Annotated in this window: 48 protein-coding genes and 1 pseudogene (2 of these 49 cut by a window edge); 25 read left to right on the forward strand and 24 right to left on the reverse strand. The window is 55.4% G+C overall.

What is annotated here, in order from left to right; genetic code table 11:
• A protein-coding gene (locus V5T82_RS11890; RefSeq protein WP_332895861.1) for an anhydro-N-acetylmuramic acid kinase crosses the window boundary here: on the reverse strand, positions 1-812 show its 5' portion. It extends 283 nt beyond the left edge of the window; the window shows 812 of its 1,095 coding nt (coding positions 1-812); the start codon lies at positions 810-812; the stop codon falls past the left edge of the window.
• A 112-nt stretch (positions 813-924) separates the two neighbouring features.
• Here V5T82_RS11890 and tyrS point away from each other — a divergent pair, with 112 nt between their 5' ends.
• Entirely contained in the window at positions 925-2,178 is a 1,254-nt protein-coding gene (tyrS, locus tag V5T82_RS11895) for a tyrosine--tRNA ligase (protein ID WP_332895862.1), read from the forward strand.
• Here the strand turns inward: tyrS and V5T82_RS11900 are convergent, their stop codons facing one another.
• On the reverse strand, positions 2,179-5,580 hold the full coding sequence (locus V5T82_RS11900; RefSeq protein WP_332895863.1) for a YhdP family protein: 3,402 nt from the start codon (positions 5,578-5,580) through the stop codon (positions 2,179-2,181).
• A gap of 30 nt (positions 5,581-5,610) precedes the next feature.
• Between V5T82_RS11900 and V5T82_RS11905 the strand changes: the two genes are divergently transcribed.
• From V5T82_RS11905 to V5T82_RS11930, 6 genes are all read left to right on the forward strand, one after another.
• The gene (locus V5T82_RS11905) at positions 5,611-8,628 is read left to right on the forward strand and encodes a bifunctional [glutamine synthetase] adenylyltransferase/[glutamine synthetase]-adenylyl-L-tyrosine phosphorylase (RefSeq protein WP_332895864.1); all 3,018 of its coding nucleotides are present in this window, start codon (positions 5,611-5,613) and stop codon (positions 8,626-8,628) included.
• A gap of 82 nt (positions 8,629-8,710) precedes the next feature.
• Positions 8,711-9,724, forward strand: coding sequence for a polyphosphate kinase 2 (gene ppk2 / locus V5T82_RS11910; protein ID WP_332895865.1), 1,014 nt, complete (start codon positions 8,711-8,713; stop codon positions 9,722-9,724).
• Between the two features lie 17 nt (positions 9,725-9,741).
• Positions 9,742-10,206, forward strand: coding sequence for a thioredoxin-dependent thiol peroxidase (bcp, locus tag V5T82_RS11915; protein ID WP_332895866.1), 465 nt, complete (start codon positions 9,742-9,744; stop codon positions 10,204-10,206).
• Entirely contained in the window at positions 10,206-10,988 is a 783-nt protein-coding gene (locus tag V5T82_RS11920; RefSeq protein ID WP_332895867.1) for a ferritin-like domain-containing protein, read from the forward strand. Before bcp ends, V5T82_RS11920 begins: the two co-directional genes overlap by 1 nt.
• Before the next feature lie 67 nt (positions 10,989-11,055).
• A complete protein-coding gene (locus V5T82_RS11925) occupies positions 11,056-11,628 on the forward strand; it encodes a flagellar basal body-associated FliL family protein (RefSeq protein ID WP_332895868.1) in 573 nt (190 codons plus the stop codon).
• A gap of 18 nt (positions 11,629-11,646) precedes the next feature.
• Positions 11,647-12,264, forward strand: coding sequence for a LysE family translocator (locus V5T82_RS11930; protein WP_332895869.1), 618 nt, complete (start codon positions 11,647-11,649; stop codon positions 12,262-12,264).
• A 4-nt stretch (positions 12,265-12,268) separates the two neighbouring features.
• Here the strand turns inward: V5T82_RS11930 and prfB are convergent.
• Positions 12,269-13,397 (reverse strand): peptide chain release factor 2 gene (prfB, locus tag V5T82_RS11935; protein ID WP_332895870.1). Its coding sequence is split into 2 segments (ribosomal slippage): positions 12,269-13,327 and positions 13,329-13,397, totalling 1,128 coding nucleotides; the frame shifts between segments, so codons are not numbered across the junction.
• Between the two features lie 161 nt (positions 13,398-13,558).
• Here prfB and V5T82_RS11940 point away from each other — a divergent pair.
• Both V5T82_RS11940 and V5T82_RS11945 read left to right on the forward strand, forming a co-directional pair.
• Complete coding sequence (locus V5T82_RS11940) at positions 13,559-13,768, forward strand: TA system antitoxin ParD family protein (protein ID WP_332895871.1); 210 nt, start codon at positions 13,559-13,561, stop codon at positions 13,766-13,768.
• Positions 13,769-13,779: 11 nt separating this feature from the next.
• The gene (locus V5T82_RS11945) at positions 13,780-14,055 is read left to right on the forward strand and encodes a type II toxin-antitoxin system RelE/ParE family toxin (protein ID WP_332895872.1); all 276 of its coding nucleotides are present in this window, start codon (positions 13,780-13,782) and stop codon (positions 14,053-14,055) included.
• 6 nt (positions 14,056-14,061) lie between these two features.
• On the opposite strand, the gene V5T82_RS11950 is transcribed toward V5T82_RS11945, so the two are convergent.
• On the reverse strand, positions 14,062-16,518 hold the full coding sequence (locus V5T82_RS11950) for a penicillin-binding protein 1A (protein WP_332895873.1): 2,457 nt from the start codon (positions 16,516-16,518) through the stop codon (positions 14,062-14,064).
• A gap of 91 nt (positions 16,519-16,609) precedes the next feature.
• Positions 16,610-17,956 (reverse strand): N-acetylmuramoyl-L-alanine amidase, encoded by a 1,347-nt coding sequence (locus tag V5T82_RS11955; protein WP_332895954.1) that lies wholly within the window; start codon positions 17,954-17,956, stop codon positions 16,610-16,612.
• Between the two features lie 630 nt (positions 17,957-18,586).
• Here V5T82_RS11955 and V5T82_RS11960 point away from each other — a divergent pair.
• The 5 genes and pseudogenes from V5T82_RS11960 (at position 18,587) to ubiV (ending at position 25,692) form a co-directional block, all read left to right on the forward strand.
• Positions 18,587-21,286 carry an Rne/Rng family ribonuclease gene (locus V5T82_RS11960; RefSeq protein WP_332895874.1) on the forward strand — a complete coding sequence of 900 codons (2,700 nt, stop codon included), beginning with the start codon at positions 18,587-18,589 and terminating at the stop codon, positions 21,284-21,286.
• A 107-nt stretch (positions 21,287-21,393) separates the two neighbouring features.
• A complete protein-coding gene (locus V5T82_RS11965; protein WP_332895875.1) occupies positions 21,394-23,595 on the forward strand; it encodes a DUF748 domain-containing protein in 2,202 nt (733 codons plus the stop codon).
• A 131-nt stretch (positions 23,596-23,726) separates the two neighbouring features.
• Complete coding sequence (ubiT, locus tag V5T82_RS11970) at positions 23,727-24,254, forward strand: ubiquinone anaerobic biosynthesis accessory factor UbiT (RefSeq protein ID WP_332895876.1); 528 nt, start codon at positions 23,727-23,729, stop codon at positions 24,252-24,254.
• Positions 24,227-24,781 (forward strand): annotated as a pseudogene (locus tag V5T82_RS11975) (peptidase U32 family protein); the annotation flags it as partial. The gene ubiT and the pseudogene V5T82_RS11975, both read left to right, overlap by 28 nt.
• 8 nt (positions 24,782-24,789) lie before the next feature.
• Positions 24,790-25,692, forward strand: a complete 903-nt coding sequence (gene ubiV, locus V5T82_RS11980) for a ubiquinone anaerobic biosynthesis protein UbiV (protein ID WP_332895877.1) — start codon at positions 24,790-24,792, stop codon at positions 25,690-25,692.
• Here the strand turns inward: ubiV and V5T82_RS11985 are convergent.
• Entirely contained in the window at positions 25,689-26,843 is a 1,155-nt protein-coding gene (locus V5T82_RS11985) for a pyridoxal phosphate-dependent aminotransferase (protein ID WP_332895878.1), read from the reverse strand. The two genes, ubiV and V5T82_RS11985, sit on opposite strands and share 4 nt — an antisense overlap.
• Entirely contained in the window at positions 26,840-28,549 is a 1,710-nt protein-coding gene (locus V5T82_RS11990) for a gamma-glutamyltransferase (RefSeq protein WP_332895879.1), read from the reverse strand. The genes V5T82_RS11985 and V5T82_RS11990 overlap by 4 nt, the downstream gene beginning before the upstream one ends.
• A gap of 55 nt (positions 28,550-28,604) precedes the next feature.
• Here V5T82_RS11990 and V5T82_RS11995 point away from each other — a divergent pair, with 55 nt between their 5' ends.
• Genes V5T82_RS11995 through V5T82_RS12005 form a run of 3 tightly spaced genes read left to right on the forward strand, consistent with a single transcriptional unit; the run spans position 28,605 to position 31,503 of the window.
• On the forward strand, positions 28,605-29,966 hold the full coding sequence (locus tag V5T82_RS11995; RefSeq protein ID WP_332895880.1) for a M48 family metalloprotease: 1,362 nt from the start codon (positions 28,605-28,607) through the stop codon (positions 29,964-29,966).
• Positions 29,963-30,694, forward strand: coding sequence for a DUF3047 domain-containing protein (locus V5T82_RS12000; RefSeq protein ID WP_332895881.1), 732 nt, complete (start codon positions 29,963-29,965; stop codon positions 30,692-30,694). The genes V5T82_RS11995 and V5T82_RS12000 overlap by 4 nt, the downstream gene beginning before the upstream one ends.
• Positions 30,695-30,753: 59 nt before the next feature.
• On the forward strand, positions 30,754-31,503 hold the full coding sequence (locus V5T82_RS12005; protein WP_332895882.1) for a DsbA family protein: 750 nt from the start codon (positions 30,754-30,756) through the stop codon (positions 31,501-31,503).
• An 11-nt stretch (positions 31,504-31,514) separates the two neighbouring features.
• On the opposite strand, the gene V5T82_RS12010 is transcribed toward V5T82_RS12005, so the two are convergent.
• Entirely contained in the window at positions 31,515-32,318 is an 804-nt protein-coding gene (locus V5T82_RS12010; protein WP_332895883.1) for an EipB family protein, read from the reverse strand.
• Positions 32,319-32,479: 161 nt separating this feature from the next.
• On the opposite strand from V5T82_RS12010, the gene V5T82_RS12015 reads away from it, so the two are divergent.
• Positions 32,480-32,752: a DUF6489 family protein gene (locus V5T82_RS12015; RefSeq protein ID WP_332895884.1), complete on the forward strand. Its 273-nt coding sequence runs from the start codon at positions 32,480-32,482 to the stop codon at positions 32,750-32,752.
• 34 nt (positions 32,753-32,786) lie between these two features.
• Here V5T82_RS12015 and V5T82_RS12020 read toward each other — a convergent pair whose 3' ends face one another.
• Positions 32,787-33,011 carry a DUF3126 family protein gene (locus tag V5T82_RS12020; RefSeq protein ID WP_332895885.1) on the reverse strand — a complete coding sequence of 75 codons (225 nt, stop codon included), beginning with the start codon at positions 33,009-33,011 and terminating at the stop codon, positions 32,787-32,789.
• A 79-nt stretch (positions 33,012-33,090) separates the two neighbouring features.
• Positions 33,091-33,468, reverse strand: coding sequence for a hypothetical protein (locus V5T82_RS12025; RefSeq protein WP_332895886.1), 378 nt, complete (start codon positions 33,466-33,468; stop codon positions 33,091-33,093).
• Positions 33,469-33,548: 80 nt separating this feature from the next.
• Between V5T82_RS12025 and V5T82_RS12030 the strand changes: the two genes are divergently transcribed.
• Complete coding sequence (locus tag V5T82_RS12030; RefSeq protein WP_332895887.1) at positions 33,549-33,911, forward strand: response regulator; 363 nt, start codon at positions 33,549-33,551, stop codon at positions 33,909-33,911.
• On the opposite strand, the gene V5T82_RS12035 is transcribed toward V5T82_RS12030, so the two are convergent.
• The 6 genes from V5T82_RS12035 to V5T82_RS12060 form a co-directional block, all read right to left on the reverse strand.
• A complete protein-coding gene (locus V5T82_RS12035) occupies positions 33,908-34,198 on the reverse strand; it encodes a hypothetical protein (RefSeq protein WP_332895888.1) in 291 nt (96 codons plus the stop codon). The genes V5T82_RS12030 and V5T82_RS12035 overlap by 4 nt on opposite strands.
• Positions 34,199-34,214: 16 nt before the next feature.
• The gene (locus V5T82_RS12040) at positions 34,215-35,447 is read right to left on the reverse strand and encodes an NnrS family protein (protein WP_332895889.1); all 1,233 of its coding nucleotides are present in this window, start codon (positions 35,445-35,447) and stop codon (positions 34,215-34,217) included.
• A 222-nt stretch (positions 35,448-35,669) separates the two neighbouring features.
• Positions 35,670-36,056: a thioredoxin gene (trxA, locus tag V5T82_RS12045; protein WP_332895890.1), complete on the reverse strand. Its 387-nt coding sequence runs from the start codon at positions 36,054-36,056 to the stop codon at positions 35,670-35,672.
• Positions 36,057-36,200: 144 nt separating this feature from the next.
• Entirely contained in the window at positions 36,201-38,555 is a 2,355-nt protein-coding gene (locus V5T82_RS12050) for a PAS domain-containing sensor histidine kinase (RefSeq protein WP_332895891.1), read from the reverse strand.
• A 221-nt stretch (positions 38,556-38,776) separates the two neighbouring features.
• On the reverse strand, positions 38,777-40,090 hold the full coding sequence (locus V5T82_RS12055) for an ammonium transporter AmtB (protein ID WP_332895892.1): 1,314 nt from the start codon (positions 40,088-40,090) through the stop codon (positions 38,777-38,779).
• Between the two features lie 11 nt (positions 40,091-40,101).
• Positions 40,102-40,440, reverse strand: a complete 339-nt coding sequence (locus tag V5T82_RS12060; protein ID WP_332895893.1) for a P-II family nitrogen regulator — start codon at positions 40,438-40,440, stop codon at positions 40,102-40,104.
• A 498-nt stretch (positions 40,441-40,938) separates the two neighbouring features.
• On the opposite strand from V5T82_RS12060, the gene V5T82_RS12065 reads away from it, so the two are divergent.
• The 3 genes from V5T82_RS12065 to V5T82_RS12075 are packed head-to-tail and all read left to right on the forward strand — an operon-like array spanning position 40,939 to position 43,496.
• Positions 40,939-42,741 carry a DUF1538 domain-containing protein gene (locus V5T82_RS12065; protein ID WP_332895894.1) on the forward strand — a complete coding sequence of 601 codons (1,803 nt, stop codon included), beginning with the start codon at positions 40,939-40,941 and terminating at the stop codon, positions 42,739-42,741.
• A gap of 3 nt (positions 42,742-42,744) precedes the next feature.
• Positions 42,745-43,152, forward strand: coding sequence for a P-II family nitrogen regulator (locus tag V5T82_RS12070; protein WP_332895895.1), 408 nt, complete (start codon positions 42,745-42,747; stop codon positions 43,150-43,152).
• The gene (locus V5T82_RS12075; RefSeq protein ID WP_332895896.1) at positions 43,149-43,496 is read left to right on the forward strand and encodes a hypothetical protein; all 348 of its coding nucleotides are present in this window, start codon (positions 43,149-43,151) and stop codon (positions 43,494-43,496) included. The genes V5T82_RS12070 and V5T82_RS12075 overlap by 4 nt, the downstream gene beginning before the upstream one ends.
• Positions 43,497-43,733: 237 nt before the next feature.
• Here the strand turns inward: V5T82_RS12075 and V5T82_RS12080 are convergent, their stop codons facing one another.
• Complete coding sequence (locus V5T82_RS12080; protein ID WP_332895897.1) at positions 43,734-44,795, reverse strand: helix-turn-helix domain-containing protein; 1,062 nt, start codon at positions 44,793-44,795, stop codon at positions 43,734-43,736.
• A gap of 493 nt (positions 44,796-45,288) precedes the next feature.
• Between V5T82_RS12080 and V5T82_RS12085 the strand changes: the two genes are divergently transcribed.
• Complete coding sequence (locus V5T82_RS12085; RefSeq protein ID WP_332895898.1) at positions 45,289-46,923, forward strand: autotransporter domain-containing protein; 1,635 nt, start codon at positions 45,289-45,291, stop codon at positions 46,921-46,923.
• Positions 46,924-46,944: 21 nt separating this feature from the next.
• On the opposite strand, the gene purU is transcribed toward V5T82_RS12085, so the two are convergent.
• The 7 genes from purU to V5T82_RS12120 form a co-directional block, all read right to left on the reverse strand.
• The gene (purU, locus tag V5T82_RS12090; RefSeq protein ID WP_332895899.1) at positions 46,945-47,841 is read right to left on the reverse strand and encodes a formyltetrahydrofolate deformylase; all 897 of its coding nucleotides are present in this window, start codon (positions 47,839-47,841) and stop codon (positions 46,945-46,947) included.
• 367 nt (positions 47,842-48,208) lie between these two features.
• Entirely contained in the window at positions 48,209-49,537 is a 1,329-nt protein-coding gene (glnT, locus tag V5T82_RS12095; protein ID WP_332895900.1) for a type III glutamate--ammonia ligase, read from the reverse strand.
• A 182-nt stretch (positions 49,538-49,719) separates the two neighbouring features.
• Entirely contained in the window at positions 49,720-50,382 is a 663-nt protein-coding gene (locus V5T82_RS12100; RefSeq protein WP_332895901.1) for a helix-turn-helix domain-containing protein, read from the reverse strand.
• Between the two features lie 16 nt (positions 50,383-50,398).
• Complete coding sequence (locus V5T82_RS12105; RefSeq protein ID WP_332895902.1) at positions 50,399-51,001, reverse strand: sarcosine oxidase subunit gamma; 603 nt, start codon at positions 50,999-51,001, stop codon at positions 50,399-50,401.
• Between the two features lie 2 nt (positions 51,002-51,003).
• Positions 51,004-53,859, reverse strand: coding sequence for a 2Fe-2S iron-sulfur cluster-binding protein (locus tag V5T82_RS12110; RefSeq protein ID WP_332895903.1), 2,856 nt, complete (start codon positions 53,857-53,859; stop codon positions 51,004-51,006).
• Positions 53,856-54,110: a sarcosine oxidase subunit delta gene (locus tag V5T82_RS12115; RefSeq protein WP_332895904.1), complete on the reverse strand. Its 255-nt coding sequence runs from the start codon at positions 54,108-54,110 to the stop codon at positions 53,856-53,858. The genes V5T82_RS12110 and V5T82_RS12115 overlap by 4 nt, the downstream gene beginning before the upstream one ends.
• A gap of 13 nt (positions 54,111-54,123) precedes the next feature.
• A complete protein-coding gene (locus tag V5T82_RS12120; RefSeq protein ID WP_332895905.1) occupies positions 54,124-55,362 on the reverse strand; it encodes an FAD-dependent oxidoreductase in 1,239 nt (412 codons plus the stop codon).
• Positions 55,363-55,692: 330 nt separating this feature from the next.
• Here V5T82_RS12120 and V5T82_RS12125 point away from each other — a divergent pair, with 330 nt between their 5' ends.
• Both V5T82_RS12125 and V5T82_RS12130 read left to right on the forward strand, forming a co-directional pair.
• On the forward strand, positions 55,693-56,595 hold the full coding sequence (locus tag V5T82_RS12125) for a class II glutamine amidotransferase (protein ID WP_332895906.1): 903 nt from the start codon (positions 55,693-55,695) through the stop codon (positions 56,593-56,595).
• Positions 56,577-57,671, forward strand: partial view of a glutamate synthase-related protein gene (locus V5T82_RS12130; RefSeq protein ID WP_332895907.1) — the 5' portion only. It continues 861 nt past the right edge of the window; 1,095 of the gene's 1,956 nt are visible here — the first part of the coding sequence; its start codon is at positions 56,577-56,579; the stop codon falls past the right edge of the window. The genes V5T82_RS12125 and V5T82_RS12130 overlap by 19 nt, the downstream gene beginning before the upstream one ends.

Below are 57,671 nucleotides of genomic sequence, written 5' to 3' on the forward strand. Positions count from 1 at the left end.
GTGAAGTCCGTGAGCGTCGCCGCACCGTCTTCCAGGCCGAGGCCCTCGGCCAGCTTTGGATCAAACGCTTGGCGGTCCAAGGATTTGGGCGGTGTGCGGTCGAAAAACGGATTGTTCAAGGCCTTCTCAATCCGGTCCTCATGAACTTGACCTTTGGCGGCCAGCCCGCCATCCCGGTCCATATCCTGGCCGATCAAATCACACACCCAATCGTTCAGGGGGGCATTGCCCGGCCCGGTGTCGAAAGCAAGGATTGCGTCTTCGCTGACCCATGTCACATTGGATACCCCGCCAATGTTGACCACAGCAGCTGGGAGTTGGACATTATCCGCTTGTTTCAGCAAGCCCTGGTGATAGACGGGCACCAAAGGCGCGCCCTCGCCACCGGCTTGGACGTCTGCACTGCGCAGGTCATTGACCACAGAAATTCCCACTTCGTCGGCCAACAGCCGGCCATCGCCCAGCTGGATGGTGACGGCGTTTTCCGGTTCATGGTGCACGGTTTGACCATGAAAACCGATGAGATCAATGTCTTTGGCAGAAAGCCCATTTTGGTCCAAGAACGATTTGACCAGCTCCGCATGCTTTAGCGTCAAATCGCGTTCAACCTCAGTTGCACTGGGGTGTGAGCGGGCATCAGCTCCAAACAACCCGCGCACCCGGTCGCGAAAATCGACGTCGTAGCCGACATCCATGGAAGGTCCAAACGCTACTAACCCTTCGCCGTCCGTCTTGATCAAGGCAACATCAATGCCGTCCAAGGACGTGCCGCTCATCAAGCCAATTGCGGTGTAGATTTTTGAGGCAGTCATAGGAGCCAGAGCCTTGGGAATCGTTGCAGTGCATTGTGCGTTGGCAGTCATTGTGCTAAGTCCCCCAGGAACATGCAAGTCAACATGCAACCTGCCTGGGATAGAGACTAAAATGAGCGAGCCAAAATCCGATTTCCTCAAAACCGTTCAAGAGCGCGGCTACATGCACCAATGTACCGACCTGGACGCTTTGGATAAAAAAGCCACCGACGGGATCGTCACGGCTTATATCGGGTTTGATTGCACGGCACCCAGCCTGCACGTGGGCTCACTGCTGCCCATCATGATGTTGCGCACGCTGCAAAAAACCGGACACAAGCCCATCGTTTTGATGGGCGGCGGCACCACGCTGGTGGGGGACCCATCCGGCAAAGACGAAAGCCGCAAAATGCTGACTGAGGCCGACATCCAAGACAACATGGACGGCATCAAGCAGATCTTTTCCAAATTCCTGACCTTTGGCGACGGACCGACCGACGCCGTGATGGTCAACAACGCCGATTGGCTTAAAGGGCTCAATTACATTGAGTTCCTGCGCGATTTCGGCCCGCACTTTACCATCAACCGCATGATGAGCTTCGATTCCGTGAAGCTGCGTCTGGACCGTGAACAGCCCTTAACGCTGCTGGAATTCAACTACATGATCTTGCAGGCTTATGACTTCTTGGAGCTCAACCGCCGCTCCGACTGCATGCTGCAAATGGGCGGCTCGGACCAGTGGGGCAACATTGTCAATGGTGTGGAGCTCACCCGCCGTGTGGATGCCAAAGAGGTCTTTGGCCTCACCACGCCTTTGCTGACCACCTCTTCGGGTGCAAAAATGGGCAAGACTGCTGCGGGTGCGGTGTGGCTCAACGCCGAACAGCTGTCGCCTTACGACTACTGGCAATACTGGCGCAACACCGAAGACGCCGACGTGGGCCGTTTCCTGCGCTTGTTCACCGAACTGCCCCTGGACGAGATTGCACGCCTGGAAGCCTTGGAAGGCCAAGACATTAATGAGGCCAAAAAGATTTTGGCCGACGAAGCCACACGGATGTGTCACGGTGAAGACGCCGCCATAGCCGCCAAAGCCACGGCGCAAAAGACCTTTGAACAAGGCCAGTTGGGCGGCGATTTGCCCAGCTTCGACATCCCCAAAGCCGAACTGGAAGAGGGCCTTTCCACGTTTGCGGCTCTGGTCAAAGTGGGCTTTTGCAAATCCAATGGTGAAGCCCGCAAGTTCGTGCGAGGCGGCGGCGCGCGCATCAATGACAAACAAATCAAAGACGAAAACCATGCCGTCACACTGAGCGATCTCAACGACGACGGTGTCGTCAAAGTCTCGGCTGGCAAAAAACGCCACGCATTGTTGAAAGCCGTCTAATCAATTGATCGGAGCCGGGGTCACCGGCTCCACCGGGGCGGCCTTAGGCTTTGGCGGGACGGTCGGAATCTCTTTTTCTTTATCCGAGCCCGAGAAGATACCGCGCAGCACACCAGGTGTGAGAACGCTGAGCGGGTTCACCGTGATTTCCACGTTTTCTTTCGTGCCGACCATGGTGTAGGTCGCCGCAAACAGACCGCCGCCTTTTTCCCCGCCGGTGAACAAATCACCAATAATCGGAATTTTACCCAACAGCGCATTGATGGCGTAGGCCGGAACAACGGTGCCTTCAAGGTTCATTAGCTTATTGTCCATGTCCACAGTGCCACTGGCAGTCACGCCGATGGTGGGACCGGATGCACGCGAGCTCACCATTTCCAACTGCCCCCCTTCAAGCTTAAAGGGCGCTTCGAAGATATCGAAGTTCAGGCCTTCTCCTTGAAGCGCGTCCAAAACCCCCGTCAAAGACATGACCCCGATCAACTTCGCAAACGCAGGGGCGTCGATCATGGCGTAATCGGTGACTTTCAAAACACCTTCGAGAGGTGCGTCTTTGGATGGCGATGTATAAGCCGCCTTCAAATCCAGATCGCCGCCCAAGATGTTGTCGTGGAGATCCAGCGCGCGCAAAGACGAGCCCGCATCGTCGGATGTAATGGACAAATAGCGCAAACCATCCCTGTCCGTGTCCAACAGCAGCTCAATTCCCCCGCCGTCACCCACGGCCGCACTGATATCGATTTTCCGCCACCCGCCATTTTCGCGATAAACCGTCCCCACCAGATCGTTCAAGGCCCGGTCTTGGCGCAGTCTGAGGGTGTGAATATCCACGGCCACCGTCAAAGACAACTCATCGTCTTCCAACTTCTTGCGCGGCGGGGCCTCATAAATGCCCAGCATTTCATCCCACAACAATTGAGCATCCAGGCTTTCGCCGCGCAGCACCAATTCCCATGCCCCTTCTATGTCGGGGGTGAGAGAACCCGACACATCCGTGTGTCCGGATTTCATGGTGTTGATATCGATACGCAGCAAGGAGCCGTCATCGGCAAAGAATGCAGAGCCCGCAATATCCATATCCGGCGCCGTCACACCGAACTTTGGAATTTCCTGGGGCTTGTGATTTTTGAGACGCAGCTCAAGCTCGGCGGTACCCGGAACGCCTGTCGGCTTGGCCCATCCGAGTTCCGGTGCAGCAAGCGAGATGTTCGACAAATCCACGCGCGCCGACAGCGCCTCCGTGCCGTTTGAAAACTCGGTGTAATTCACATTGGCTTCGGCACCGCCCGCCATATAGCGCGACAAAATGTCGGGAACCTCAATGCCCAGTGCACTCAGGCTCAACACATCTTCAATGGAGCCGGAAAGTTCGTAGCGGTCACGGAACAAAGCTGCCTCGCGAAAATCGTGCTTCCAATCCAGCTCAATGGGAACAATCCCCAAAACCGCTTCACCCGTAAGCGCCAATCCGTCGTTATCGACATTTAATTTCAGGTCGCCTTTGGACAAATCTTTTTTGAACAAAGCCTCTTGAATGCTGCCGTCAGCAACGGTGGCGTTGGCTTTGGCGACAACGTCGCTGGCTTTTAAATCCAGCAACAGCGGCAAAGACAATTTTACATTCCCCTTGGCCGCCCCGCCAACATTGCCGGGCTTGATCCCCAGTTCCGATGCAAAAGCCAAAGGCTCATAATCAATCAGCTCCAGCACCGCTTGCACAGGGCCTTCAACATTGATGTCAATATGGGCCTCGGCGGTGTCTTCTTGCAATTTGGTCAAATCAATGGTGCCGCTTGTAACCGAAAGGCCTTTGTATCCCTTACCTTCAAAAACTTCGATGTTGAATTCATCGGCATTAAACGTGGCGCGTCCCCTAGCCTGGGTCGCAGGCGGCATGGGGGAGAGATAATCCACCGTCAAGCCACCGCCGCGGACTTCACCGGACAAGTTTTCCAAAACGATTGCCCCGTCAGCATCGACATTCAAAGACGCCTCAATGGTTGCGTCCTCAGCCACGCCATCGCGCAAATTCGGCACCACCCAATCGCGCGCGTCTATGGCCAGACTTTGCGGCCAAAGATCGTTCAAATCGTTAAAAGCGACACCCGCAATTTGGCCCTTGATATCGATCCCAAGCTCCGAGCGCCCTGCGCCCAAGCCATCGATGAGGGCAGAGACCAAAGCCCTTGGCCCCTGGCCCAGCTCCAGCTCTAAACGACGCACATCCAGCAGGCCTTGATCGCCATAAAAGCTCAGCTCTGTTTTCAGTTCGCGAATTTCATATTCATGGTTCACTGGGGCGGGAATGTGGAACGTTTCACCTTTGGGCAAATTGATCGTCAGGTCGTCTAGTTTTACGGATTGTGTGCCGCCTTCGAAATGTCCTTTGGCCGACAAACCGTCAACGCCAAGGCGCTGGGCCCACGGCAAGGCATTGAGCTCAGCCGCGACATTAACCGGCAACGCCAAGTGCCCTGCCCCGCCCTGCACGTCGAAGTCCACACCTTCAATCACACCGTCTTGGAGCATGCTCAGGGTCAACGTGCCGTTCAGCGGCAAATCCACGGTTGCCAGCATGGGCACACTTTGCACCAACTCTGTAAAGTCAGCGGGGACAAGGCCGTCCACCTGGACACCTAAGTCGATCTGTTTGTCCGCCAAGGTGTACGTCCCCATGACGGTGATCCCGGCGCTATGGTTTGCGCCTTTCAGGGTCATATCCAATTCAGCTTCCAGACCGCCGTCCACCCGAATGAAATCGGCAGAGGTCTCGGAAGCCTGCCACAGCGATCCTTCGGCCTTGTCTTCATAGATCAGTTGCCCATCCACCACAGAGATGCGTTTGAGGTAACTCAACGCTTGGTCCGGATTGGGGTCTTGCAGCATCAATAAAATCAATGACGCCACCAAGTCGCCTTCTTTGGCGGCGGTTTGTTGCGCCTGTTCAAAACCCAAGGCAAATTGTCCATCCGCCAGGCGTTCCACATGGAAAGTCGGACCGAAAAATTCGATTGAACGCGGGGCCACATTGCCTTTCAGCAAAGCTTCGGCGCTAAGCGACAACGAGACCTCGGGAACCGTCGCAACCACTTGTCCGTCGGGCAGCGACGTCTGCAGATTGACGATACGGATGTCCAAGGTCCGTTCCCACCCGGCCCAGGTCAAAATGGTGTCTTCCACCTCCAGGGCGATGGCGTCTTTGTGCACTTCGCTCAGCGCATTTTGAATATACGGCGTCAAAAAGCCAATCGACACGGGCCCGGACGCCAAACGCCACGCCACCAACAGCACAGCCACCAGCAAGCCGACGCCCAATCCGCCGATAATTTGAAACAGGCCTCTGACGACGCGTTTGATCAGTGGACTCAATCCTTTTGCCGGGGCATGCTGCTGGAAAATCATCTGCAACAGGCTCGAGGTCTAAAACTGCACATGCAGCTATTCGAATTTTCGCCCCAAAACATTCCTGCACCAGCCGATCAAGACCGTGTCGAAACGGGGTGGGAGCGCTTTTTCGAAGCCGCCCAAAAACAGGCCGAAGACCATCCAGAAGTGTTGGACTTCGTCCAATCTCTCAAATCCGACGCTGCAGGCGCTAAACTTGCCGCTGCCGTATTCGGAAACTCCCCGTTTCTTAGCGCATGCTGGCTCAATGATCCACTGTTCACCAAAGACTTATTGGAAAAAGGTCCCTTTGCCTGTCGCGATCAAGTGCTGGCAGCCACACGAGAACAAAGCCGCGAACTGGACGAAGCGGGCCTAAAACGCCATTTGCGCATCCAAAAGCGCCGAATCGCGCTGAGTGCGGCTTTGGGGGACATCACAAACACCTGGGGGCTGTTCGACGTCACGGGCGCCCTTTCCGACTTTGCCGACGCAGCCACTTCTGCCGCCAGCACCCATTTGCTAAAAACCCTGGAAAACCGGGGAAAAATCAAACTCAAAAACCCACAAAACCCGGAAGTTGGGTCTGGTTTGGTGATTCTCGGCATGGGCAAACTTGGCGGGCGGGAGCTCAATTATTCCTCCGATATCGACCTCATCGTGCTTTACGACCCGGACATCGTCGAAACCGACGATCCCTTCAGCCTGGGCCAGAGCTTCGTGCGCCTCGCCAAGGGCTTGGTGAGCCTTTTGGATGAGCGCACCGACGAAGGCTATGTGTTTCGCACCGATTTGCGTCTACGCCCGGACCCGGGCTCGACCCCGCTGGCCATGTCGACCCACGCGGCGGAGGTCTATTACGAAAGCATCGGCCAAAACTGGGAACGCGCCGCCATGATCAAGGCTCGCCCCATCGCCGGCGATATCGAAGCGGGCGAAGCGTTTTTGGCCCACTTAAAACCGTTTGTGTGGCGCAAAAACCTGGATTTCGCCGCAATCCAAGACATTCAGTCCATCAAACGCCAAATCAACGCACACAAGGGCGGCACCGACATCAAGCTCAAGGGCCACAATGTCAAACTGGGTCGGGGCGGCATTCGCGAAATCGAATTTTACGCCCAAACCCAACAGCTGATCTGGGGTGGACGAGAACGAAACCTGCGCGTCATTCCAACCTTGGAAGCCCTGGACGCCCTGGTCGAAGCAGGCCACGAGCAAAAGCGCAACACCGATGTCCTGGCCAAGGCCTATCACTACCTGCGTCGTGTCGAACATCGCCTGCAAATGGTCGCCGACGAACAAACCCATTCCCTGCCCGAAGACGAAGACAGCCTCACTGCCATCGCCATATTCCTGGGTTACGACAGCCTTGAAAGTTTTGCTGACGAGTTGTTGCAGACCCTGCATCAAGTCGAAAAGCTCTACGCCGACCTGTTCGCCGAAGGTGATCAGTTGTCCGCCAGTGGCGCTGATGGCGGCAACTTGGTCTTTACGGGTGGCGAAAGCGATCCCGAAACGCTCAAAACCTTGCGCGATATGGGCTTCAAGAATGCCGAAGCCCTGGACAACGCCATTCGCGGTTGGCACCACGCGCGCTACCGCTGCACACGGTCTGAACGCTCGCGCGCGATTTTGACGGAACTGATGCCGTTGATCCTGTCCACCATGGCCGACACGGCGGAACCGGATCAAGCGTTCTTGCGTTTCGATAAGTTCTTGAGCCAACTGCCGGCCGGCGTGCAGCTGTTTTCCATGTTCCAAAGCAATCCGCAGATGCTGGAGCTGATCGCCGAGATTTTGGGCACGGCACCGCGCTTGGCCGAACACTTGGCACAAAAGGCCAATATTTTGGACGGCGTGCTGACCCCCGGTTTCTTGGAAGAACCCCCGTCCAGCGAAGAGATGCGCGAAGACTTAACCCACCTGTTGGAAGACGCCTCGTGCATGGAAGAAGTCCTGGACTTGGCCCGTCGCTGGACCAAGGACCGTAAGTTCCAAGTGGGTGTGCAGGTTCTCAAGGGCACCATTACGGAACGCGAAAGCCAACGGGCTTTGACAGGTGTCGCCGAAACCATCTTGAACACGCTCCAGCCCCTGGTCGAAGAGGAGTTCGCCATCCGCCATGGCCGCGTCAAAGGGGGCGCTATGTCCGTGGTGGCGTTCGGAAAGCTCGGCAGCGGCGAAAAAACGCCCACGTCGGATATGGACATGACCTTCATCTACACCTTTGACGAAGGCGAAACCACCTCAGACGGCGACAAGCCTTTGGCCGTCAGCCAATACTTCGCCCGCTTGAGCCAACGTCTCATCAATGCCCTGTCCGCACAAACGGCGGAAGGCATGCTGTACGAAGTCGATATGCGCCTGCGCCCCAGCGGCAACGCAGGCCCCATCGCAACGTCATTAGCCGCGTTCAAGCAGTACCAAAAAACCGATGCCTGGACCTGGGAACACATGGCGCTGACGCGTGCGCGCGCCTTAACCGGACCCAAGACGCTGCGTGACGAGATCGAAGCCGAAATCAACAAAGTGCTCACATCACAGCGCGACACGGACAAGCTGGTCGTCGATGTGTCCGACATGCGCACCCGCATGGACAAAGACCGCCACACAGATATCCCCTGGGAAATTAAAAACTATCGCGGCGGCTTGGTGGATATTGAATTCATCTCGCAATATCTGCAGCTCAAATATGGGGCAGAACATCCGGACGTGCTTCACCCGACCACCCGGATCGCGCTGAAAAACTTGCGCGACGCCGGGCTTTTGGACACTACCACCGCGAACAAATTGGTGCAGACTTTGGACATATGGCACGCGTTGCAAGGCCTGTTGCGTTTGACCGTCACCGCGGCGTCCCGCGCCACCAGCAACTACGAAATGCCCCGAAGCCTGCAAGAACAGGTCTGTCGCATCATTGGATCTGAGAATTGCGGCCAGGCCGGAACCTTCATCAAATCCACCGCCAACTGGGTGCATGGGACGTTTCAAGTCCTCATTGACCAACCCGCTGAGCCTTTGCGCGAACACGTGAAATCAGATTTAAAACGGGCCACCGGGAAATAACACTTTTATTTGTGTTATTTGTAGAAGAGGCGTAGAATCCCTCCCGGCGTAAGACGAAAAAAACCGGGATAGGAGAATGCTCATGGCAGACGGCGATATCAAAGCTACCGAAAAGGCCAAACCAAAAGCTAAGGCAAAGGCCAAAGCCAAAACACAAGAAAAAGCCGCCACCAATCCTGACCCGGAGCCCAAGGCACGTCCTCATGTGGCGCATCCCAGTGTGCACAAGGGCCACGCCCTGTTACAGCATGACAAAGCGGTCAAGAAAGGCAAACGCGCGCCCTTGCCGCCGAACTATCCCTACAAAACCCGCATGCGCCGCCCCCAATACGAAGCGCGCAAGCAAGAGCTTCAGATCGAGCTGCTCAAAGTTCAAAACTGGGTCAAAGACACCGGACAGCGCGTGTTGTGCATCTTTGAAGGCCGCGATGCGGCGGGTAAAGGCGGCACCATCAAACGCTTTACCGAACACTTAAACCCCCGCGGTGCGCGTGTGGTTGCTTTGGAAAAACCCACCGAAGAAGAACGCGGCCAGTGGTATTTCCAACGCTATACCGAACAGCTGCCGACCAAGGGTGAAATCGTGTTCTTTGACCGCTCCTGGTACAACCGTGCAGGTGTGGAACGGGTCATGGGGTTCTGCTCGCCTGCGGAATACATGGAATTCATGCGCCAAGTGCCGGAGTTTGAACGTATGTTGGTGCGCTCGGGCATTCGCTTGTTCAAGTTCTGGTTCTCGGTCTCGCAAGAAGAACAGCTGCGCCGTTTCCAATCGCGTCAACAAGACCCGCTCAAGCACTGGAAACTCAGCCCCGTCGATGTGGAAAGCCTGGATCGTTGGGACGAATATTCCGAAGCCAAAGAAAGCATGTTTTTCTATACCCACACGGCCGATGCCCCGTGGACAGTGGTGCGCTCGGACGACAAGAAACGCGCGCGCATCAACTGCATTCGCTATTTCCTCGACAGCGTGCCTTACCCCGGCAAGGACGACGAAGTGAACATTACGCCTGATCAGCGTCTTGTCGGTGCGGCGGATACGTTCTATGAAACATTGGATGACTTCGACCCGGAGAAAAAGAAACTCCGCATCTGATCGTGTAAAGGAATGACATGAGCGTAACAGTCGGCGATAAAGCCCCTGCATTCGACCTGCCCACCGACGGTGGTGGGCAGGTCAAACTCTCCAGCCTCAAAGGCAAAACCGTGGTGTTGTTTTTCTATCCGAAAGCCTCCACCCCGGGCTGCACCAACGAAGCTAAAGACTTCACCGCCTTGGCCAAAGACTTCGAAAAAGCCGGAGTCGTCGTCTTAGGCGCGTCCAAAGACACGGTCAAACGCCAAGACAATTTCAAGGCTAAGAACGACCTGTCCATGGCGTTGCTGTCCGACGAAGAGGGCACGCTGTGCGAAGCCTATGGCGTTTGGGTGTTGAAGAAAAACTATGGCCGCGAATACATGGGGATTGAGCGCTCTACGTTTGTGATCGACGCCAAAGGCAAAATCGTCGCCGAATGGCGCAAGGCCCGGGTGAAAGGCCATGCCGAAGAAGTCTTGGAACTCGTAAAGAGCCTCTGATGCCGACCACCCTCACCGATGCTGCTTGCGAGGTTTTGCTGACGCCTGACCCGGCTGAAAAAGTACGCCTGACGTATGCCTACGCCAAAGCTTGGCGGGACGGTGAGATTGCTGAACTCGGCGACAGCTTCCCCACGGACCGCCCTGCACGCCCCGCCAAGCCCATACTGTGTCAACCCGGCGAAATGCCCAAGCGGTCCACCGGGGGCGGCAAGCGGCGCATCAATTTGATCCACGCCATCGCCCACATCGAACTCAACGCCATCGACTTGGCCTGGGACGCGATAGCACGGTTCGGCCCTGACTTGCCCAAGGGCTTTTGTGACGACTGGGTTCAAGTGGGCGCGGACGAAGCGCTGCATTTTGAACTGTTGGAAAAACGCCTGAACGAACTGGACGCCACCTATGGCGATCTGCCCGCCCACGACGGGCTGTGGGAAGCTGCTGTCAACACCGCCGACGACGTTTTGGCACGCATGGCCTTAGCGCCCATGTTGCTGGAGGCGCGGGGCTTAGACACCACGCCCGCGACGGTCAAACGGTTGCGCGCCAATGGCGATGACGCCACCGCTGACATTATGGAGCGCATCGGCGAAGAAGAAATCGACCATGTCGCCGCCGGGGTACGCTGGTTTGAATATGTATGCAACCAACGCACGCTCGACCCCGTCCCGACGTTCAAAGGCTTGGTGGCTGCGCGCTTCAAAGGCCAAATCAAACCGCCGTTCAATATCGAAGCGCGAAACCGTGCAAATATGGATGCTTTATATTATCAAGCTTGAAAGTAACCGCCCAGAAGGCTAGAAAATCAGGGCCTGGGGCCAGGCGTAGGATTGAGGGACGAAATCCATGAGCGACGACGCAAAAGCGCCGGAAGATCAAAACGAAGACCCGAAAGACGCCGAAAAGGCTGATGAGGCTGAGACTAAGGCTGAAGACGCATCTGAAGACGGCAGTGACGAAGCTGAAGGCGAAGCTCCGAAAAAGAGCAAACTCAAGTTCATCATTATCGGGGTTGTCGCCGTTTTGTTGATCGGCGGCGGCGCAGGTGCTTATTTCATGGGCCTGTTCAGCTCTGAAAAGCCCCACGAAGCGACCCTCATGATGCCCGGCCCGCCCACCTACCATGAACTGGGCACAGTCACCGTCGACCTCAAACCAGAACAAGGCCGTCCGCGCCCGTTTATCCGCGTGACGTTTACCGCAGAATTGCAAGGCGAAGCCGGCAAAACAGCCGCTGCAGAACACGAAGTCAAAATCAACGACGCGATCCGCTCGCACCTGCGCACCGTATCGCCCAGTGATTTGAGCGGGGAAGAAGGCACAGAACGCCTGCGCACCGACCTGACCATCATCATCAACCGCGTCATTGCGCCCCAACACTGCATCACAGTACTCTATCAAGATCTGATGATCCGCTAACGTCGATGCGAGGCTGCCGTGTCTCCTGAAAGTGCTCTGGCCTTTTTTCTGGCTGTGTTTGTGTTCAGCATTACACCTGGAGCAGGTGTCTTCGCGATCTTGGCGCGCGCCTTGACGCAAGGGGCAGGTTCTTGCTGGGGCTTGGCCATCGGCATGGCCATCAGCGATATTCTATACCTCATCGCAGCGTGCTTTGGCTTGGCCGCCATCGCCACCCACTTCAATGAAGTTTTCATCGCCGTTCGCATTCTCGGTGCGGCGTACTTGATTTATCTCGGTTGGAAAATGTGGACGGCCCCTGTGGATTTGTCCATGGAAGACGGCCATTCTAGGCGCACCGGATTTTGGCTCACCTTCATGCAGGGTTTCTTGATTTCCGGCTCCAACCCCAAAGTGATTTTGTTTTACATCGCCTTTTTGCCAACGTTCATGGACATCTCGGCGCTCGGCACCTTCGACATCGCTTTGGCGAGCGTGCTTACACTGATCGCCTTAACGATGGGCCTGATGCTCATCGCCTTTTTTGCCGCCAAAGCGCGCGGCTACTTCAAAAGCGAAAAGGCCATGAAACGGCTTAATCGGGGTGCCGGATCGGTGATGATGGGCGCGGGTGCGTTTTTAGCTGGGCATAACTGAGGCGTTAGTCGATATCTTCGACAGCCCCACCACCGCCTTGAACGCGGTGCGCCAGTGCGGCTTCCATGAACTGATCCAGATCGCCGTCCAGCACAGCAGACGTGTTCGACGTTTCCACGCCCGTGCGCAAATCTTTCACCATTTGATATGGCTGCAAGACGTAGGAGCGAATTTGGTGACCCCAACCGATGTCGGTTTTGGCGTCGTGCTCGGCTTGGGATGCCTCTTCACGCTTGCGCAGTTCTTCTTCGTACAAACGCGCGTTCAACATTTTAAACGCCGCAGCCCGGTTTTTGTGTTGAGAGCGGTCGTTTTGACACTGCACCACAATGCCGGTGGGCAAGTGGGTGATGCGAATGGCGGAATCCGTCTTGTTCACGTGCTGACCGCCCGCGCCGCTTGCCCGGTAGGTATCGACCCGCAAGTCTTTGTCTTCGTATTGGACTTCAAAATCGTCGTCGATTTCCGGATAGACCCAGACGGAGGTAAAGCTGGTGTGACGGCGGGCGGACGAATCATAAGGCGAGATGCGCACCAAACGGTGCACACCGGATTCCGTCTTCATCCAACCATAGGCGTTTTCACCGGAAATCTTGATGGTGCACGATTTGATCCCCGCTTCCTCACCTGGGCTTTCTTCCAGCCACTCGGTTTTGTAACCGTGCTGTTCGGCCCAGCGCACATACATGCGCGTCAGCATCTCCGCCCAGTCCTGGGCCTCGGTGCCGCCGGCACCGGCGTGAACCTCAAAATAACAGTTATTGGCGTCCGCTTCGCCGGACAGCAGGGTCTGCAACTCAGCCTTGCCCGCACGCTCTTTGGCGGCCATCAGGGAGGCTTCGGCCTCAGATATGATGTCGTCGTCGCCTTCCGCCTCACCCATTTCGATGAGCTCGATGTTGTCGTTGAGATCAGCCTCAAGGCCGTCGATTTCTTTGATCAACCCGTCCAGCTTGGTGCGCTCTTTCATCAAGGCCTGGGCCTTGGCGGCGTCGTTCCACAGCTCCGGATCTTCGGCCAAAGCGTTCAGTTCTTCTAGACGCAGAACAGCTTGGTCGTAGTCAAAGATGCCTCCTCAACAGTTCCACCGACTGTTTGAGGTCTTGAGTAATCGCTTCGATCTCGGCACGCATGGAGCGGGAGTTCCTTTTGGTGTTGGGTTTGTTGGAGTGTTTTTAGCGGGAAGGTGGAGACAGAACAAGACGCAAGTGAAATTTGTTTACCTCACACTCACAAGGTTCCCTTTTGGTCTATTTTGGATTAATATGCTGCCTATAAAATGCAGGAGACCAAAATGCCCATCAACGTTAAACTCCCCGAAGACTTCGTTGCGACGGCGAAACGTCATGGCCAGTTGGAGCATCGTTCTGTGCCCAAGCAGATTGAGCATTGGTCTCAGGTCGGTAAAATTGCGGAGGAAAACCCGGACCTGCCCTATGCGTTGATCAAAGACATTTTGATGGCGCGCACAGAAGACGCCGACGAAGAGTATGTGTTTGACTGAGGCTGCGTGAAATGCTTCCCCCCCTCATCACCCCAACATTCAAACGCGCGTTGAAGCGGTTGCACAAGCAAGACAAAGCCGCATTGGATGAAGCCGTGCGCTCCGTTCTCGCCGAGCCCGAAATTGGGGAACCCAAGGTCGGCGATTTGGCAGGTGTGCGCGTCTACAAATTCAAACTGAACCACCAGCTCGCCCTGTTGGCTTATGAGGTTTTGGAGCTGGACGGCGTGGTCAAACTGCTGGCGCTGGGATCGCACGAAAACTTCTATCGCGACCTGAAACGCTGAGTACGACTAATACAACCCACCCGTCCCCGCAGCAGGCGCTTCACCACTAGCACTTTCCGTACCCGGCGTACCCGGGCCACCCAAAACTTGTGTGTTGGACGTCGGCACGGTGCCGGGTTTGAAGGCTTCCAAGATCACACCGCGTTTGCCGTTGGTGGGCAGGCCTGTGGTGGCGTTGACGCGGACCATGTGGATGCCCGGCGGAATCCGGAAGGGAATGGGCTTTTGCTTTTCCAGCGCCCCCTTCATGAAGTCGCGGAAGATCGGTGACGCGACCGAGGCGCCTTGTTCGCGCGGGCCCAGTGAACGCGGCTCGTCAAAGCCCGTAAACACACCCACGGCCAAGTCGGGCGAAAAGCCGATGAACCAGGCATCCAAGGCATCGTTGGTGGTGCCCGTCTTACCGCCAAGCGGTTTGCCCACGGCCCGCACACGACGGCCCGTGCCGCGCTGCACCGTGCCTTCCAACATGGAAACCATCTGATAGGCACTGGCCGGGTCGGTGACGAGCGCGCGGTTGTCTTCGAGCTCAGGCACCTCTTGGCTCGTCCACGACACGGCTTGGCAGCCATTGCAGGCGCGCCCGTCGTGGCGGTAGACGATTTGGCCGTTGCGGTCTTGGATTCGATCCACAAAGGTCGGCGCGATGCGCTTGCCGCCGTTGACCAGCATGGCATAAGCCGAAGTCAGATCGAGCAGCGTGGTTTCGCCAGAGCCCAGCGACATGGCAAGTTGTTCAGGCATTTTGTCAATGATGCCAAAACGCTCCGCGTACTCAGAGATCTTTTCCATGCCCACGGTTTGCGCCAAGCGCACGGTCATCAAGTTGCGCGACTTTTCAATGCCGAGCCGCATGGTCGACGGCCCGTAGAATTTTTTGGTGTAGTTGGCCGGACGCCACTTGGGCAGGCCTGGGCCTTGGTCGATCACAAACGGCGCGTCCAAGATCAGTGTCGACGGCGTAAAGCCTGCATCCAAAGCCGCCATGTAGACGAAAGGTTTAAACGCCGAGCCCGGTTGGCGTTTGGCCTGGGTGGCGCGGTTGAATTCGGACATGTCGTGGCTGAACCCGCCCGACATGGCCAAAACGCGCCCGGTGTGCGGATCCAAGGCCACGATGGCCCCTTGGATTTCCGGAATTTGGCGCAGCGCAAAGGTATTGGGCGGATATGCGATGGTCTCTTGCGCGTTGTCTTTGCCTTGGGTGTACGTCAACACAGGCTCGACCGCGATGACGTCGCCGACCTGTAAGACATCGCCAGGCTTGCGCACCACAGGCCCGCGTTTTTCACCCTTGAGCCACGCGCGGCCCCATTTGAGTTCGCGCAACGGCACGGTGGCTTGGCCGGTTCCTTTGACAAGAATGGTGGCGGCTTCGTCGTCCAACGCTTTGACGACGGCCAGCTTCCATTCGCCTAAGCCCTTGGGCGGTTCCATCTGGTTAATCGTCGCAACAAAGTCCACATCGCCTTCGATGCGGCTGAGCGGCCCACGCCAACCGTGACGGCGGTCGTAAGCGATCAAGCCGTCGTGCAAGGTCTTTTCGGCGATGGCCTGCAAGCGTGGCTCCAACGTGGTGTGCACGCTCATGCCACCGGTATAAAGCCCGTCTTTGCCGTACTTGTCATAAAGCTCGCGACGGACTTCTTCGGCGAAATAAGGGGCATTGAAGTATTCGGTTTCGGCGCGGTTCACCACGTCCAGAGGCTGGCGCTTGGCGCGGCTGGCTTCGGCGGCGGTGATGTAGCCGTCTTCGGTCATGCGACCGATTACCCAGTTGCGGCGGATAATGGCGGCGTCGCGCTTGCGCACCGGGTGGTAGTTGGTCGGCGCTTTCAACAGCGCGGCCAAATAGGCAGACTCCGCAATGGTCAGTTCGTCCAAAGACTTATTGAAGTAATTCAGCGCCGCAGCGGCGATACCGTAGCCCCGGCCCAAATAGACTTCGTTGAGATACAATTCCAAAATCCGGTCTTTGGTGAACGCGCGCTCAATCCGAAACGCCAAGATGGCTTCTTTGATTTTGCGTTCATACGACACTTCGTTAGTGAGCAAGAAGTTTTTGGCGACCTGTTGCGTGATGGTACTGGCGCCGACAGGACGACGGCCAGAGCCATAGTTTTTGATGTTGGTCAAAACCGCACGCGTGAGACCCAACGGGTCGATACCGGGATGTTCGTAAAAGTGTTTGTCTTCCGCCGCCAAGACCGCATGGATCACGCGGCGCGGCATGGCGCGTACAGGCACGAACACGCGCTTTTCTGTGGCGTATTCGGCCAACAAACGCCCATCGCCCGCATGCACGCGGGTCATCACCGGCGGCTCATAGTGCGCCAGTTGTTTGTAATCGGGCAGGCCCTGGCCGAAATGCCAAAAAACATAGACACCGGCCCCGGCAGCGGCAAAGCCACCGAACAGGACCAATCCCAACAAGACCAAAATGATTTTCAATAAACGCTTCATAGGACTACAAGCTACGCAATTCCAGGCGCGACCTCAATAGCCGCCAATTGTGTCTCATATATGACAGTATATTAGAGCCTTAGGTGAAAATTTAGTGGATGCGCGCTTCCTGCGTGCCTTTGAAATGCTTGTCGATGCCGCGCACAATGGCTTCGGCCATCTTTTGGCGGTACGTCTTGCTTTTCAAATTGCGCTCGTCTTGGCGGTTCGACAAGAAGCCCATTTCTATAAGGATAGACGGCATGTCCGGAGCCTTGAGCACGGCAAACCCGGCAAACCGGTGCGTGTTGCGCAAAAGCTTGACCTCGGAGCGCATGGACGTGACCAACGATTGGGCGAAACGCGCCGATTGGTTCATGGTTTCGCGCTGGGCCAAGTCCAATAAGATATTGGTGACGTCTTTGCTTTCAGTCGACAGATCAATACCCGCGATCAAATCGGCTTTGTTTTCCTTGGCAGCCAGTTTCGCGGCCTCTTTATCCGAGGCACGCTCAGACAAGGTATAAACCGACATCCCGCGCGTGCGTTTGTTTTTCACCGCATCGGCATGGATAGAAATGAACAAATCCGCCTTTGCCCGGCGTGCAATGCGGACCCGATCGCGCAAACGCAGGAAAATATCGCGCGTCCGCGTCAGCTTGGCGTCAAAACGCCCCGTTGCGTTTAATGTGCGCGCCAACTGTTTGGCCATGGCCAAGGTGATGTGCTTTTCATAGGTCTTCGCCGTGCCGATAGTACCCGGGTCCACACCGCCGTGACCGGCGTCAATCACGATAACACGCTTGCCCGGCGCTGATGGACGGCGCGGCGGCAACGACGGGTTGGTGCTTTGCGGCGGTGCGGGAACGGCCGCAGGGGTGGCTTTCACCTCCGGAGCCTTCGGCGGGCTCACTTTTGCGACCAATTCGTCCAAGCTTTTGCGGGCTTTGGCGCGTTGAGCAGCTAAACGTTCCAGAAATTGCGTTTCCGAAGTCGGAGCCAAATCCATCACCAAGCGCCAGTTTTTGTTGGCACCGGGTTTCAGCACGAAGCTCTGTTGAACATTGACCGGACCTTTGACGTCCAACACCATGCGCGACGTGCCCGGTGTGAACAGGCCATAGCGCATGCGGCTCAAGACACCCTTGTTTTCGGGAACCGTCTTGTTGCCCAACTGCCAGTCAACTTCTGGTAGGTTGAGAACCACACGGTAGGGATCGGGCAGTGTGAAGACTTCAAACTTCACCTCGCGGCTCAAATCCAAAACGATCCGGGTTTGCTTGGCGTGCTGGCCGACGCGCACATCGGACACCACGGTTTGGGCCTTGTTCGGCGCGTCGAGCGCAGAGGCGGACAAACCCGCCACAGCCAACACGCAGCCCACCAATACCCCGCCCCAAATCTTCAGAACTGAGTGTCGAGTGGTCGAGCGTGTCAATTTACGCGAAAAAAAGGCCATAAAGGTCAAGCCCGGCTCCTGGTGGTCATGCGGCACAATCATCGGACATTTTAACGATTAAACACCCTTTGCGCCTTAAAAACATGCATCGCGCCCTGCGAACAATCCAAGATTGTTCAGGGCGTCAAAACAGATAGATCATTTATCTGATTGTGAAATCAATTTACTACCGTTATCTTAACCTCAGCCAATAATCTGAGGGGAGAGTCTCGATTTTTTATCGAATCCCTGAACCTATTGGTTTTAAACAAGTTTTCTGCAGGCGCGGAAAGCGGATGGCGGTGAACACAGCCTTAGGCGTAGCTGGCACAAACGGATAAATCCGTTCAGTTGGTGAAACCCACTCAAGAATTTGCTGTTTCACCGCCGTGTGGTTCCGCCATGTAAGCCCAGGGCTAAGCCCGGCATTGGTTAAAGGAATACCCCCGCAAAACCGCGCTTGCGTATTGAGTGAAGGTTTCAACCCTATGCTTGCCAAAAGCGCGCAAGCCGCACTGACAATTGTAACCGATGTCCTGGGGACAACGGCCAATTTTGTGCGCGCGCACGGCAGCTACAAGAACTGTGTATCCCCGACCCCGTTTGCCTTGACAGACGCCGATCCCGGATGCGCACGGAGTTCCCAATTCCATGACCAAACGCATGCTAATCGATGCGGCCCACCCGGAAGAAACGCGGGTCGCACTCGTTGATGGACATCAACTTGAAGATTTCGACGTCGAAGTTTCGTCCCGCCGCCAACTTAAAGGCAACATCTACCTCGCCAAAGTCGTCCGTGTGGAGCCCTCGCTTCAAGCGGCTTTTGTAGACTATGGCGGAAACCGTCACGGTTTCTTGGCGTTTAGCGAAATCCACCCCGATTATTACCAAATCCCGGTCGAAGACCGCTCTGGCGAAGAGCTCGAAGACGAGGCAAACATCATTGATGTCGAGCCCGAAGAGGTCGTCGTCGAAGCTGAGGCCTCTGAAGACGTTACAGAAGAAACGTCTGAAGACGCTGGTGAAGATAGCACCGACGACGAAGAAAAACCCGACGGCGAAATCGCTGCCGACATTGCTCCTGAACCGTTTGTCCCCGAAGACGCCCCTGAAGAAGAGGCTGCTGAAGACGCTGCAAGCGAAGAAGAAGCTCCGGCTGAAGAAGCATCGGCTGAAGACGCTGCAGCTGAGGCCTCTGAAGAGGCTCCGGCGGAACAAGCCCGCGAAGACGCTCCCCAAGACGCTGAAGACGAAGACGTCGAAACCGTCGGCGGTGATGAAAGCGACGAGGTCGAAGAGACCAAAACCCGCCGCCACAACCACAAAAACTACAAAATCCAAGAAGTCATCAAGCGCCGTCAGGTCTTGTTGGTCCAAGTCGTCAAGGAAGAGCGCGGCAACAAGGGTGCAGCGCTCACCACCTATATTTCCTTGGCGGGCCGCTATTGCGTGCTGATGCCGAACACGTCTCGCGGTGGCGGGATTTCGCGCAAAATCACCAACTCGGCCGACCGCAAATCCTTGAAAGCCATTTTGTCGAGCTTGGACATTCCGCCGGGCATGGCCGTCATTCTGCGCACCGCAGGGATTGGCCGGACCAAGGCTGAAATCAAGCGCGATTTTGAATACCTGATCCGTTTGTGGAAGAACGTGCGCGATTTGACGCTGCAATCCACGGCGCCGACCCTGGTCCATGAAGAAGGCGATATTGTGCGCCGATCGATCCGCGATCTATACACCCGCGACATTGACGACATTCAAGTCGAAGGCGAAGGCGCATACAAAGCCGCCAAAGAATTCATGAAGCTGTTAATCCCCAGCCACGCGCGCAAGGTCAAACAGTACAAAGATGTTTCCGCACCGCTGTTTCGCAGCGCCGGTGTCGAAAACCAACTCGATGCCATCCACAACCCGGTGGTGAACCTGCCGTCCGGCGGTTACTTGGTGATCAACCCGACCGAAGCTTTGGTGTCCATCGACGTCAACTCCGGCCGCTCCACCAAAGAACGCAACATCGAAGAAACCGCGGTGAAAACCAACTTGGAAGCTGCCGACGAAGTGGCGCGCCAGTTGCGCCTGCGCGACTTGGCCGGCTTGGTGGTCATCGATTTCATCGACATGGACATCAACCGCAACAATTCGCAAGTTGAGCGGCGCATGAAAGAAGCGCTGAAGCATGACCGTGCGCGCATCCAAGTGGGCCGCATCAGCCCGTTTGGCTTGTTGGAAATGTCGCGCCAGCGCCTGCGTCCGAGCTTGATCGAAACCTCTTCCGAGCCCTGCCCGCATTGTGGCGGCACCGGCATTCGCCGCTCCACCGAAAGCACCGCTTTGGTGGTTTTGCGCGCCATTGACGAAGAAGGTGCGAACCGCCGCGCGTCCGAACTGACCGTTCACGTGCCGACGTCGGTTGCGCTCTATATCTTGAACCACAAACGCGACGCCTTGGCCGAATTGGAAGCCAAGTACGACATGCGTGTAATCATGGCCAGCGATGATTCGCTCATCCCGCCGGACCTGCGCTTGGAACGCACCAAAAATCTCGGCGGAGAAACCATTTCCGAAATGGTTGCCACCGTACGTCCCGAAGGCAACGAAGACAGCACCCGTCGCCGCCGTCGCCGTCGCCGGGGCCGCAAACGCGGTGACGAGGGTGAAAACACCGAAATGCAAGACACCGTCGAAACCAAAGACAACACGAACGGTGATGAAGACGGTGAAGACGGCAAAGGCCGCCGCCGCCGTCGCTCGCGCCGGGGTGGACGCCGTCGCCGTCGCACTGGTGAAGGCGCAGAAGAGGCCACGGAAAACTTAGAATCCGGCGAGTCTGAAGAAAGCGAAGCCGCGTCCGAAGACGGTGAAACGCGTGAGGGTGAAGAAAAACCCAAACGCCGCCGCCGCTCACGCCGCCGCAAACCCGCTGACGCCGAAGACGGTGCAGAAACCAAAGAAGCCTCCAGCGAAGACGCTGAAGGTGAAGACGGCGAAGAAAAGCCCAAACGTCGTCGCCGTTCGCGCCGTCGCCCCAAATCGTCCGACACCGGCGATGAAGCCAAAGCGGCAGAGGCCGCCGAAAGCTCTGAAAGCTCTGAAGACACGTCTGGCGCTGATGAAGGCGAAGAAAAGCCCAAACGCCGCCGCACCCGTTCGCGTCGCAAAAAAGCCGACGAGGGTACGGAGGAAGCCCCGAAAGAAGCGGCAGCTGAGGCGGCTGCTGAACCCAAGGTGGAAACGCCTAAGGTTGAGGCTCCGGCTGAAGAGCCCAAAGCCCCCGTGACAGGTGTTGAAACCGTCGTCGTGGGTGAAGTGGAAGACAAACCCAAACGCAAGGGCTGGTGGAACTTAGGCTAACAGCCACTGCACTTTAATTACTGAAACGGGGGCCAACGCGTTGTGCGTCGGCCCCCGTTTTGTCTAAGCTGTCTTCCGCCGCGTTTCGAAAGAGGGATTTGAAGCCCATGGGTGTTACCACAACCAAAACCACGCCACATAAAAAGCTCCGCATTGGTGGCGCAATTGCCCTTGCTCTTGTGGGACTCGTTGTCCTCACATTGATGATTGCCGCGCCCATCACGGCCAAGCTTGCAGGTGATGAATTGAAGGCCATGGGCTTTCAGCCGAAGGGGTTAGAGACCTTGGAGGTGGATTGGTGGAACCAACATGTTCGCCTGGGCCCCGTGTCTCTGGCACGCGAAAACGAACCGCCTCTCGGCATGGAACGGCTGGTGTTGCACTACGACCTGGGCGCCTTGTGGGACCGGCGCATCTTGGTCCACCGCATCGAAATCGAAGGCATTGAGCTCAGCGTTGTCCGTGAGGCAAACGGCGCCATCCGGCTCAACGACGTAGTTTTACCGATGGCCGCCAAAACGCCAACACCAGTACCTGAGCCAACGCAGTCCAAGCCTTGGCTTCCCGGCCTCAATCAATTGACACTCGCCAACAGCCGCATCGACTTTGTTGATGAAGCCGCAGGTGTGAACGCTTCTGTCCAATTGGAACAGGTGAGCTTAGAGAACTTTTTCGGCTGGCAACCGGACCAATCCGGGCGCTATGACATTGCCGCGAACATTAACGACATGGATTTAAAGGTCAGTGGCACGGCAAAACCGTTCGCAAGCGCGTTGGCGGCAAATAGCAAGGGCCGTTTGTCCGGAATTTCCCTCAAGCGGCTCGCATCCCTGGTGAAACTGCCCGAATTCGGCCCCCTGGAAGCAGGCGGCGCATTGGTCTGGGAACTGCAGCTGGATTTAGACGCGGACATGGCTGTGCGCGTTCAAAGTGACGTGCGCTTAGAAGGGGTTGAGGCGAACGTCGGCGACGGCGGAGCTGTCGCAAAAATCAGTGCCCTGGCGCTTGAGAACGTGAACGTAGCCCTTGACGACAAAAATGGGTTGGATGTGCAGATCGCGCGCATCGGCGGTGAAGGCTTAGAGCTGAACGTCACCGAAAAGATTGCAACGCTTGAAATGCCCCAATCCGCACAAGAGCCGGCCTCGCAACAAGACGAAGAGGCCAAACCCTTCCGTTTCCGTGTTGACCGTGTCGAGTTGGACAACGCTAGCCAGATCACCTATGGCGATGGATCCCTAACCCCACCGTTCAAAGTTCAGTTTGATTTTGAAACCTTGTCCATTGAAAACATCGCCAGCGACAATCCCGACCAGCCCACCACGGTCGCGCTGCAGGGAAAAATCAACCAGTTCGCCCCTGTGGCCGTTACTGGCTGGGTCAAACCCTTAGCCGAACAACTGTCATTTGACGTCAACAGTTCGCTAAAAACGTTGGAGCTGCCCGCGTTTTCATCCTTTGCGGCCAAATCCGTCGGCATGCACTTAGACGGCGGGCGCTTGGCCGTTGACGGAGCGGGCAAAGTCGTCGGCGGGCAACTTGATGCCAAAGTGGATATCGGTCTGGACAAGCTCACCTTCACGCCCTTGTCCGATGAGGATCGCCAGAAATTATCCGACACCGTCGGCATGCCCGTAGAGACCGTCATCGGTCTGTTGGAAGACGGCGATGGGCATATCGGCATCACCCTGCCCGTCACGGGGGACATGGACAAACCGGAATTTGATCTCAGCAACGCCATCAACCAAGCGGTGGGCGGCGCCGTGAAGGCTGCCGCAGGTGGAATCTTCAAGGTTTTGTTCCCACCGGCGGCTCTGATCTCGCTCATTGCCGAAGCGGAAGACGGCAGCGTCAACTTTAAGCCCGCAGTCTTCCCTGCCGGACAAGACACTTTGGCCGCAGCCACCAAAACCCACGCCGATCAGTTGGCCTTGGTGCTGAAAGAGCGTCCCAAGCTGGGCATTCGCATGTGCGGTCGCACGACCGGTGCCGACCAAGCGGCCCTCACCGCTCAAGCTTACGCTGACGCCTTGGCTCAAAAAGTCGAACAGGCGGCCAAGGCTGATCCACAAGCAACGACGCCTCAAACGCCCCCTGTTGAACACAAACCGCAGTTGAGCGCAGACGAAAAACAATCCGTGGACAAACAGGTTCTCGCCAAGCTTGAAGAAATGGCTGTGAGCCGGGCGCGCATGACCAAACAATACCTCATCGACCAACACGCCATTGACGCCGGTCGTTTGGCGGAATGCCGCAGCTTCTTTGATGCCAAGGACACACAAGCCCCCCGGGTGGACGTCACGTTCTGATCTGCGCTGAACCGCATTCTTGATCGAATGGTGCTCAATTCAACGTGAATAGCCCTTTGCCTCACCCGCCCGTTACTACAAGCTACACACTTAATTTGTAGTTTATCATCATTCCAAGGTGAAAATACGAGATGTTTGCGCCACCATCATCTTCCTCTGGGCCCAAGCCTGCGCTGTCGCCAATCCTCATCGGCGGCTTGGTTGCACGCCCCCTGCCCCCGTCCATTTTACAGCCTGCATTAACCGCTGCTATGGCGACGTTGAACAGCCGACATCCGGGCTTGTTCGAGCGGCTGTCGGATTTGAAGACCCCAGTTTATCTGATCGATCCGGTCGACTTACCACTGGTTTTTATCCTCAACGCCAATGCCGACAAGCCCACGTTAACGGCCAAGCGCACGCCGGACGGCACCGATACCGTCGCCACCGTGCGCGGTCCGTTATTGAAGCTGCTGGAGCTTTTGGAAGGCCGCACAGACGGCGATGCCCTGTTCTTTTCACGCGACTTGGTTATCGAGGGTGACACCGAAGCCGTGGTGGCGTTGCGCAATGCCGTGGACGGCACGGAAATCGATTTGTTAAACGAAGTGGCGGGTGGCTTTGGCCCCCTCTCCGCCCCCGTGCGCGGACTGCCGCAGCGCTGGGGGTGGATTGCGTGATCTTGGCCGACATTGGGCTGTGTCATTATGCAGCTGAAAAACACCCGGACCTGCGCCGCCACCTGTCTGTACAGGCGTCTGCCTCTAACCCAGATTCCATCAACTTTTATGTGGACGCGTTTGGGGTGAAGCGTGTGGTGCTTCCGCGCGTGTTGAGCGTTCAAGAAATCACTGCGCTCAATCAAAAGATCGATGTGGAAACCGAAGTCTTTGTCTTCGGCGGCCTGTGTGTCATGGCTGAAGGGCGCTGTCAGCTGTCGTCTTATGCTACGGGTGAATCCCCGAATATCAATGGTGTGTGTTCCCCCGCCGCCGAAATGCTGCCCGAGCTGATGGAAGCGGGCGTCACGGCTTTGAAGATCGAAGGCCGCCAACGCGGTCGTGCCTATGTGGGGCAAGTGGTTTCCGCCTTCCGCCAAGCGGTCGACGCGGTTAAGGCCGGACAGGCGGCCCCTCCGCTAAACCTGCAAAACATCACCGAGGGACAAGCTAAAACCTCCGGCGCTTATGACAAGACTTGGCGTTGAGATTTCAAATGAACGATATGTCTGCAAAACTCACTTTAGGTCCGGTCCTATTCAACTGGCAGGCCGGCGTGTGGCGCGATTTTTATTTCCGCATGGCCGACGAAGCCGATGTCGATACCGTCTATGTGGGTGAAGCCGTGTGTTCCAAACGCGCGCCGTTCTACACCCAACACATTCCCGACATCATAGAGCGTCTGCAAGCGGCGGGCAAAGAGGTGGTGCTGTCCACCTTGGCCTTGATCATGAACACGCGCGAAATGAACGATCTGCGCGCCTTAGCCGAAGACAATGACGAACTCATGATCGAAGCCAACGACGTCGCGGCGTGTGCTTTGCTAAACGGCACGCCACACGTCATCGGGCCGTTCGTCAACGTCTACAACGAAGGCACGCTGAATTACTTTGCCGAGCGCGGTGCCAAGCGCCTGTGCTTGCCCGTGGAACTGGGACGCGATGCCATCCGCGCCATGACCGCTAGCAATGCCGCTGAGATCGAAGCCTTCGTCTTTGGACGCTTACCGTTAGCCATTTCCGCGCGTTGTTATCACGCCCGCCACCACGGCCTGCACAAAGACAGCTGCCAGTTCATCTGCGAAAAAGACCCGGACGGGTTGGAATTAGACACCATCGACAACGAAAGTTTCCTGGCCGTGAACGGCGTGCAGACCATGTCGTACAGCTACCAGAACCTCTCAGCCGAATTGGCAGAGATGAAGGACTTAGGCGTTACCCATTTCCGCCTATCACCGCACACCTGTGACATGGTGGCCGTGGCAAAGGTCTATCGCAACCTGCTGAACGGTACGCTCGACGCCGAAGCCGGAGATGAAGAACTGAGCGCACTTTCGGGCGACGTGGCCTTTTCCAACGGCTACTACCACGGCGCTGCCGGTGTGAACTTCGTCGATTAAAGTGTCTGCCTGAAGACTTTCAAACGCTTCGCCGCTTCGGCCATGTCCTCGGTCGAGCCTGCAAACGAAAAACGCAAGTACTGATGCCCCCGCGTGGGATCGAAGTCGACGCCCGGTGTTACCGCCACCCCTGTTTCGGCCAAAATTTTCTGACAAAACGACAAGCTGTCATCGGTCAGGTGTGATACGTCCGCATAGACATAAAACGCGCCTTGGGCATGACTGAGTTTGTCGAAGCCCGCTTTGGGCAGTTCTTCCAACAACAAATCGCGATTGGTTTTGTAGCGTGCCACATTGGCGTCCAACTCATCAAAACTGTTGAACGCTTCCACGGCGGCCATTTGAGATAACGTTGGCGCAGAGATAAACAGGTTCTGTGCCAAACATTCGATGGAGCGGGACAAGCTTTCGGGAAACACCAACCAGCCCAAACGCCACCCGGTCATAGAGTAGTATTTGGAAAAGCTGTTGACCACAAAACAATCTTCGTCGAATTCGGCCATGGTGTGGGCCGGGTCTTCAAACGTGATGCCATGATAAATTTCGTCGGACACCAAACGAATGCCGTTTTCACCACAATACGCAGCTAAGGCTTCCAATCCGTCGCGGGGGATCATTGTACCCGTGGGGTTGGATGGTGAAGCGATAATCAAGCCGTCCAGATGACCCGCAACCTCGGCCAACAATTTTGGTGTCGGCTGATAATCGGTCTCGGGCCCGGTCAAGATGTCGACGACTTCAATGTCCAGCGCTTGCAAGATGTTGCGATAAGCCGGGTATCCTGGGCTCACCAATGCAACGCGATCACCTGCGTCAAACGCCGCTAAGAAAGCGAGGATGAACCCGCCGCTTGACCCCGTCGTGACGGCGATGCGGGACGGGTCGATAGTGACACCATAACTGTCTTGATAATGCTGAGCGATGCAGTCTTTAAGCGGCGGCACGCCGAACGCATCGGTGTAGCCCAACAACTCGTCATCCAGCGCGGCCTTCGCAGCTTCTAAGACTTTCTTCGGGCCCGGTGTGGACGGCTGGCCCACTTCCATATGAAGCACGTCGCCGCCTTCGGCCTGTTTGGCGTTGGCGGCACGCATGACGTCCATGACGATGAAAGGCGAGATTGCGCCCCGTTTCGCAGCCTTTAAGCTCAATTCATCGTCCCCGCCGCCAAGCCAGCCCCGCGCGGGTCGGCTTTCATCTGACAGGTGGCGGGCTTCGTCGGCAACCCACCGCCACAATAGAGCATGTTCACTTGCCCCAAAACCGGTGTGGCCGCGGTGCGATGGCCCAGGGTGGACAAGTGCGCTTTGGCGCTTTCGTCCAGACCTGCCTCAAAATAGGTCACATCCGGATCGCCCCCATTATGAATGCGCGGTGCCGCGATGGCATCGCTGACGCTCATCTCGCCTTCGACAACATTTAAGATCGTACTGGCCAAAACGGAAGGCGCAACCGCACCGCCGTTGGCGCTCGCAGCCATACGAAACTCATTGGAATTTTCATTGACGATCAACATTGGCGCCAAGCCCGTCGGTCCGCGCCCACCCGCACCCGGAGCCGCCGCCAACACGACACCGGTGCCCGGAACCACGCGTCCCGTGCCGAAACTGGAATTCATAGTCACCGCACACGCCACCGCATTGCCTTCTGGGTCCGCCGCCAAAAAGCTGGTGGTTGCCGGCGTTTCATGGCGGTTTCGCGGTGCTGGCAGAAAACGAGACGCCGCCGTTTTGCCCTGGACGTTGAGCCCGTCTGACAGCTTTTCGTAGCGTGTGGCATGGCTTAAAGCCTCAGCAGACTTGGTGCCTGCACCTCGGCTATTGAGCCACGTTTCACGATCGGCAAAGGCATGAACGCCAGCTTCGCCAATGAAGTGAGCACGCTGGGACACATCAGCGCCATCATAGTCGCCTTGCTCTAACAACATGGCCAACATGGCCGCTGTCTGGGTGGATGCCGCTGCCGGTGGTGGGGCAAAGTGCGCCACTTCGAAACCGACTTTGACCTTCACCGTATCACGCACTTGCGGCTTGTAGGCGCGCAATGCTTCCACGTTGAGCGATCCCCCGACCGCGGTCACACCCTCAACAAAAATTTTGGCAAACGGTCCGGTATAGAACGGTCCAACACCGCGTGCGCGCAATCGGCCCAAGGTCGCGGCCAGCTCCAACTGTTCAAGGGTTTCACCTTCCGTCAGAACCTTACCGGTCCGCTTGGAGGCAAAAATGGCGCGCGCGTTCGGGTCGCGCAACAAAGCCTGTCCAATGGCATTCAAATCCCGTGCAAAAGCACGCGAAACCGGATGACCGAAGCGCGCCAGCTTTTCAGCCGGAGCAACCACCTGGGCCCACAACAAACGGCCATAGCGCGCTTGCATGGCAAAAATGCCACGCGCATTGGACGGAATGGCACTGGGCCGGTCTGCGCTTGGCGGGATGGTTTTGGGGGCTTGGGCCGTGAAGTCCACAACATCGGTTTCGCCTTTAGCTTGATCAAACGCCACGCACACCCCGCCACCGCCAAGACCAGCGCGCGACGGCAACGTCACGGCCAAGGTGAAATACATCGCCGCCGCCGCATCCCCGGCAGAGCCGCCAGAAGACAGGATATCACGCCCCACCAACGCAGCACGCGGCTCGTCAGCGACAACGCCGCCCAAAAAGCCTTCGACATAGCCGACAGAGCCTTTGGCCAGCTTTTCTTCGCCACTGCTGCACGCCGCAACACCAAGCGCCAAAACAAGAGACGAAATTTGACGTGCAAAGCGGGTGGTTTTACGCTCTGATACGCTTACATGTGTCGGCAAGGGTCCACTTTCGCCAGATTTTTCTTTCAAACAGGTTTTACGGCTAAACACTTTCCATATGTCCTCTATGTTTCCCCGACTTACGGCTTGGTCTTCGGCGTTCAGAATGCGCCGTATGTATCGTTTGCCGTTGGTCGCCCTGATAATTTCGTTAGGCTGGATGATGCCCAACTCTGGGGCCTTAGCGCAAGGGGGACTTGCAATTATTCGCGATGCCGAGATTGAAGGCATTTTGCGGGCCTACACCACACCTTTGTTCGAAGCCGCAGGCATCCCCCCAAAATCCGTTAAAATCCGCTTGATCAACCGCAATTCACTCAACGCATTTGTTGCGGGCGGGCGCAATATCTTTGTCCACACCGGCCTTTTGACGGCCAGTAAAGGCCCCGATGCCGTGATTGGCGTCTTAGCTCACGAAATCGGCCACATCGAAGGTGGACACTTGGTGCGCACCCGCGCCGCCATTAAAGAAGCCGGCACCATGCAGGTTCTCGGCACGCTTTTGGGTGTGATTGCCGCCGTTGGCACAAAAAACTCGGAGGCGGGACAAGCCATTATCTTAGGTTCTCAGTCGGCAGCCACCAACACATTCATGAAGTATTCACGCACGCAAGAATCCGCCGCCGACCAAGCCGCCATGCGCTTGATGGATGAGACGGAGCGATCTTCGAAAGGACTGGAAAGTTTCTTGAGCCAATTGGGTGAGCAAGAAGTCCTGACGCGCCGTCTCCAAGACCCTTATGCCCAAACGCACCCGCTCAGCCGGGACCGCATCCAAACATTGCGCAATCACATCACCAGCTCACCTTACAGCAAGCGCGCCCCCACCGAAGATGAGTTACTGTCCCACGCCATTGTGGTGGCCAAGATCAAGGCGTTCTTTAACCCCTTTCGCAACACCCTGCGCGCTTATCCGGAAAGCGATACCAGCTTTCCCGCCCGCTATGCCCGCACCATTGCCTATTACCGCGACGCGCAAATCGATAAAGCCTTGCCGATGATCAACCAGTTGATTGCGGAAATGCCGAAAAACCCGTTTTTGCGTGAGCTCAAGGGACAAATGCTGTTTGAGTTCGCCCGCGCCGACGAAGCTTTAGAGGCCTACACCCAGGCCGTTCAACTGGCCCCGGACGAACCGTTAATCATCATGGAACTGGCGCGCGTTGAGTTGGAAGTCGGCACACCGGACATGCTCGACAAGGCGATCGGCCACTACAAAGCTGTTCATCGCTTAGGCGGCGCCAACGGCTTTACCTGGAAACAGTTGGGGATTGCCTTTGGGCGCAAAGGCGATATGACCATGAGTTCCCTGGCTTTGGCAGAATCCGAACTGCGCACTGGACAAATCCAAAACGCGGAATATCATGCCAACCGGGCTTTGGATGGGCTTAAAGTCGGCTCACCTGAACATTTACAAGCCCAAGATATCCTCGAAGCCATAAAGACCGTGAAATCTCGCCGGAAATGACGCCACACGCCAAATCCTTTGTTTGGGCCGCTTTGGCGGCATCGCTCGCTGTTTTGTCCGCGTGCAGCCACACCTCAAAACCTGCACCCCGCCAACCGTCTCCGGAAGGCTATCTTGATATCATGAGCGGCTATCGCCCGATGAACCTCAACGCGCCCCCCGGCGATTGGGTCATCATTGGACGCGAAGATGCCGGCGTGAAGGCGCTCAGTATGATTAATTTGGGCGGAGTCCACACCTTAGAACTGCGCAGCGCCCGAAATCCGTTGATCGCCGTGCGTCAAGTCAACGCCATGATGTTGGCGACCCCCTTTTTGGGATGGTCGTGGAACGTGTCGAACCACGGTGAAGGCATTCACCCGGTGCGTCTGATTATCGGTTTCAAAGGCGGTGTCAGCCCAGACGACGAAACCTCGAGCCGCTCCAAAGGGCTGCCGTTGCATGACCGCGCCATCGCTTTGGTCTGGGGGGACACGGCCTTGCGCCGGGGTGCGTTCAGCCTGCCCCCGACCGAGCGCCCCTTCGAAGCCCCGGTTTACACCGTTCGGGGCGGGCGTGAGAACACCCGCCAATGGTGGTCCGAAGCCGTCGATCTCTCCGACCTTTACAAACAGGCGTGGCCCCAAGACAACCACCGCCGGGTGCGCATTGCCTTCATCGGTCTTGCCGCCGCGGCGACCCCGGCCCCTGTGCGCGGGCGCGTCACCGAAATTACTCTGACACATTGAGGCCATGTTTATCCTTAAACTGGTCTCATTCGAATTCATCTCAAATAGCGAGACTTAGCATGATGTCACCTTGGAAGACCTTTTTAATCGCCGGTATGTTCGCCATCACCTCCCCCTTGATGGCCCAAGCTGACAATGCGCTCAATGACGCGCAAAAAAGCGAAGTCGAACAGTTGGTGCGTGACTACATCCTCAAAAACCCTGAGATCGTGCGCGAAGCCATTCTTGAACTGCAGCGCCGCGAAGAAGTCGCAAAGCTCCAAGCCCAAGAACAAATGCTCAAAAAGATGCAGGCCGATCTCACGTCCAGCCCGCTTGACCCGGTTATGGGCAATCCGGATGGCGATGTGACTGTGGTCGAGTTCTTCGATTACCGCTGCGGCTACTGCAAACGGGTGTTGGATGCGGTACAAACGCTTTTGAAAGAAGACGGAAATATCCGCTATGTGCTTAAAGAATTCCCGGTCTTAGGCCCGGAAAGCGTCTATGCCTCCCAAGTCGCCATGGCGGTGTGGTTGCATCAACAAGACAAATACCAAGACCTGCATGTTGCCCTGCTGTCGTCACGCGGCGCGCTGAACAAGGCTAAGGTTCTGGACATTGCCGAAGAGGTGGGTGTGGATGTCGATGCTTTGAAAACCCAGTTGAAAGACCCGCAAATCGCAAAAACCATGCAAGCCACCCGCGCCCAGGCGAAAGCCTTGGACATCAACGGCACGCCCGGTTTCATCATTGGCGAACACATCGCGCCGGGCGCCATTCCCTTAGAAGCTATGAAAGAAATGGTCGCGCTTGCCCGCAAAAAGTAAGCGATGGGGTTTTAGGAGCATTCCGGTGCGGGAAGCGTTTCGAACTTCGACAACCCCATTTCGACACTAAAATCGCCGTAATCCAAGACCCAGCGGACCGGCACGCCATTGTCTAAGTAATCGGCTTCGATTTCGTACATGGGGATACTGGCTTGGTCTTCGGGGTTGAAATAAGCTAGGCGGAAGTTCCATCCGGGACGCGTCAGCGCCGTGTCGGACAGGCTTTTCGTAAAGCTTTCAGCCAGGGAAGACAAAGGGCTGACAAAGGTCACCAAGAGCTTCGCGCCTTCAACATCGGTGCCTTCAAACACATAGTTTTGAAATTGCATCACGCCCTTTTGGGCCTGATTGATAATGTGATCGGTGTGCACCATGGGAAACAGCGTGCCCTTGGGCAAGTCAAAGCGCAATGACTGGGGCTTGGAAAATTCGGCAGCACCGGCTTCGCCTTGTTTTTTTGCGCCGCCCAAAATGGTCGCGTCCGCATCTTCGCCCATCACCGAAAAGCGATATTGCGTGCCGTCTTGGGATTCCCAGGCGGAAAAGTTTAAAGGCTGGGGCAGCACGTCGCCTTCGCTGGTTTGCAAAAACATCGCCCCGGTTTGGTTGATAATCCAAGAATCGCAGTTTTCTTTTGTACCATACGCAATTTGGCCGCTGGCTGCCGTAACGGCAGAGCCACTGCGTGCTTCGGACAGGCGCACATCATAAATGGCGCGATAGGACACCAAATTGGCCGCCTCGGCAGAACCGGCTGATCCCGCCAGAAGGGCTGCTGTTAAAGCAGCGTTTTTGGCCCATTTGTGAAAGCGCATGGCTCAAATCCCGTTCATTCGTTCGTTCATCATTTAACTTACGCGTGCCAAGACCCTTTCGCCAGTGCTTTGCACCCAATCATATGATGCATTGCACAATCGGCGTCTGTCCCCTACTCTATGCTTCTGAAAACAAAGGCAGCCCAACCCAGGAGAGCCCCATGCAGGTTACCATTAACGTTGAATGCACCCCCGAAGAAGCCCGCACCTTCTTTGGCCTGCCCGATGTCAAACCCGTGCAAGAAGCCATGATGGCAGAAATGCAAAAGCGCATGGAAGCCGGGATGTCGTCTATGGACGCTGAGAACTTGATGAAAATGTGGATGCCGGGCGGCGCAACAGGCTCCGTCCCCGGCTTTGAGCAGTTTCAAAAGCTGTTTTGGGATTCCATGAATATGGCTGCTTCTGCTGCACAACCCAAAAAGGGCAAGTGATCACTTGCCCTTTGTTGAGGTCTGATGCCGTCTCTTAGAGTTCCGGAAGAGGCGGAAGATCTTCTTCCAAAATCGTCATCATGAACGTGTAAGACACTTCGCCTTCGTCTTCGTCGCGGTGAAGCACGCCGACGAACTCATCGCCGATGTAAACTTCGACCGGAGCGTTGGTCTTCATCGGTGGCGGGACGGAAATTTGGTTGTTGTTGAAGGCTTTGCGCAGATATTCCTGCAAGCGCGCGATTTCGGCGGTTCTCATGGCAATCTCGTTAATACTGAATTTCAGATGGGTTTAGATTTAGCACAGCCAAATGGGATTCGCCATCGGCCATCTTCAGTTAATGCGGCGCTGGACCGCCCATAACCAATCCGACGGTGATGGTCACCATCAACAACACGCCAAGGCCAACAAATACTCGACTGACAAGGATGAGGGGGTTGGCGGGTTCGATCTCTTGTTCGCGCACGCTGGAACGCAATATGCCCATAAACAAGATGACGAAATAGACATACAGCCACACCAGCCACGCCAAGAGCAAATAACCAAACGCCCCTTCAGGAATGTGGCGCAGCCCCATGATCACAACCAAAAATGCGGCAATTTGGCTAAAACCGCCGACAAAACCCCATAGACCGAACGTGCGGCCCAAGGGAAATTCACCGCGCCACAACGCGATCAGGGAATGGGGATTGGGGGGGTTGGAATTTTCGTCCATCGTATCTTCTTATGCCTCTAATCTTGATGTATATATACGACTAATGAGTGGATAAACAGAACAGAAAAAAGACTTTCATCATGAGCACCGTCCTCATCATAGACGACGACAACGATTTGCGCCGCCTGATCGCGGCTTACCTTGGCAGCGCCTCTCACACCACAGTTGAAGCCACCAACGGCCAAGAAGGCATTGCCCAGGCCAAAGCCTCCCTGCCGGATGTTATCATCTTGGATATCAACATGCCGGTGATGGACGGCACCAAGGTCATCAAAGAATTGCGCACGTTCGAAGGTACCGCAAAGATCCCCGTCATTGCCCTAACCGGCATGACGGACACACAAATGCGCGACGATATGTATGAGCGCGGCGTGGACGCCTACGTCACCAAACCCATCGACTTCCCTGTCTTGTTGGCCAAAGTCGCTCAGCTGGCGTCCTAAAGCGTTTTTAGCTTTTCTTCAAATTCTGGCGTGCCCAGACTGTCAACCAAGGCCAGCAAGCCGTCGCGTTGTTCAGCTGTGATGGAGCCCACGCCCTGATAGCCGTTGAGCCGGTCTTGGTAAAATTCCTGGGTGCGTTTCACCGCATGGCCGAACGACCAGTTGCTTTTGTCCGCCCGTTCTTCCCGGCACGCCAAAAGCTGGCGATGATCGCTGATGACTTCGGCGCGAAACTCATCAAACCAGGTTTGCGGCCGGTCGTTGGGCAAAGATTTGTAAAAACTCATGAGCGATAGTTTGGCGTCAGCCCGGCCGCCCGTCAATCCGTGGACGGATTAAGATTGGAACGTAAACCACTAAAAAGCACACAAACGCCAATGACCACGCCACTCCAGACGCCATGACCAGCTCCAGCGTGTGGGTTTCAAACACCATCACCCCGACCCGCAAGACCCCGGCCAGCGTCACCAAAATATAAGCCAACACCGTCAGCGGTGCAGCCCGCACAGCACGTCCCGTGTGCCCAAGCGACGCCCGGGTCATAATACCCAACGTGAAGGTGCCAATAGCACCGATGGCGAACGCGTGCAGCGCGTCGCTCATCCGAATGAGGCCGAAATCAGCCAGCGCCATAAAAATCAGGCTCGCCATCAGCCACACATAACCCAAGTGCAAAACCCACAAGATCGGATTACCCAAGGTGCGCCAGCCTTGCCACCCGGCAAACCGAACCATATGAGCCACCGCAGCCACCACCGTCAAACCCCCGGCCCATGGCGATTGAACCAACACTTGATCGACCACCAACACCCCCCACGTCAGCCAAAGAACGGCCCGGTCCACGCTGGGGTTTTGGCGGACTTTCACACCTGGGTTTGCGTGACCTAAGTAGCTTGACGTGAAGCTTGGCGTCACGCGCCCGCCCATGACCGTGATCAAAACCAACATGGCGTCCACGCCCAACATCAATCCTTGCTGGGCCAAGTCGAGACCGAAAACTTCATAACCCAGGACACCCAGATGTGTCAGGAGATTGCCCGCAAGCGCCACGACCAAAATGGGAACAAAGACAAACTGACGGCGGTGTTGCGGATCGATGAGCGGGCGAATAACCACAGCCAACAGCATCGCCAAAAACAAAAGGTCCAGAACCGCAACCCATGCATACGGCAGTTGGGCTTGCCCCCAATAGGCCAAACGCCCGACCAGCCAAAGGGCGCTGAGCACCATTAAAATCAGCCCCTTTTGCGCTTTGACTTTGGTCCAGTTGGGCACCACCGTCAAAAAGAATCCCGCAAGTGCGGCTGTCGTGAAGCCAAAAATCATTTCATGCCCATGCCAGACCGACGGTGGCGCATGCAAAGGATAATCCAGGTGTCCGGCAAACAGCCCAACCCAAACAGGCACACTGAGCGCGCCAAACACCCCAGCCAGCAAAAAGAACGGTCGAAAACCATAATTAAAAAGAGCAAACCGGCCTGCAGGTTTTGGCGGTTCAGCAAATGGGTCTTCGATTTGGATGGTGGTTTTGGGCATGGGACGCCTGGGGAGTTTCTCTGTTGGAAAATGTTCGCTCAACCTGAACCCAAAGTGAATAGCCTTTTCAGGCTCGGTTCAGGCGGGCATGTTCATACTGACCTTATTGACAGTCGGTGATGGGCTTTTCCCTCCCTTCCGCAGGTTCATCCCCGGCAAAAGAAAAAGACCGCCCCTTTTTATCACAGGGGCGGTCTTCGTCTTTGATATTAATCAAGCGTCTTAGTCGTCGCCTTGCAGTTCTGCTTCGGCTTGGGCTTCGGCGATTTTTTTACGCACGTCGTCCATGTCCAAAGATTTGATTTGATTGATCAATTCTTCCAAGCCTTCCGCCGGCAAGGCACCAGGTTGGGAGAAGATCAAGATTTGATCGCGAAAGGCCGCCACGGTCGGGATGGACTGAATGCCAAATTGAGCGGCAACCACTTGTTGCTCTTCGGTATCACACTTGGCAAAGGTCACGCCTTCATGCTTGCTAGATGCTTCTTCGAAAATGGGACCGAACATTTTGCACGGGCCGCACCATTCAGCCCAAAAATCGATCAAAACAATGTCGTTGTCTTCGATCGTGCTTTCCAAATTATCGGCGGTCAGGGCGATGGTGGCCATGATATTTCCTTAGACTTGTGGGAACGCATCACGCCATGGCCGGATGCTCACACCGGACCGCTCCAAACATATAAGATTTTGCAAATATAAACAGAACGGCCTGAAAATGCTACCCCCGGGCTGGGGATAACCTTAACCATACAATCAGCTGACATCCGTATAGGTTTTTGCGCCCGCTGCATCAATGTGTTCAATCCCGGTGGTGCCGTCATGTTTGGCATGGTTGGAAATCTCCAACATCATACGACCCGGGGGGAAATGCGCGCTGACTTCGGTGCCCTTGCCGACTTCACTTTCAATCACCATTTTGCCGCCATGCAGCTCAATGAAGTTGCGCGTCAAGTGGAGCCCCAGGCCCGTGCCTTCGTATTCGCGCGCCAAAGAACTATCAACTTGGCCGAAGGGGCTGAGAACCGTCGAAATGTCTTCTTTTGCGATGCCGATGCCGGTGTCTTTAACCGCCAAAATCAAGCCGCTCCGCCCGTCTAACTTTGCTGTAATCGTAACCTGCCCACCGTCGGGGGTGAACTTGACGGAGTTGGACAACAGGTTGATCAACACCTGTTTGATGCGCCGTTCATCGCCATGCATCATGGGCAAGTTGGGATCGATGTCTGTTTCGATTTTCAGATTTTTCTTTATCGCTCGTTCGTTCACCAAACGCAGACAGGACTCGGTTGCTTTATCGATGCTGATTTCTTCTTCGCGAAGTTCAAACTTACCTGCTTCAATGGCGGAAACATCCAAAATGTCGTTGATCAAATTCAAAAGATGCACGCCGGAATCTTTGATATGACAGGCATAGTCCAAATACGTGTCTGAACCAACTTCACCGAACATTTCGAGCTTGATGATGTCGGAAAAACCGATGATCGCATTCAAGGGCGTACGCAGCTCGTGAGACATGTTCGCCAAGAATTCAGACTTGGCGCGGTTGGCCATTTCCGCTGTTTCTTTGGCTTCAAACAAGGCCCGTGTTCGCTCCATCACGCGGCGTTCCAAAACATCGTGTGATGCTTGCAACATCTTTTCGTCGCGTTTGCGTGCCGTGATATCTTGAGCCACCAACATTAAGCGGTCTTCGCCGTCAAATGGTAAAACTTCACCGGTAAACAAGAAATCCAACCCCTCCCCCGACTTGGTTCTCAGCTGCGCTTCCAAAGAGCTAATGCGGCCCTTGGCTTGGAGCTGCTGGGTCATCTTTTCACAATCGGCAAAGTCCACCCACATGCCCAGTTCGGTCATGGTTTTGCCAATCACGTCGCGACGCTCATAGCCCAAAATGGTCAGCCACATTTCATTGACGTCATGGATCTTGCGAGTCTCCATCCCTGAAATCGCCACCAACGCCGGGCTGGCGCGAAACGCCAAGGCCAGTTGTTGCGCCACACGCGCGCGTTCCTGTTCGGCCAAGACCTCTTCGGTCACGTTGGTGCCGGTGCCGCGATAGCCCTTGAATTCCCCCTTGCTGTTAAAGATTGGGCGTCCATTAACCCGCACAAAAATGGTTTGTCCGTTGGTTTGAACGGGATAAACCAAATCGGAAAACGGACGGTGGGCCTCTAGGTCGGCGAAGTGACGGTTCCATTTGTGCGGATTGTTTGTGACGTCTTCTTCAGCCCATGCCGCGCGAGAAGAACCGATAAACTTTTGCGCAGGCAAGTGCATCGCCGTTTCCGCCTGCGGGCTGAAATAGGTGAATTTGTGGTCTTTGTCCGTTTCCCAGAGCCATTCCGAAGCCGCTTCCAAAAAGCTCTGCAATCGCATTTCACTGTGTTGCAAAGCCTTTTCAGTCTGGCGACGTTCTTCGACTTCGCGTTGGATGTGATTGTATTGTTTTTTCAAGATACGATCGGCACGCAAAACGATCATATACAAAATCAAAAATAACAGGCCGAACAACCCCACCAATAGGGTCACCAGCTGCAAGGTCGCATCTTTGACACGCTCCAGCGTCAATGTCACGTCGGAATACAGTTCCAAGACACCCACAATCTCATTGTCGAACATAACCGGCACATAACTCGCAACGAGGTCACGGTCTGCCTTTTGTCCATAGATGGATTCAAACAAATCCCGGTGTAACAATAGGCTTGAGACATTGCCTTCTAAGGCCGCTTTGAACTCGCCCCGGTCGCCGACCATCGATCCGATTTGGTGCACATCCGTGGAATACACCACCGTCCCATCCAGCAAATAGACTTTCACCTTCAACACATCCAAGCCCGAACTTGCCATGAGGAAATAGTGGTTGAGCTTGGCATAGTCCCGGCTCTTCACGAAGTGCTTGCTGTCCGCGACGGCCGCGCGATCTAAAAACTGTTTCAGGCTCTGGCCCAGTGTATTGGTGAACGAGCGGGCCAAAGTGGCATTGCGCTGTTCGGTATTGCTCACCATTTCCGTTGTCATTTGATTGTTTAAGACAGCACCCAGCACGGCGCAGACCACGACAATGGCCAATGCGCTTGCCAGCGAAAAATTACGAACCAGACGATACATACCGCGCGCCGCTTATCCGGCGTTTTTTTTGTGTTTTAAACCCTACAGGACGCGCGGTGTGTTGAGTAAACAAACCCAACCCCACTGCCGTCCCCCCGAACCTTAAGAGTAACACACCTTTCTAGTGGGGCAAGTGCAGCCCGTAAACGTCACTAGACGCGTAAAAAAAATGAGGCCAGGGCGAACCCTGGCCTCATCCGTTCCCTTAAAGGGGATATGGCTTACAGTTTTGCGGAACCGTGGCCAAATTCGGGATAGGCTTCCAGACCAAGCTCGGCTTTGTCCAGACCATCCATTTCTTCTTCTTCGCTGACACGGACACCCACGGTAACTTTGAGGGCGAACCACACGATTGCGGAGAAGATGAAGGTGTATGCACCGATAGCAACGATACCCGTCAACTGAGCAACGATGTCAGCACCGGAGAAGACGACCGCGATCGTGCCCCAGATACCAGCCACCAAGTGGACGGAGATTGCGCCAACAACGTCATCGATTTTCAGTTTGTCCAGCGCAGGAACTGCGAAGACAACGATGATACCGCCGATTGCACCGATGATGATGGCCAGACCCGGGGTCGGAGCCAGCGGTTCAGCGGTGATGGACACCAAACCAGCCAATGCGCCGTTCAGAGCCATGGTCAAGTCAACTTTCTTGTAGATGACTTGGGTCAGCAACATCGCGGCAACAACGCCACCGGCCGCAGCCAAGTTGGTGTTGATGTAGATGGAACCGATGTCGCGAACGTCAGCTGCGGAACCCATAGCGAGTTGCGAGCCACCGTTGAAGCCGAACCAGCCCATCCACAAGATGAACGTACCCAGCGTCGCGAGCGGCAGGTTTGCACCCGGGATCGGACGAACTTGACCTTCCGGGCCATATTTGCCTTTACGAGCACCGATGATGATCGCACCAGCCAAAGCAGCCCAACCACCAACAGAGTGAACGATGGAAGAACCGGCGAAGTCGGAGAAGCCCAGTTCGGACAACCAACCACCGCCCCAGCTCCAAGAACCTTGGATCGGGTAGATGATACCGGTCAACAGCACGACGAAGATCATGAACGGCCACATTTTGACACGTTCAGCAACCGTACCGGAAACGATGGACGCCGTTGCAGCAACGAAGACCATTTGGAAGAACCAGTCGGAACCAGCGGAGTAGCTGCCTTGATCGGCAACGAAGCCAGCTTCGGTAATGGCCGGATCAGATGCGCCCCAGATGGCGAAGCTGCCGATGTAACCGGAAACGTCCATGTACATCAGGTTGTAGCCAACCAAGTAGTACATGATGCCGGCGATGGAGTAGATGCCGATGTTTTTCAACATTTGCATGGAGGTGTTCTTGGTGCGAACCAAGCCGCCTTCCAACATTGCAAAGCCAGCAGCCATCCACATCACCAAGAAGCCGTGCATCAAGAACGACAAGGTGTTGAAGATAAACGCCGTCTCACCAGAGACTTCAGCATGAGCGGGAACAGCTGCCAGAGACAGTGCAACGCCCAAGGTGGAAAGTTTCAAAAGATTGCTTTTCATATTTCGTCTCCTTAGAGGGCTTCGTTGCCGGTTTCGCCCGTCCGGATGCGCATGGCTTTTTCCAGATCGACAACGAAGATTTTGCCGTCGCCGATTTTGCCGGTGCCGGCCGCGCCGCTGATCGCTTCGATGGTGCGTTCAGCTTGGTCGTCGTTGACAGCAACTTCGACTTTGACCTTCGGAAGGAAGTGAATTTCATATTCAGCGCCACGGTAGATTTCCGTTTGGCCTTTTTGACGGCCGTAACCTTTGACTTCGGTAACGGTCATACCTTCGACACCCAGACCGGTGAGCGCTTCGCGCACATCGTCCAGTTTGAAGGGTTTTACGATAGCCATGATGAGTTTCATGGGCTCCTCCTGCTAAATGAACTGTTAGCCATGATCAACGCACAACGCGCCGCCAGCTGGGCCCATAAAAGCAACGGTCGTGCCAAAAGCGACAACAATGAACTAATGCACTGTAAATGAATGATTATCTTTGAAGTGTTTGGAACAAGTTGATTTCTAAGGCGCTTTTTTACGCTCTTTTTTTAATCACAAATTAACTGATGGTGAAATTTTATGCACATCAAATGTGCACACGGATTGAGCAAAAAGATAAAAAAAGAGTGGCGGAGCATGCCTCATGAACAGTATTTACGCTCATATATGGTCTTTAGTCGCGACAGGTTTGAAAGATGATGCTTCACATCAAAAGCCAGGGCATCGCGCTCAGGCTTTTTTCTTCTTGCGCCAAATAATCGGTATTTTAAGCACCTACAAAGATTGCGGCTGTAACATTTCCATGAAAATATGGGCCGCTATGTTCTTGAGAGACTAAACAAATATAATACACAGGGGACAAATATGCCCAAGGAGATTCGCTTCGGCGCTTTCGTTCGTGAGGTCAATTCCCGACACAGATATCTGAGCTACAATCACGTCACACCCAAACTCGACCATGATGACAACGGTGAGCCCGTTCCCGTTCGTGTCCGGCCCTACAAGTTAGGCTCGACTATGGCGCTGCGGCTTATCCAGCCATATGTCGGCATTCGTTTGATCGATCAGATGCGCGCGGTGTTGCCGTTGGCTTTGTATTTGGTGCTGTTTCAGATTGTCGTTCTGCGGTCCGACATTGCCGATGCCTGGACGATCACCGCCGGGTTGGTCGCCGTCATTTTGGGCCTGATGTTCTTTATGGAAGGCTTGCGTGTCGGCTTGATGCCCTTTGGCCAGGCCTTAGGCTCGTCCTTACCCACACGCGCAAAACTCCCCGTCGTTTTGATCATCGCCTTTTTGTTAGGGATTGGCGTGACTTTTGCCGAACCCGCCATCGGCGCCCTAAAAGCGGCAGGCGCCATCGTCAATGTTCAATCCGCACCTTATTTATATACGCTCCTAAACGATTGGGCAGAGGTCTTGGTGTTGGGGGTCGGCATCGGTGTCGGCGCTGCTGCCATCGTCGGCACACTTCGGTTCCTTTATGATTGGAGCCTGAAACCTCTGATCTATCTGACTCTCATCCCGACCATTGGCTTGACGTTCTTTATCAGCCTTGACCCGGAGCTATCGAAAACTTTGGGGCTGGCTTGGGATTGCGGCGCCGTGACCACCGGACCGGTAACCGTTCCACTGGTGCTCAGCCTCGGCATCGGCATCGCCGCTGCGGCGGGCAAAGGTGGTGATGGCATGTCGGGCTTTGGCATCGTAACCCTGGCATCCTTGTTTCCGATTTTGGTCGTGATGGGGCTGTCCGTCTATGTCCACCAGTCCACAACACCGGCAGACATCATTGCCGCCGCTCAGCTCAGCAATGGCACAGCCGACACCACACCTTGGTTCGATCAAACGCCATGGGTCGAAACCATCGCCGGACTGCGTGCCATCGTGCCGCTGGTGATTTTCCTGTTTTTGGTTCTGACGTTTGTGCTCAAAGAAAAGTTGCCGCACCCCGGTAAAATCTCTTACGGCATTACCCTGTCCGTCATTGGCATGATTATTTTTAATCTTGGGCTCACCTATGGCTTGTCGAAGTTGGGCGCGCAATCGGGTGGCATCGTTCCCGCCGCGTTCACACAAATCACAAGCGTGGAAACCTCACCGCTTTACGACTGGTTGGTCGGCTTGATGATCGCCATCGCGTTTGCCTGGATTTTGGGCTTCGGCGCGACCTTGGCAGAACCGGCGCTCAACGCGCTGGGCATCACGGTCGAAAACCTCACCAATGGTGCTTTTAAGAAAAAGACATTGCTGTATGCCGTATCCATCGGTGTGGGGTGTGGCATCGCCATTGGCGTTGCCAAGATTGTGTTCAACATTCCCATCGCCTGGTTACTCATCCCCGGATACATCACAGCCTTGGTCCTGACGTTCTTTTCCAACGAAGAATACGTCAATGTCGCCTGGGACAGCGCCGGGGTGACCACCGGGCCGGTAACCGTACCTTTGGTGCTTGCCATGGGATTGGGGTTCGGCGATGCCGTCAACGCCGTTGAAGGCTTCGGCATTTTGTCGATGGCGTCAATCGGGCCGATCATTTCGGTTCTCAGCGTGGGCCTTTGGGTGCAGTGGAAAGTCAACGCCCAACATCGGCGTTACGACGAAACATATGAAGCCGAAAAACAAATTTTGGAGACCGGCGCGTCGGTTCCCAGTCAATCGGAGTAGACGATGAGCAATAAAAAACGTGAAATGGTCGTACTGACAGACGTGTCGCTGATCACAGCGATTGTGCAACGGGGCAAGGCCGACGAGATCGTCAAAGCCGCGCAAGAGGTCGGTGCTCAGGGCGCAAGCATCCATTATTCCCATGGCCGCGGGGTGCGCGAACGCCTTGGTGTGTTGGGACTGGTGGTGGAAGCCGAAAAAGAGACCATCCAGATCATTGTCTCCTCCGACCAAGCCAACCGCGTGTTCGAAAGCATTTACCGGGCTGGAGACTTTGACACTCCCGGAATGGGCATCATGTGGGTGACCCCCGTGGAAAAGGCCGCGACCTTTATTCCGGAAGATATCCTTGAGAAGTTCGGCCGTGAGGATCGTCGCAATCCCTTTGACGTGAGGCCGACCGACGCATGAGCTACCACACCACGCGCCCTCATAAAATTATCACGGCCATTTTGCCCAAGGGACGAGAGAGCGACCTTTTGCCCCGACTGGTGGACGAATTGGGGATCAACAGCTTTAACGTCGGCTTCGCGCGCGGCGTGGGCCGGATCACCCCACTGCGCCACCGCGGTGTCGGTGAAACCACCGAAAAAGCAATTCTCACGGTTTTAGTTGAAGAAGAACGCGCACAAGAAGTGTTTGAGTTCATTTTTTACGAGGCCGATATCAACCAGCCCCATGGCGGATTGATGTATCAACACCCCCTTCTGGCCAACACCGTGTTCAAGGTACCAGACATTGAAGACGAGCTGTAAAGATGAGGCACGAGCCTAGGGCTGTACTTGTGCCACAGCCTAATCGAATTGCTGAACGAAAGTTTGCAAATCAAACGTACCCTAGGTGTTGGCACCACGGTTATTTTGGCCTTTCCATCCAAGCGCACCGTGCTCAAAAAAACAGTCCCTTTCATGACCGCTCTGGGACAAAAGCAGACGAAAAGCACATGTTCCGTGGTTGGGTATCCTAATGCACAACGGTGATCTTGCGTATGTTCAGGCTTTGAGTGTCTCTGTGAGCCAGATGTCGAAATACGGATCACCCGTATCATTCTCGGCCAAGATTTCTCTATCGGGCTTTAAGAGGTTGGGGGCCTCTCTCGCTTCGCTCGGTGTGATGCCGAATTTTGACTTAAAAGCTCGAGAAAAGTGCGCTTCGCTGGCAAACCCCCAACTGTATGCAATTTCATAAATGCGGCTATTTTTATGTTGTTGAGAGACGAGAGCTTCAGCGCACCGTTTTAAACGGCGATCTTTAATGTACGCCTGCACGCCGCCATAGGGCTTGAACAAGCGAAATACGGTTGTTCTGGTCATGCCAAGCTTTGAACAGAGAGACGTCACCGTCAGGCCGGCGTGATGAAGATTGCTTTCAATTTCCAACTTAGCCCGCATGATCGTTGAGCGAGCGATATTTGATATTCCGTCCTCAATAGATTCAGGGCTGCTGTTGAGCGCGCTGGCAATCAAGGACATTGTTGGGGCAATGGTCAGGGCCGCGTCTTCACAAGATATGCCATCGACAACTCTGTTCATGGTTTTCATGTGCTCAACAACCAGGGTCACCATTGGGTTTCCTGCTTTGAGCACGCGGCCTTGTTGGCAATCTGGTGCATCTAGCAAAGGTGCTAAAAAATGACGCGGCACAACGTATGTTAAATTGTTGAAGTCAGAGGTTTCAGCCCAATGGTTGTCGGCAAGGTCCATGACAACCAAGTCGCCCGGCATAATCGTATTTCGTTTTTGTCCACGGCAAATGTCTTGTGTTCCGGATAGATGTGTTTGAATTAAATAATAATCCAAACCATCTTGAGCCGTGCGTAACGCATTTCTCGAAAACGTTTGTGCCACCGTGTCACACCGGGTGAACACGACTTGATCGTCCAAAAGATAACTGTCCAGCGACGCAGAAAACGCTTCCCCCTCAGCGCCCGAAGCAGATTTCACCTCAAACAAAGTGGAAATAACTTCACGCCAAGCCTCGTATTGACGCTCAGGGGGGATGTTGTCGCTGGAAAACAATGATTTTTCCACGACGTCGTTCTCATGCCCGCTCATGCAAATGACTTTCCCTCGCTCGTACCTCTTGCCCCTTGTGCGCTAACCATAAATCGAAATACGAGAAAATGTAACACAAATGCTCGGATTGGCATTTTCGGTCAACGAGTTTGGAACGGCTGGTCAAACCCGCAAAATCGCAACTTCCTATACTGACGTCCAACTAGACTTAGGCTGCCCCTTGGGCGCCTGAGATTGTTCGCGTCGTCGTCACGCTATCGCGTCAGAATGTAAAGAGCATACAGTGTCTTCAACAAATCCCCCCAAGCCCGCGTTTCTTATTTCTGCTGTAATAGTATTCCTCGCAGTCCTCCTTGCGCCCGAGCGGGCGGAGGCAGCGACGACGATTACATGTGCAGGCGCACATAACAATGCCAGCGACAGCTGGATTCATTATGACTATTCAGCAGGCACATGTTCCATCAGTGATGGTTTCATTGCGGGGGGCGTAGGCGACATGTACGTCCAGCTTCGCGTGACTAAGATCATTAATATGTTTACCGATTCAGATTTCGACGGCACATCGACAAATGCCGAACACAGAGGGTGTAGCGTTGGTGATGATGGCGTAAAGGCCGCCAAAAGCACCTGTGCTGACAACGCAGTAGCGGCGGGCACATACACCTCATATATCAAAGGCTTGGTGGCTGCTGATGAAACGGCGACCCTGACGGTAAACTATGTTGTCAATGCCGGTGCGACACTTGACGTTACCTCAGCAAGTGTCGTTGTTGGTACATTTTCCGGTACAGATACGCCCACAGCGCTGCTTAGTTCTGTTTCCAGTTCCCAAACAAGTGTCATTATTAAAAATGTGAATACACGCCTTACCGCCGTGTTGAGCGGCGGGGCAACGGGCGTTGGGCGGAGCAACGCCTCAGGAGTGGGACGGGAAGAGCCAACTGCGCCGTCACGTTTCACGAGCCAGCCTTCGGACTTCATTTTTGGAGGTTCTCGCGAAGGCTTGCTTTCCATAAACAAAACCACCAACACCTTTTCCGAAGGTTCGTCACGGGGTGTTAAGCTTGAAAACGCGTTAAGTGAAATTGCGATGCTCGCTTCATTCGACACGTCCCAAATGATCCTTGCCGCTGCAAACGAAAACCAGGGACAACCCGGCGCCACGCGGACGCTGGGCAATCCCTTGGTTGACCGGCCCTGGACAATTTGGGGCCATGGCAGCCGCACCAGTGTAACCAATACACGCAACAACAGTGGCGACGACAGTCGTTATGATGGGGATGTGTGGGGCTATAACATTGGGGTTGATTACCGCATCACATCAGATTTGTACGCGGGTGCATCCCTGGGCTATTCCAAAACCAAACTGAACACCACGTACAATTTCGGCACATATCGCGAAGTCAACAAAATGGTGACGCCCTATGCCGTCTGGCAACCGGACGAAAATATTCAGCTGTCAGCAATGGCCGGCTATTCCATTGGCGATCTTGAAAAAGAACGCGACGATGACATCACGTCCGACACGGACACCAGCATGTGGTTTGCCTCAATGAAGGGGGCATACATGTTTCAACCCAAACCCGATGTGCCGCTCAGCATGAACGTTCACGTCGGCGTTTTGGCCTCTCGCAAAAAGATTGACGGTTATACGGAGAGTGATGGCGAGGTGGCCCAAAATGCAACGACCAACACGCGCCAAGTCAGCACGGGACTAGAGAGTGCCTACACCTTTGATGTCCAAAGCTTGCTCTTAGAACCGTTTGTGCGCACAGATTATGTCCATGACTTCATGGATGTGACGAATATGGACCATGGAGCCTACAACGTGGGCGGTGGCTTGCGGTTGGGGTCTGAGCAATACGGTCTCAATGGCTCCATCGAAGGCGAGACGCAATTGGGGCGATCTGACTATGAAGAATATTCCATCGCCAGCATGGTCACCTACAGCTTTGCGCTAGACGGTGAAGCGAACGCCAAATCAAACATGGCTGAACCTTACATCAAAACGACCTTCACCATGGCGACCCAGACCTTCGGCACAGGGGTGAAGTACACCCACGGACGACTTCCCCTAACCATCAATATGGATATGAGCCAGTCGATGCCGACAACAGGTGGCGCCAACGCTTTCCAAACAGAAGTGAAAGCCGCTTTGACTTTCTAAGTCGAACTTGGTTTGAGTGCCCTAGCGCAACACAATCGTCTTGTGCCCGTTTAACATCACACGCCGTTCACAGTGCCAGCGCACCGCGCGGTTCAAAACGCCCGTTTCCACGTGGCGGCCGACTTCGACGAACTCGGACGCGGAGTTGGTGTGGCTGACGCGTTCGGAATCTTGCTCAATGATAGGGCCTTCGTCCAAATCCGACGTGACATAGTGCGCCGTGGCGCCGATCAACTTCACACCGCGGGCATGGGCTTGTTGGTAAGGCTTCGCCCCTTTGAAGCTGGGCAGGAACGAGTGGTGAATGTTGATGCAGCGCCCCTTCAACGCATCACACATTTCAGAGCTAAGCACCTGCATGTAGCGCGCCAGCACCAACAGCTCTGTGTCGGTGTCGTCCATCAGATCCAAAATCTGTTTCTCTTGGTCGCGCTTGGTTTCTTTGGTAACCGGCAAATGGTGGAACGGCAGCTCGTGCATTTCCACCAATTTGCGGAAGGTTTCGTGGTTGGACACCACGGCTGAAATGTCTACGGGCAAACGCCCGGTCACCCACGCGTGCAGCAAATCATTGAGACAATGCCCAAACTTGGACACCGCGATCATCACCCGCGGCTTTTCTGTCATGGGGTGGACGTTCCAGTCCATGTCGAACTTTCGGCCAATCTCGCTCATGCCTTGGCAGATGGCGTCAATGCCGGGCCACGCATCAGAGCCCTTGGCAAACACCGTGCGCAAAAAGAACCGCCCGGTTTCGTCATCGCCGTAGTGCACACTTTCGGAAATGAAGGCGCCGTTGTCGGCAAAAAAGGTCGAGGTCGCCGCCACGATCCCGATGGTGTCGGGGCAGTTCACTGTGAGGATATATTTCTCGCTCGCCGCCGCAATCGTCGCCGGAGAAGTCGCAATTTCGTTCATGTTCGTTTTCCCAATTTGAGCGTGTTTTGCCAACACGTCGCCCAGCTGTCGGAGAATACCCCCGACAGACCTCAAAAGGCTAGAGTGAGTTTCGATTAGGTTGACGCATTTGACCGTCTTTCTTTGTCCTGTGGCGAGGCGAGACGCGCAGGTCGATGCGGATCATCGTCCGAGTGTCTCAACGAAACCACGGGGCAAAGAAAGGCGGCCTTCGGTGGGGCGCTTTTTCGTTTTGGCAACGTCCCATCCCTTGGCCGATGAACCACATCGACCTGCGGAATGCTCCGAACCAAAACGAAAAATCGCCGCCATCAAATGCGTCAACCTAATCCAAACTCACTCTAGTGGTGTCTCTAAGTGAAACGCGTCAGCAATCTAACGTGTTGGCGCGCTCCCACGTGCTGGCGTGGCTCATGAAATTGTTCCACTCCTGCATTTTCATTTTCAAATAGCTGTCTACAAATTCAGAGCCTAGCCCTGCGCGCACCACGTCGCTGGTTTCCATCAAGCGCAAGGCATCCAACATATTGAGCGGAAGCTTTTTCACATCGTGCAGAGTGTGGCCGTCTTCGTACATGTTGATGTCCAAACGCTCACCGGGATCGCGGTTGTTTTCCACCCCATCCAAACCTGCGGCGAGAACACCCGCTTGGCTCAAGTACGGATTGGTGGAGCCGTCCATCAAGCGGAACTCAAAGCGCCCGGCATCGGGGATGCGCACCATGTGCGTGCGGTTGTTGCCGGTAAAGGTCACCGTGTTCGGCGACCATGTGGCACCAGACGCGGTGATGGGTGCATTGATGCGTTTGTAGCTGTTCACGGTGGGGTTAAAGATGGCACACAGTGCGTCAGCCGAATGCATCACACCGCCCATGAACTGATAGCCTATTTTGGAAATACCCATTTCGTCCTTTTTATCGGCAAACAGGTTTTTATTGCCCGTTTTGTCCCAGACCGACACGTGCATGTGGCAGCCATTGCCCGTTAAGTGGTTAAAGGGCTTGGGCATGAACGTCGCGCGCATACCGCGTTTTTCGGCCAAGGTTTTGGCCATGAATTTAAAGAACACGTGGCGGTCGGCGGTGACCAAAGCGTCGTCGTAGTCCCAGTTCATTTCAAACTGGCCGTTGGCGTCTTCGTGATCGTTTTGATACGGACCCCAACCCAAATCCGACATGCAATCGCAGATCTCTGAAATCAGATCGTATTGACGCATCAAAGCCGACTGATCGTAACAGGGCTTGTCTTGGGTATCGAGCGGATCAGCCAATGCATTGCCTTCCGGCGTCAGCAAAAAGTATTCGCACTCCACACCGGATTTCATGTGCAGACCTTTTTTGGTGGCTTTCGCGACTTGATCCTTCAACAAATTGCGCGGGCCTTGGCCGACGCTTTTGCCTTCCATCACCAAGTCAGAGGCCAACCAACCCACGTCCTTTTGCCACGGCAGTTGAATAAGGCTGTCGGGATCGGGCACACCGAACAGGTCGGGGTCGGCGGGGCTCATATCCAAGTGCGCGGCAAAACCGGCGAAGCCTGCACCGTCCTTTTGCATGCCCTTGATCGCAGACGTCGGCACCAACTTAGCGCGCAACGTGCCGAACAGATCGACGAAGCTCACCAGGAAATACTTGATGCCTAAGGATTTTGCCTTCGCCTGAAGGTCTTTGGTTTTGGCTGCCGCCGCCTTGCTCATATCGTGCTCCTTACCCGAAAGCTCATAAACTCTCATTTGATCCATTTTTGCCCAATAATTGCGCAAAAATGCGCGTCAGGCATGTGCAGACCATCAATTGTGCAAGATTAGCGCCAAAGGCCGCAAACATCAACCCAAATGAAAACTTTTTTCACCTGAGGAAACATGTTTTGGGCGGAATTTTAAGAATTTTCGCTGCGTGGATAGGAAATGATCGACATCAGCTTGATGGGCAGATCAATCAGTTCTTCCGGACCGTGGGGGGCGTCGGCATCGAAGAACAACGAATCGCCCGCTTCCATGGTGTAGAGGTGATTGCCGTGGCGGTAGCTGACTTTGCCTTCCAGCACATAGACGAATTCGAGGCCTGAGTGCTGAAACAACGGGAACACGTCGGATTCTTCGGTGAGCGTGATCAGGTAGGGTTCAACCGTGATGGCCTTGTGCACCGAATGGCCCAGCAATTGGTATTGGTGGCCCGCCCGCGTGCCGCGCCGTTCAATGGCTAAGCCCTCGCCCGCTTTCACGAACGTGGCGTCGCGCTGTTCTTCGAACCGGCGGAACAAAGTGGTCACCGGAACGTTCAAGGCGCGCGATAAGGACTGCAACGTCGCCAAGGACGGGCTGGTTTGGCCGTTTTCGATTTTGGACAACATGCCCGGCGACACGCCCGCTTGTTTGGACAGCTCCACCACCGTCATGCCCAATTTGTTGCGGAACTCACGAACTTGATAGCCGATGGCGGCTTCCAAGCTGTTTTGTTGGGCACCGTCCAGGGCATGGGGGTCTTGATCCAACATTACAGATCCTGTGTCTTGATTGGATTTGCCGGATGTGTTGGCCAATGTGTTGCTCCTAGCATCATGAGAGGTCCGCGATTGAGACGGGACCGCCGTCGAACTCTGCCATGGCGTCCATTAAATACGCCCAGAGCGAGCGTGCAGACGTCCAATCGGCGAGCACATGATAGCTTGGGAATTTTGATTTGTCTTTGAAGGTCTCATCATCGCGGATCACAATGGCATTAATGCGCGCCACCGAAGTCTGTGCAATCTGAAGGTCTGCAAAGGCTTTGGGGCGCAAATCGACACCGCACACTTTGGCGAACATTTGTGGGGCGGCTTCACCCACGACCGTGAACCAAGCGTGCGAATCGAACCTCGGCATGGGAAAACAGAGCCCCTGCCCCGCCCCCAGATGCGTCATGGCATCTTGGGTCCACGAACCCGGTGCGCGCGGATTGTCCAACAGCAAAACTTCACCCGGAGCCAAGCGCGCAACCAAACCACCTTCGTGACGCACCGAGGTGTTCGAGGCTTCGGGCAAGGGAAGTCCTGCGGCTTTCATCCACGCTGGCGTATCTGTTCCTTTCGCGCCGGCACGCGACACCATAGACAAATCCACCAACTGCAAGGGGGCAGACTTTTGGCTTTTAAAAAATGAGATGGGGCTGATTGCGGTCATAATTACATCTCCTGCCTTTTTCCGTCTGCGTCGTAGAACGGCAGGCTGACAACTTTGGCCGGGATCATCTGGCCCTTGTCACCACGAATGGCGATGCTTTGGCCGACCTCACTCAAATCGGGACGGACGAACGCAAGACCCAAAGGGTGGCCCAAGCTGGGGCTTTCGGAAATGGACGTCACACGCCCCGCAATGTCTTTGCCTTCAATGACCAAGTGAGATTCTTCCGGCAGAACCGATCCGGATGCCAAGGCAAAGCCCACCAAGCGCCGTTCTGGCCCGTCTGTATTGAGGCTATCGACTGCCGCCTTGCCCACATAAAACGGCTTCTTCTTGGCAATGGCCCAGGCCATGTCGGCTTCGGGTGGGGTGGACAGACCGTCCGTGTCTTGACCGACAATAATATGTCCCTTTTCCAATCGCAGCACGCGCTGGGCTTCGACACCGAAGGGTTGGATGTTGAGATCTTTTCCGGCGTCCATCAATGCATCCCAAAGGCTCAGGCCTTGAGATACGGGACAGTGAAGTTCGTAACCCAATTCTCCGACGAAGCCAACGCGCAGGGCCCGCACGGGGGTTTCGTTCAAAGTGCCCTCAACCGCGCCCATATAAGGCAGCGCCTCAGCCGATACGTCAAAGCTGGGCTCTAAGCGTTCCATCACTTTGCGGGCATCAGGCCCGGCCACGTTGAACGCTGCATAGGCTCCGGTGACATTGGCAATGTCAACCTTCAGTCCCCACTGGGCGTTGAACCACAGCATGCGACGATAGACACCGTCCACACCGCCGGTGGTGGCGGAAACATAAAAGTGATCGTCGGCCAATCGGGCAGCCACACCATCGTCAATGACTTGGCCCGCATCGCCACACATCAAGGCATAGCGCAACCGCCCGACGGGTTGTTTCAGATAGGCAAAGGTGTGCATGCGGTTCAAGAACTCAGCCGCATCGGGCCCGCGCACTTCCAACTTGCCCAGCGTGGAAATATCAATTAGACCGACACCATTGCGCACAGCCAAAACTTCACGCTGAATAGCCGCGTTGGCATGTTCGTTCGCTTGCGGATAGTAAGCGGGACGCAGCCACGAACCGGCCACCATCATTTCGGCGCCCAGCTCAACATGACGGTCATGCACGGCGGTGTAGCGCGTCGGGTCAAACTGTCGTCCGGCCAAATGGCCCAAGGTCTCGCCGCCAATGGGGGGGCGCAATGTGGTCATGCCGGCCTTGTTCAGCGGGCGTCCCGCTTCTTTGGCCGACAAGCGCACCACGGCCAAGTGCCCGGTGCGCCCTTGCATGGGCCCCATACCGGCGGTGGAGTAGCGCTTTAACAACTGAACATGCGAGAAACCAGAGCGCACGGCATTGAGAATGTCTTTCATCTGCAAATCTTCGTCATAATCGACAAAGGCTTTGCCTGCACCGCCCGCAGCCATCGGCCAGGGGTGGTTTTGGTATCCTGGGGGATCGGCGGGGACTTCGCCTGCACCCCCTGCAGCGCGCTTACCGTCAGCAGCTTTGGAAACATGTGAGCGATAGCCGTTCACCCCACCGGCCACGAAAACATTTGCAGGCAGCTCTTCGGGCAGCTTAAACGTCGCAGCCTCTTCGTCATAAAGTGCGGGCGTGCCCAAGTGGTGAATCAGCCCCGCGTTCGGCACGACCCCGACGGAGATACACAAGACATCGCACGAAACCTGTTCTGTACGGCCCGACACTCTACCGTGCCCATCAAAATCTTTGACAATGACGCGTTCCAAATGACCGTCCGCACCGCTTTGTGCTTCACTAACCATCGCCGCATAACGAATGGGAATATCTTTGGCTTTGAACGCGTCATGCATGAGACCTGTCGCGGCAAAGCCTGCGCGCAGATCGATGACTTGAGAAATCGTCACGCCCGCCGCCATCAAATCCAAGGCACAAGCATAACCGTCTTCATCCGCCGTCAACACGGCGGCGGAATGGCCGGGGCAGACACCATACAGATGCATCAAACGTTGTGCTGCCGAGGCATGCATTACACCCGGTAAGTCGTTGCCCGCAAACACGGCAGGCTGACCGATGACGCCCGTGGCAACCACAACTTTATGGGCCCGCAGTTTGTACATGCGTTTGCCTTGGATGACAGCCAGCATGTTGTCGGCGAATAGGCCTTGGGCTGTGGCATTCAGATAGATTTCAATATTGGCCTGGTTTTCAACGGCTTTGGCCAAATCAGAAACATCTTGGTTTTTGTAAAGGGCAGAGCCACCCAGCTTAACACCACTGTCGATCAAGATCACATCAGACTCTGCTTGCGCGGCTTCCAGGGCAGCGCTCAAACCCGACACACCAGCACCGACCACCGCCACGTCGCAAAACGTATAGGCTTTGTCATAGCTGTCATCGTGACCGAGGCTCACATCGACCTTTCCAAGACCCGCGAGGCCACGAATGACACGTTCCCAAACGGGCCACAGAAACTTGGGCCGGAAGAACGTGTGGTAATAGAAGCCTACGGGCATGAAGCGTGACAGCTTGTCCAGCCACTTGGCCTTGTCCCCGTTCAAACCACCGAACACGTTTTGCGCTTCGGCCTTCAGGCCTTTTGAAATCGGGTGAACATCGCCCACCACGTTGGGCATGCTGTCCACTTGCATCAAGGTGTTGGCTTCTGCACCGCTCATAGAAAAAACGCTACGTGGCCGATGGTATTTGAACGAGCGCGACATCACACTTTGCCCGTTCGCCATTAGAGCCGACGCAATGGTGTCGCCTTCAAAGCCCGTGTAGCTTTTGCCTTCGAACGTAAAGTGCACAGGTTTGTCGCGTTGGATCAAACGGCCATAGGGGCTGGGCAGACGGTTGGTGGTCATGTCAAATCCTCCACCCCATAGGTCTTGAGGATTTCATCCGTGCGGGTATCACGCTCGGCAATGAACCAATAAGACGAGGGCACGTGCATCCACCATTCGCGCACCACACCCGCCGCGTTTTCGCGCTGGAAGGTATAGTCCGCCCATTCGCGGTTGGGGGCGTTGTCGGCGGGAAGTTTTTGCACTTCACCACCACAGACAAACTCTTGAATATTGCGCGAACCATTTAAGGGACATGGCATCAGTTTCATGTGCGCATCTCCCCTAATGCCCGACCGAAGCCGCACCGGCTTCGCCCAGTTGGTTGAAGGTCTCAAACCTGTCCAGGCGAAACGGCGCGATGGTGGAATGGGGGCGGTCGTAAGCCAGCGTGTCGGCCATGAACTTGCCGCAGGCGGGCGTGGCCTTGAATCCCCATGTACCCCAACCCGCATCGATGTAAAGATTGTCCACCGGGGTCTTGCCCATGATGGGGGCAAAGTCCGGGGTCATGTCCGTCATGCCCGCCCATTGGCGCATCAAGCGCACGTCGGACAGATACGGGAACAGCTCCAACATGTGGGCCATCAGACCTTCTTTCCATTCCAAGGTCGAGCGGGTGGAATACAGGCTATAAGGATCGCTCGCCCCGCCCATGACCAATTCACCGCGCTGGCTTTGCCAGATGTAAGTGTGCAGCGAACCCGACACGATGATGGGATCCAAAAATGGTTTGAGCGGTTGCGACACACAAGCCTGCAACGGCACTGTGCGAATGGGCAAAGAGACTTCGGCCATCTTGGCAACCAGAGAACTTGCCCCCGCGACAGCCATCAACACCCGCCCGCATTCAATGCGGCCGCGTGACGTCTCAATCGCTTTGATGTGACCATCGGCCATATCGAAGCCTGTGACTTCAGTTTGTTGGTGAAGCTCGACACCCCGTGCTGACGCTTCGCGGGCATAGCCCCATGCCACCGCGTCATGACGTGCCGTGGAACCGATGGGGTGATAGAGCGCGCCCAGAACAGGCCAACGTGCCGAGCGGCTCAAATCCATCTGCGGCGCAACGCGGGCAATTTCTTCCGCGCCGATGACTTCGGAACTGACCCCCATGTGCTTGTTCACTTCCGCGCGCCACCGCATGGTGCGCACGGACGCGTCCGTGTGCGCCAACGTCAGGTGCCCGCGTTTGGAATACATCACGTTGATGCCCAGCTCTGACGATAGACCTTCAAACAGCTTCATGGAGGCGTCGTAAAACTTCACACCTTCAGGCGTGAGATAGTTCGCCCGCACAATGGCCGTGTTGCGCGCCGTGTTGCCGCCGCCCAAATAGCCCTTTTCAATCACCGCCACATCGCGGATGCCGTGATCTTTGGCCAAGTGATAGGCCGCCGCCAAGCCATGCCCGCCGCCGCCGACAATCACCACGTCATAGGATTTTTTCAGGGGTGTCTCACTGGGGAGATGGCGTCGGTCCGCCCGCGCCAAACCCAGTCCGTACTTTAACAATTGGAGCACCGTTGCGGCCCGCCTTAATCAAAAAAAAGAATCCAACCGGTCAGGTTGTTGGGGGAACTGTATCAATATATTTCCTCTTGTGCAAAATATTTTAACCACAGAAAAATTATCAGCATTCCCGGTGTTAAATGAGGCCTATATTATAAAGGTGTGCACGTTTCAAAGCTGAAATCCGCAGAAAACCGCCATTTTCATCCTTAGAAAACCCATAATTTTCATGAGAGGAAATATTTTTTAATTAAATGTTGATCCACAGGTCTGTTCTGCATACCCTAAGAGCCAACGGGACAGACGTCCCCTCATCCATTTTGAAGGACCAAGGCGAAGCACATGTGTGGCATTGCAGGCATTCTTTACAAAAACTCCCAAGGCGCTGAGCCCGTCGGCCAGTCCTTGATTTCCATGCTCGACGGCTGTCAGCACCGGGGCGAGGATTCCACGGGCTTTGCCATGTACCGTCCCGAAGACAATCACCTGCACCTGCGCTTCATTGTTGGTGACGACGGGGAAGCTGCCATTGAGCACATCAAATCCATCTTGGCGGAACATGGCGCGACGTTGCTCAGCGACGAACGCTTGGGCAAAAGCTACCGTGCCAATGTGGCGTTTGAAGGCGATATCCAGGACTTCACCTATGCTTTGGAAAACGCCGCGAAATTGATTTCGGCGGGTTACGCCTTGGACATCATCAAGGACGAAGGCACGGCAAAGGATGTGGACGACGCCTATGCCGTCAACGGCTTTGCCGGAACGCATGGCATCGGGCATGTGCGCTTGGCGACCGAATCTGAAGTCAAACCCGAAGCCGCTCACCCGTTCTTGGCCACCGGCTTTGCCGACGTCGCCATCGTGCACAACGGCCAGATCACCAACTATTGGAAGATGCGCCGCCGTATGGAACGGCGCGGGTTCAAATTCCGCACCGACAACGACAGCGAACTGATCGCTGTGTACTTGGCCGATCACCTCAAAAACGGGCACACCTTGGAAACGGCATTGCAAGAAGCCATCGACACTTTGGACGGGACCTTCTCATTTTTGGTCTCCACCAAAGACGAGATCGGATACGCCAAAGACCACTTGGCCGCCAAGCCCATGGTTTTGGTGGAAACCGACGATCTGATCGCCATCGCGTCGGAAGAGGTCTCCCTCAACCGCCTTTTCCCCGGCACCGCCCTCACCACAACCGAACCAGCACCAGGGACTTTTAAAACGTGGCAACGCTCGATCTAAGTACGCTTTCCATTACGGAAGCCAACGAACGCATCCGCACCTTGGGCGAACAAGGCACGGACATCGAAATCATCAATCCTGATGCCCGCCACCACATCGGTGTGGGCTTGACCGCACCCGTCAACGTGAAGGTCAAAGGCTCGGCCGGATACTTCTGTGCTGGGCTGTCGGACGGTGCTTCTTTTGAAATTGAACACAACGTCGGTTGGGCTGTGGGCGACAACATGTATGCGGGTTCCGTCATCGTCGGCGGCAACGCAGGCGCCATCCCCGGCGTCGCCATTCGCGGGGCCGACATCGTCGTCAAAGGCAACATGGGCTCGCGCGCAGGCCAAGTGATGAAGGCCGGCAATTTGATTTGTGCCGGCAACTCCAACTTCATGGCGGGCTACATGATGTATGGCGGGCGCATTGTTATTTTGGGCAACTCCGGCGAACAGGTCGGCCAAGACATGACGGCGGGGGAAATCTTCGTCGCGGGTGATGTGCAGTCCTTGGGCGCAGACGCCATGCTGACGGACTTGGATAGCACGGACACGGATGAAATTCGCGCGCTGTTGGACAAATATGAAATCTCGTTCAAGGGCGCATTACAAAAGGTCGTCAACGCAGGCACCAAGCTGCGCTACGCCAAGCAAGAGCCGCGCACGCGTCCTCAGCCGTTTTTTGTGAGCTCTGGCCGGTCCGATTACTGGAATGCCAAAGTTCAAGAAGACATCTTCATCAAAGCGGGCACCGGGCGTTATCGCATTCGCGGCTATGGTGCCTCCAAACCCATGGCGCACTTCAACGACATTGCCTTTCGCAAGGACCTATCCCACGCAGGCAATGACGCCGATGCATTAACACGTGTGAACTTGGAAACCAAAATCGGTGGGCGCTATGGGGCAAAGCCGTTGAGCCTGTCCATGCCCGTACAGATCGCACCCATGAGCTTTGGCGCGCTGTCGAAAAAATCCAAAATCGCCCTGGCCACCGCTTCGCGCATGTCCGGCATTTCGGAAAACACCGGCGAAGGCGGCATGTTGGAAGAAGCCCGCCAAGAAGCCGACCAACTGGTGTTCCAATGCCTGTCC

This window comes from Magnetovibrio sp. PR-2 (assembly GCF_036689815.1).
GTDB lineage: Bacteria > Pseudomonadota > Alphaproteobacteria > Rhodospirillales > Magnetovibrionaceae > Magnetovibrio.

Coding starts and splice junctions, on each gene's coding strand:
- bcp (WP_332895866.1), top strand. CDS start 9,742: ATGAGCGTAACAGTCGGCGATAAAGCCCCTGCATTCGACCTGCCCACC.
- V5T82_RS12065 (WP_332895894.1), top strand. CDS start 40,939: ATGCCCAAGGAGATTCGCTTCGGCGCTTTCGTTCGTGAGGTCAATTCC.
- V5T82_RS11965 (WP_332895875.1), top strand. CDS start 21,394: ATGGGTGTTACCACAACCAAAACCACGCCACATAAAAAGCTCCGCATT.
- ubiV (WP_332895877.1), top strand. CDS start 24,790: ATGAACGATATGTCTGCAAAACTCACTTTAGGTCCGGTCCTATTCAAC.
- V5T82_RS12115 (WP_332895904.1), bottom strand. CDS start 54,110: ATGAAACTGATGCCATGTCCCTTAAATGGTTCGCGCAATATTCAAGAG.
- V5T82_RS12040 (WP_332895889.1), bottom strand. CDS start 35,447: ATGCCCAAAACCACCATCCAAATCGAAGACCCATTTGCTGAACCGCCA.
- purU (WP_332895899.1), bottom strand. CDS start 47,841: ATGAACGAAATTGCGACTTCTCCGGCGACGATTGCGGCGGCGAGCGAG.
- V5T82_RS12010 (WP_332895883.1), bottom strand. CDS start 32,318: ATGCGCTTTCACAAATGGGCCAAAAACGCTGCTTTAACAGCAGCCCTT.
- glnT (WP_332895900.1), bottom strand. CDS start 49,537: ATGAGCAAGGCGGCGGCAGCCAAAACCAAAGACCTTCAGGCGAAGGCA.
- V5T82_RS12030 (WP_332895887.1), top strand. CDS start 33,549: ATGAGCACCGTCCTCATCATAGACGACGACAACGATTTGCGCCGCCTG.
- tyrS (WP_332895862.1), top strand. CDS start 925: ATGAGCGAGCCAAAATCCGATTTCCTCAAAACCGTTCAAGAGCGCGGC.
- V5T82_RS12070 (WP_332895895.1), top strand. CDS start 42,745: ATGAGCAATAAAAAACGTGAAATGGTCGTACTGACAGACGTGTCGCTG.
- V5T82_RS11940 (WP_332895871.1), top strand. CDS start 13,559: ATGCCCATCAACGTTAAACTCCCCGAAGACTTCGTTGCGACGGCGAAA.
- V5T82_RS12015 (WP_332895884.1), top strand. CDS start 32,480: ATGCAGGTTACCATTAACGTTGAATGCACCCCCGAAGAAGCCCGCACC.
- V5T82_RS12025 (WP_332895886.1), bottom strand. CDS start 33,468: ATGGACGAAAATTCCAACCCCCCCAATCCCCATTCCCTGATCGCGTTG.
- V5T82_RS11995 (WP_332895880.1), top strand. CDS start 28,605: ATGCGCCGTATGTATCGTTTGCCGTTGGTCGCCCTGATAATTTCGTTA.
- V5T82_RS12075 (WP_332895896.1), top strand. CDS start 43,149: ATGAGCTACCACACCACGCGCCCTCATAAAATTATCACGGCCATTTTG.
- V5T82_RS12085 (WP_332895898.1), top strand. CDS start 45,289: ATGTTTACCGATTCAGATTTCGACGGCACATCGACAAATGCCGAACAC.
- V5T82_RS11905 (WP_332895864.1), top strand. CDS start 5,611: ATGCAGCTATTCGAATTTTCGCCCCAAAACATTCCTGCACCAGCCGAT.
- V5T82_RS12000 (WP_332895881.1), top strand. CDS start 29,963: ATGACGCCACACGCCAAATCCTTTGTTTGGGCCGCTTTGGCGGCATCG.
- ppk2 (WP_332895865.1), top strand. CDS start 8,711: ATGGCAGACGGCGATATCAAAGCTACCGAAAAGGCCAAACCAAAAGCT.
- V5T82_RS12035 (WP_332895888.1), bottom strand. CDS start 34,198: ATGAGTTTTTACAAATCTTTGCCCAACGACCGGCCGCAAACCTGGTTT.
- V5T82_RS12105 (WP_332895902.1), bottom strand. CDS start 51,001: ATGACCGCAATCAGCCCCATCTCATTTTTTAAAAGCCAAAAGTCTGCC.
- V5T82_RS12050 (WP_332895891.1), bottom strand. CDS start 38,555: ATGTATCGTCTGGTTCGTAATTTTTCGCTGGCAAGCGCATTGGCCATT.
- V5T82_RS12080 (WP_332895897.1), bottom strand. CDS start 44,795: ATGAGCGGGCATGAGAACGACGTCGTGGAAAAATCATTGTTTTCCAGC.
- V5T82_RS11920 (WP_332895867.1), top strand. CDS start 10,206: ATGCCGACCACCCTCACCGATGCTGCTTGCGAGGTTTTGCTGACGCCT.
- V5T82_RS12125 (WP_332895906.1), top strand. CDS start 55,693: ATGTGTGGCATTGCAGGCATTCTTTACAAAAACTCCCAAGGCGCTGAG.
- V5T82_RS12110 (WP_332895903.1), bottom strand. CDS start 53,859: ATGACCACCAACCGTCTGCCCAGCCCCTATGGCCGTTTGATCCAACGC.
- V5T82_RS12060 (WP_332895893.1), bottom strand. CDS start 40,440: ATGAAACTCATCATGGCTATCGTAAAACCCTTCAAACTGGACGATGTG.
- V5T82_RS11925 (WP_332895868.1), top strand. CDS start 11,056: ATGAGCGACGACGCAAAAGCGCCGGAAGATCAAAACGAAGACCCGAAA.
- V5T82_RS11955 (WP_332895954.1), bottom strand. CDS start 17,956: ATGGCCTTTTTTTCGCGTAAATTGACACGCTCGACCACTCGACACTCA.
- V5T82_RS11945 (WP_332895872.1), top strand. CDS start 13,780: ATGCTTCCCCCCCTCATCACCCCAACATTCAAACGCGCGTTGAAGCGG.
- trxA (WP_332895890.1), bottom strand. CDS start 36,056: ATGGCCACCATCGCCCTGACCGCCGATAATTTGGAAAGCACGATCGAA.
- V5T82_RS12020 (WP_332895885.1), bottom strand. CDS start 33,011: ATGAGAACCGCCGAAATCGCGCGCTTGCAGGAATATCTGCGCAAAGCC.
- V5T82_RS11900 (WP_332895863.1), bottom strand. CDS start 5,580: ATGATTTTCCAGCAGCATGCCCCGGCAAAAGGATTGAGTCCACTGATC.
- V5T82_RS12005 (WP_332895882.1), top strand. CDS start 30,754: ATGATGTCACCTTGGAAGACCTTTTTAATCGCCGGTATGTTCGCCATC.
- ubiT (WP_332895876.1), top strand. CDS start 23,727: ATGTTTGCGCCACCATCATCTTCCTCTGGGCCCAAGCCTGCGCTGTCG.
- V5T82_RS12055 (WP_332895892.1), bottom strand. CDS start 40,090: ATGAAAAGCAATCTTTTGAAACTTTCCACCTTGGGCGTTGCACTGTCT.
- V5T82_RS11960 (WP_332895874.1), top strand. CDS start 18,587: ATGACCAAACGCATGCTAATCGATGCGGCCCACCCGGAAGAAACGCGG.
- V5T82_RS11950 (WP_332895873.1), bottom strand. CDS start 16,518: ATGAAGCGTTTATTGAAAATCATTTTGGTCTTGTTGGGATTGGTCCTG.